We start from the raw sequence: 57,671 nt of genomic DNA on the forward strand, positions 1-57,671 counted from the left end.
CGATGAAAACCATCAACCATTCGTTGGATACACGATTTACTTTTTTCAAGAAAATGATGATATTCGGTTTGGCGACGGGCTTTAAAAAGAGAAATTTTATCAACAAGTTGGGAAGTTGATGCTGGTTTACCAGTCCAGCCAATTAAAAGCTCTAAGTTTTTAGGAGCGGTTAGAGACTCAATATTAAGATCAGGCCAAGGTAAGTCAATGATTGTCTTTAGGTCAAGGTACTTACGTTGTTGGGCAAGCCACTGCCGATCAAATGAATGGTAGGAAATCCAACCACCGTATACAGAAGCGGCAACATCCCCCAACGAACCATTTCCTTGAACTTCAAAATGAGCAATTGCAGCTAATTTAAAGATTTGGTCCTTGTTAACGGGCAAATTATAGAACCGACAAAGGGCCTTAACAGTTGCTACAGTAACAGCCGCAGAGGAACCAAGGCCATATTTTCGACCATTAGCACTGTCTAATTGACTGTCAATATGGATATTAAATATTCGTAAATCGCGACTAAAAGTACGAGCATATTCTTCTGTAACCCTAATAGCAGAAAGAATGTAAGAAAAAGGATTGTCACGCTTATCAACTACCATTTGGTCTCCTAAACGTCGCCAGGATAGTTGATCGTTATTATATTGGCGACTAATAATTTGGCCAACTTCTTGCACGCTTTCCTCAATCGTACAGGTAACAAACTGATCCAATGCAACTAAAATTGCAGGATAACCATTTTCAACAACAGCATATTCACCGGCAATATACAATTTACCGGGAGCTTTTTCAGTAATCAAAATTTAAAGTCCCCTTATCATTAAATTTTATTCATTCCAAATCTTTATTCCAGGTCCCGGTTGTGAAACCACCAACCGTTCTGGGCCAACGATATTGCTTAATTCTTCAACAATTTTATTCCGGTTCCCGCGGTCGTAAATCACTTTAACGTTCGGACCAGCATCCATCGTATAATAGCAGTTTACTCCCTGGTTGCGCAAGTCTTCCACTGCTTTAATGATGGTTAGCGTTTCACCATTAAAGTAGGTAAAACCGGGGTCAGCTGAAAAGGTAAGTGCGTGCATTCGAAGGGCATTTTCTTCAGCAATATGGCCGATTTGGTCAATATCCTTTGCTTTGATAGCTAGCTTTATAGCAACCATATCATTCGCTACCACTTGGCGCCAGGCATCATAGTAGGGTGAGGTTTCAACACTGGATTGCATTCCAGAGCGACTGGAAACTTTTTTCTTTTTTGTATCAACTAAGACTGCCAACATCTCAATTGGAAAGTCAACATTTTCTAAAATTGGTTGTGCAAATGAGGATGCATCGTCAGTCCCTTTTTGCCATTCAACCAGTCCACCATAAATAGACCTAGTTGCCGAACCGGATCCGCGCCGGGCCAGTCGTGATAGATCACGGCCTGAGAGGTTTAATCCGGCCGCGGCACTGGCTGCACCTGCTAGAGCGGCAAAGGCAGAAGCTGAAGAAGCAAGGCCGGCTGCAGTCGGAACATGATTAATTGACTCTACGCGTGCAAAAGATTTTATTCCACTTAGTTGCCGAACAATATCTAGAACATGAACTACTTTTTTCGCCGCTTGCTTACTGAGTGTCTGTTGATCGATGGCAACTAAGTCTGAAGTAAGGTGATTATCAAAATTTACGGTAGTAGTGGTGTAAAACTCATTAAGCGTAAGGGAGAGACTGTCGGTTTGTGGAATGATTAATTCTTGATCCTTCTTCCCCCAATATTTAACAAGCGCAATGTTAGTATGTGCTTTTGCAGTTGCCATTAGTTATTACCTCGCTTATCAAGTGGTTGAAGCCAAATATCATGCGCACCGTTCTCTTTTAAGATGCTTGCAAGGCGACGAGCTCCCATAGCTGTTTGCATTAAGGCAATCATGCAACCGCCGCGACCACCGCCAGTTAATTTTGCACCAAGAGCACCATTATCACGTGCAACATGAATAAGGTGATCTAATGATGGGTCTGACACGTTAAGAGCGGCTAAATCAGTTTGCGCAAAGTTAAAAGCATCGCCTAATTTTACAATATCATTTTGTGCAAGATAGTCTTTTGTTTGGTTTACTAATTCACCGAGGTGCTTAATATGTTCCTCAGCTTTTTCGTTGTTATTTTTCAGTTCATCTTTAACTGCCAAAATAGCTTCCTTAGTAGCACCTTTTTTTCCAGTATCAGCAATTACTAAAGAGGCATCAAGATTCATTTCAATTGGTACCCCAATCCGCCCCTTAACATAAAAAAGCGGTTTATCTGAACTGACAGTAGCAGCGTCTAAACCGGATGGACTACGATGTGTAATTTGTTCCTCAACATCTGCAAGCTGAAGCAATAATGTTCGATCAAGCGGTTCATCATAATAGTCAAAGAATGCCCGAATAATTGCAATCGCGCTGGCAGCAGACGATCCCATTCCTCGTTCTGCAGGTAATTGACTTTCAATTTTTAAGTCCCAACCAGTTTCGTGGTCATTAAACCTTGCAGATAAAGTGTCAATTAATTTTTTAATTCCAATCATGGAAGAAGGTAAATTTTCTAAACTACCATGATAATAACGGCTTTTAATAATTCGCTGGTTATCTTGGCGACTGCTGAGCGTAACTGATAATTGAACGCTTGGCAATGGTAAGGCTATTGCCGGTTGACCGTATACTACGCTATGTTCTCCCATTAAAATGATTTTCGCATGGCTAGTACCAATCCCTTGTTGTTTCACCATCGTAACCTACTTTCTACATAAAAATTCAAACTTAATCATAGCATAAAACAGTGATTCTAGCTAAAAACGATTGTGGATGTTACCAAATCTAAACATTTTAGCACAAAGAAAGGCCGATTCGTGTAAAAATGAGAAATTTATAGTAGAATGGTGTATCATTTAGTTTAGAATATTTAGTAACTTATATAATAACTTCGGAGAAATATGGTGATAGTGTGACACAGCGTAGTAGTCAGCGCACAAAAAAGCGTGACAAGAAAGCGCCAATCTACTCAGTTGTTGATTTAGAAACAACCGGAACGAATGTTAATCATGGTGATCGAATCATTCAAATTGGTTGTGTTCTCGTTCAAGATGGCGAAATCATAAATCACTTTGAAACAAAAATAAATCCACGAGAGAAAATTCCTCGTTCAATTGTTCAATTAACAGGAATTGAAGATAAAGACGTACGAAAAGCACCTTTATTTGAAGACATTGCTGGAACTATTTATAGTTTGCTGGCGGAAACGACCTTTGTGGCTCACAATGTTAATTTTGACTTTCCTTTTCTAAATGCAGAATTAGAGCGAGCTGGATATCCTTCATTATCAATTCCAGCAATCGATACTGTAACCCTTAGTCAGATTCTTCTTCCTACTGCAAAGAGTTTCCGTTTACGAGACTTAACTAGTTCGTTGCACATTGAGCATGATCACCCTCATAGTGCAGTGTCAGACGCTGAGGCAACAGCAGACTTACTTAATGACTTGCTAAAACGAGTTCAAGAATTACCAACGCTTACGCTTGAAAAGATTACTCAGTTGAAGCTCAACTTACCTCAACAAACAGCCGGGGTTTTTGATGCTGAGTTACAGCGTCGACGTAAATCGCCCCAGTCATTAAGTGAAGAGCTGTATGTCTCGCACGGAATTGTTCTTCATAAATCGCGGCCAATCACTGCTAATAGTCAGCGAGAAAAGCATAAATATCCTTCCACTAAAAAGGCAAAGGAAAAGCTATACGGAGATACGTTAAGACTACGGCCTATTCAAGCAAAAATGATGAACAGCATTTACAATAATTATACTCATGATGAACCCAAGAATATGATTGTTGAGGCTGGAACTGGAGTAGGGAAGACATTGGGCTACCTTTTTCCGCTAAGTTATGTTGCATATCCGGATAAGAAGATTGTCGTCAGCACAGCAACCAATATCCTCCAACAACAAATTATTGATACATCAATCGCGCAACTAAACAAGGTGTTGCCTTTTAAAATGAATAGTGTGATTATCAAGGGAAACGCTCATTATATTGATATTGCCCGTTTTGTTCATTCCTTAAGTGTGATTGAAGATTCGAAGCTTGTTCAGTTGTTAAAAGCTAAAATTTTAGTATGGCTGCTTTCAACGCAAAGTGGGGACCTTGATGAACTTAATTTAAATTCTCAGCAGTCACCATACTTTACTGAAATTCGTCATCAGGGTATTCGGAGCTTGAATCCAGCAAATGCTTTTTACCATGATGATTTTCTCGTTCGGCGGGAAAAGCGGCTTCATCAAGCAGATATTATTATTACCAATCATGCGTACTTGGTTGCTCATGCCCAGGAATTAGGGGATGGGACTCGCCGCCCTTATTTAGTAATCGATGAAGCTCAGCACTTAAGCGAAAGTATCTTAAAACGATCACGGCGAACATTTAATTTTCAAAAATTGCGCACAGCTGTTCATATAATGTCTGGGTTAGTTAATAATGGCAATGACCGAAACTTAACCGATATTTTCGCTGAACAGGCACTAGGCAGTTATAATGTTGAATTGCTTCGTGGTGACCTCAATGCAGTAGAAGAAGCGGTTGACCTTTTCCAGCAAGCCCTTTACCGTCAATATATGGCAAGCGCTACTGGTAATCCTGATAATGAATTAATTGAACAACCACTGCAAAATGACCAGGTGATGTCTCTCTTAGATATTAGTGGGCCCGTGATGATGAAGCTAGAGCAAGCATTGAGCAGTGTGCAGCTTCATTTTTCTGCCCTCAGCCATCTGTTTAGCAGTCAGCCAGACCGGTGGTTATTAAGTGATCGTTACCTCATGAGCCAATTTCAGAGTCAGCTTGTAAAATTAATTGAAGCCGATCAAACACTAAATGAATTTAATGAAACACTTCAACAACAGGGAGAGGCTGCTGCTTTTTGGATCACTATTCGCCAATCAAGTGAGCAAAGTGCCTTACAGCTTAGTGGGGGGCTATTGGAAGCAACCCATTACCTCACCAAGAATGTTTATCCATATTTTGCTCAACCATTATTTGTGGGGGCGACATTGTTTACATCGCCACGGTCGCCGTACCTTTACCACCAGTTAGATTTAGAGCGCAATAATACTTTAACGCGTCGCTTTGCATCCCCGTACAATTACAAACAGGATGCTAAATTATTGATTGCAGAAGATGCCCCAGTACCCAGTGCGCAAAATAACAGTGACTACATTAAATATCTCAGCGATACGATTTACCAACTAACGAAGAATGCTGATTATCAGACAATGATTTTATTCAACTCATTGGTGATGATTGAGCAGGTATACAGCCAACTTCGCGAAACGGATCTATTTGATCAGCGGGATATTTTAGCCCAGGGGATTACGGGTAATCGTGATAAAATCTTAAAACAGTTTAGTGGCGGAAAAAATTCGATCCTTCTTGGTGCTTCTAGTTTTTGGGAGGGGATAGACTTACCAGAGTCTGCCCTTGAACTCTTAATCATTACGCGGTTGCCGTTCGATTCACCTGATGAAATAATGAATCGGGCTCATAATAAGTTACTCCAGCAACAGGGGAAAAATCCGTTTTATCATTCTGAACTGCCAAAAGCAACGATGCGGTTACGTCAGGGGATTGGAAGATTATTACGGACGGAAGATGATCATGGGGTGGCAGTAGTTCTTGATCCGCGACTGCAGACAAGGCGGTACGGAAAGACGATTTTGAGTAGTCTGCCCCCTGATTTACCGGTTAATAGCAAAAAAACTGCTGAATTGATTTCAATTACTCAGAAGTTTTTACAAAATGGTAAAGAGGACAAAGTTAATTAAACTTTATCAACTTTTAATTACCGATTTCTGGTATAATCAAAAATGATTGCCATATAAGAATCTAATAAACTAAAGAGATAAGAGGGAAAAGATATGCAAAGTCGGCGTGAAGTTCAGCGTGAACAGAGTCGAGGTTCCTCAATGCGGACAATTCGTAACCTTTTGATTGCGATTTTACTAATCTTATTAATAGTGTGGAGCGTTTTTGCTGTTAGCAATCAGCCACGAAATTCAGCACGACGGCAGACGATTTCACTTGCCGAAAAATATGCTCATCTTCGGTCTCCTGACCAATTTTATATTTATAATCGGGAGAATACTTACTATACGATTAGTGGTAAGAATCAGCAAAACCAACCGATTCTGGTTATGGTTCCCCAACATGGTGGCAAGATTAGGGTCCTAAAACAATCGAGTGGGATTACTGCTGCAAGAGCACGGGCGATGACAAAATCAAATCGCAATCCGCGTGAAATTTTAAAAGTTGCTCCTGGGGTATTTAATGATAAGGCTGTCTGGGAAGTAACATATCGTAATCAAAAAGGAAATCTCTGCTACGATCTGATTAATTTTAAGACTGGACAATATGTTCAAAATATTAATAATCTTTAATAAAAGCTGAAACTAATAGAGGCTGGGATTACTCAGTCTCTTTACTTTTGCAAAAATATTTTGTTAAGAGAGGGGCTGATTAAATGACAGATGCAAGCCTTTTACAGCATTACTTGCAGGCGGGAGAAACAAATATAAGCAACTTATTGCTCCATCATTATAAAGAACTGGGGATGACAACTTCTCAATTTGTCTTATATCTTCAGTTTAAATCTTACCAAGATCGGGGAATAATGAATCCGGATGTTCGCACAATTGCAAAGAACTTAGGAACAAAAGAGCGGCAGGTGTTTGAACAGCTTCACCAGATGATGACAAACCGTCTTGTTGAACAGAAGATGCGAAAAATGGAAGATGGCAAAGAAGATGCAATATATGATTTTTCGCTCCTTATCAACAAATTAGCATTGCTCAATGAGAATGACCAAGAGGTAGCGGTTAAGGTTGAAAATAATAATAGTCGGGTTGAGACATTTAATCAGCTAGAGGCCGAATTTGGCCGGCCCCTCTCATCAATGGAATTGCAAATTGTTAATGACTGGCTGGATAAAGATAATTATTCAGCAATAATGATTAAACTTGCTTTACGGCAGGCAGTAATGAATAGTGCGTTAAATCTTCAATATATGGACCGGATTCTACAAAGCTGGGATCGTCAGGGCCTACGGACAGAAAGAGATATCAATGAGCACGAAAAGAGGTTTGAACAGCGAAAAGAGGCTGGACAAAAGCCAGAAAAGAAGACATTGAAAAAGCCTAAAATACCGATTTATAAATTAGGCGAATAAAATTAAATAAAGGGTGGTTGACATGGAAAAATCTTCTTCTCAAGTAATGAAGGGAATTATATGGGCAGCGGTTGCCTCTGCTATGTGGGGAATATCCGGAACCGTTTTGCAACTCATCTCACAAAATTTAGCAATTCCTGCTACGTGGATGCTCTCAATGCGGACTTTTTCAGCAGGAGTGATTTTATTAGTAATTAGTGTATTTTTATATGGAAAAAAGATTTTTAACGTATTTAAGACACGAGCAACAGCTATTTCAGTTATTAGTTATGCTATTTTAGGATTGATGGCAAACCTGCTTACGTTCTATTATGCTATTCAAACAGGAAATGCCTCAGCAGCAACAATTCTTCAGTATCTTTCCCCACTTTTTATTGTGTTAGGTGGAATTGTTTTTATGCATCGTCGTCCGTTCAGGAGTGACATTATTGCGTTTGTTGTTGCTTTGATTGGGGTAGCATTATGTATCACGCGTGGTAACTTTACTCAATTAGCTTTACCATTTGTATCCCTTCTCTGGGGGTTGGGATCTGGAATTACAGCTGCGTTCTATGTTGTCCTTCCACAACGAGCTGCTGATGAGAATCCGCCAATTGTTGTCCTCGGCTGGGGGACGATGATTGCCGGAGTCCTATTTAACCTCTACCGGCCATTCTGGGTCAATCCACCACATATTACTACCACATTAGTAGCATCTGTTGCGACAGTGGTGTTGTTCGGAACGATTTTACCATTTGGAATTTTGCTTCATGCAACTAGATATGCCCCATCTGATGTAGTTAGTATCATGGATGCCGTTCAACCAATTACAACTTCGATTTTAAGTGTGATCTTCTTTAAATTGAACTTGAATTGGGCAGAAATTTTAGGAATTATTTTAGTAATTATTGCCGTCTATATTCTGCAAAATGGTCGGCGAAAACATACAATTCATTATTAAAAAAGCAGATAATAAAAAGGATTGCGGAGAAAAAATTCCACAATCCTTTTTATTATCTGCAATTTTTAAAAGATCTTATTAGGGATTAGTTGTGCTTGGTTGCGTAGCAGGGGCAGGGCTAGAACTTGAACTTTGTGTAGGTGCAGATGAACTTGAACTAGCCGGAGCACTGCTGGATGAAGATTCAGTTGGAGCACTGTTTCGTTCTTCTGTACGACTTTCGCTGCTACTACTTGAAGCAGAGCTAGAAGAAGATGAGGACGATGATGAGTCACTTGAGCTAGAAGTAGAACTGCTATCACGATCATCTGATGTATCTTCAGTATAATCGAATGCCCATTTTGAATCACGGATTACAAGCTGACGTTTACCTTTAACTCGAACAGCTTCAACAGTGTCTGGCATCGTCCAATCGGATGCGTGATTTTGGCTGTCAAGATATTGCATTAAGTCCTTGTAAAGTAATTGCGCTGACTTTACATATTGTTCTGAAATGCTGCCACCAGGTTCGAGTGGGTGGTCATAACCAGTCCAAACTGCAATTGAGTAATTCTTAGTATAACCAGCCATCCAGGAATCCATTACGCCAGACTGGCTAGAATTTCCCGGATAGTTTGTCGTCCCTGTCTTACCAGCTTGGTTAACACCGTCAAGTCGAGCGTCAGTTGCGCTTCCTTGTGAATCAGTGAAAACTCCTTTAAGCATATCAGTGATCATGTAGGCAGTAGCCTTATTCATTGCGCGTTTACCTTTAGGATTGAATTGTTTTACTGCACCATCTTGAGTAGTAATCGAGCTAATGTAGTAAGGCTTGTAGTAAGTACCACCATTAGCAAAGGCCGCATATGCAGCAGAAACTTGAAGTGGAGAGATATACAAAGCAATCCCGTTTTGTAAAGTATATGGTTGCTTTTGCGAAATTCCTAACCCATCAAGGAAAGAAGTAGCACGCTTAATCCCAACGGCTTGCAATGCGCGAATAGCAGGAACATTCCGTGATTGAACTAAAGCCTCACGCATTGTCATATTGCCCTTGTACTTTTTATCAAAATCATGAAGGACAGTATTGGTACCAGGAAAGACAAACCGCGTATCAGCAATTGATTTGAAAGTTGGCCATTGCAAGTATTCGATAGCCGGACCATAATCCATTAATGGCTTTGCGGTTGACCCAGAACTACGGTTACTTTGCACAGCCCGGTTAAGGCCATACACAACATTTCCTGTGTGACGGCCACCAAGCATGGCAATGATTTGCCCGTTATGGGGATCGGTAACAGCAACTCCGGCTTGCATCTTGTCATTTTGGAACTGAACGTTTTTGTTTGCAGCGTCGTAAAGATGTTGTTGCGCATCAAGGTCAAGATTGGTATGAACCTTTAACCCATCACTATAAGGGTTGTATCCTTGTGCTTGTAAATCAGCAAGAACCTGTTTTATATAAGGGTCAACAACCTTAGAATCGACAGCAGTTCCACTTCCCGAAATATTACCGTGATCAGGGTCTAAACCAGCAGTAACGCTTTCGCTGGCTGCTTGGTTAGCCTGGGATTGGGTAATGTAATTGCTGCGAACCATTGCATTCAATACTTCATTTCGCCGTTGCGTTGCATACTTTGTGTTGCTTACAAGTGGATTATAGTAAGTAGGAGATTGTGGCATTCCGGCGAGAAGGGCTAATTGGGAAAGATCCAGATCCTTTAAATCTTTACCATAGTAGTACTGGGCTGCAGTTTGCATTCCATAAATTCCATTGCCCATGTAAACCTTGTTGATGTAAAAATCAAGAATCTGACTCTTACTAAAATGCTGCTCAACATTAATAGCAAGCCATGCTTCTTGAGCCTTCCGTTTTAATGTTCGATCAGAGGCAGCTGTTGAGAAGACGGATAATTTAACTAACTGTTGAGTCAGCGTACTTCCCCCCTGCATCCCGGCTGAACGACCAAAAACATTAGAAGTGGCTGCTCCAAGAATTCGAATTGTATCAACACCATGGTGCTTGTAGAAGCGTCGATCCTCAATTGAAACAACAGCATTTTTTAACTGCTTTGGAATTTGATTATCCTTGGCATATTCTCGTTTCTGTGCTCCTAAACGAGAAATTACTCGATTTTGATCATCGTAAATAGTCGTAATACTCTGACTTGTTAAGTCGCTTCTACTAATTTTAGGAGCGCTTGAGGCATAGTAGAAAAATAAAGCTGCAGATGCCACCATTAGTAGAACGACGATTCCTGCTACCCATAGCAAGATTTTCTTTATTAAGCCGCCAACATTGCGCTGTTGATTGTCATTGTTATTATGACGCTCACTACGCGTTGACTGATTATCATTTGACATAGTAAACTCCTTTACGCTTTTGCAGCAATTATTTTATCAACAGCGTTTAAATATGGTAAACGCGGATTGAGTTGATAATGAATTTGATAGCCTTCTCTGGCAATATCAGTTCGCAAAATTGATTTACGGCCGCCGCTTTGCTGTTGATCCCAATATTTAAATAGGTTGGATGCGGGAAGCAGATATAGCAGGTCAAGCTCCGTAAATTTAATGAAGGCAAAACAAATTCCCCCCTGTGCTACACATTCACGCATATGTTGAATTTGGTGGGGATGAAAGTTCTTTAATGGAAAAGAATTTTTATTACGTGTTTCTTTAGCATCAAAGTCAATATAGTATCCACGGTACACTCCATTGTAATCAGTAGTTGATGGCCGCCGAAAATATGCTTCTTTAATAACAGCCGCACTCCGCTTGGGATAATCAACTTTTACAAGCTGAATAGGGGTAGGCTTTTTATGAATGACAGCAATATGGCGAGCCAAATAGTACTGATTACTATGATTGATTTCATCCTCTAACGACATCCCACGTTTGGCATAAATAGATTGATGTGGTGTCGGTAATTCATTATGTGTATTATAGTGTTGTACAGGTTGCTGACCATTGGGATAGTGAATGGTCACGGTGATCACTCTCCTAACTAGAGATTTATTATACCAGACTAGTTGCATAATGATTGATACAAGATGATTACAAGTTTAAGTTAAAAGGCTTTATATCTGCTTATTTAGGGAGGATTTTATGAAGAGAGTGTGGATTACTGGTTATCGAAGTTACGAACTAAATATATTTAAGGATAATGATCCCAAAGTCCAGGTAATAAAAGAGGTTCTAAAAAAATATTTAAGAGCTCAATTGGAATTGAATGATGATGAATTCTGGGTAATAACTGGACCACAAATGGGGACGGAAAGATGGGGACTTGAAGCTGCCTTAGAACTCCAAACTGATTTTCCACAATTAAAAACAGCTTTAATGTTTCCTTTTGCAGAATTTGGTAAGCAATGGAATGAGAGTAACCAGTTAAAACTGACGAATGTTACTCAGCAAGTTGATTTCTTTGCTAATGTTTCAGATAAACCTTATCAATCCCCGCAACAGTTGCGGAATTATCAGCAGTTTATGCTTACCCATACGGATGAAGCTTTTCTTCTTTATGATCCAGAGTATCAAGGAAAAACTAAGTATGATTATGAGACAATTCAAAAGTATAAAGAAGAAAGTGCGTATTCGATGACTCTTGTTGATTTTGATGAACTTCAAGAAGAGGCAGAAGAATGGGCTGAGCGTCAAAGGGAAAAAGAAGAATTTTAATCTTGCATTTTTTCTTTAATTTGGTATTATAGTTATTGGACTACGCAAACTAAACAATTGAGGTGTTTAAGTTGGATAACATAAAATTTACTCCACAAGATATTTTGCACAAGCAATTTAAGGAGAGAAATATTGGCAAAGGCTACGATGAAGCGGATGTTGATGCTTTCTTAGATGATGTTATTAAAGACTACGACACCTATAATAAAGAACTTGAACGTTTAAATGATGAAAATGAACGTTTGAGAGCAAAAGTTGACGAATTAAACCGTCAAGTAGAAGTTGGCTCATCTATGAGTAATCAAACTGCTTCGCGTCAACCTGTATCGAGCGCTACAAATATGGATATTTTAAAGCGTTTATCTAATTTGGAACGTCGTGTATTTGGTTCACAATTAGATGGTAACGATAATAATGACTCACATTTGCTTTAGTGCGTGTCGAATAGTTTATTAATAATTTTGCAAGTTTTGGGTAATTGAGCACAGCTTATGTTGTGTTAGGAAGGTCCATGCTCGCACAGGCTGCGATGCCTGTAGTGTTTGTGCTCGCTGAAAAAATAAGGCGGGGCACCATTTTATGGTGACGGCGGAAAAACGGACTAAGGTTTTAACTACGTCTTAGTATTCCTGAAAAGTGCCACAGTGACGATACAATATTGGAAACGATATTGGTGGAACGCGGTAAACCCCTCAAGCGGTAAACCCAAACTACGGTAGGGGAGCTTTGGATAACAAATTGAAGTGATTCCAGGGGAGAGTATTTCGATACTCTGAGATAGATGATTACCTCGATATAATTATGCCTGATAATTATATTACGACAAAACATGGCCTACAGATACTTGCATACAGGCACCCGAGTTCGCTCGGGTTTTTTTATTTTAAAAATCATAACCTAAATTTATTGGTTTTCTTTGATATAATGCATTAATAATTACTTGTTTAAATCAAAAAGTTAAACGGTGATAAATCAATCTTCAGGCATTTTAGCTAGATATAGCTTAAAAATTCTTAAAATGGCAATAAAATATAAATAATCATTTCATTTTATTGCAAGTGCGCCTATAATGTTAATGGGGTTAAAAATATGAGTTATTTGTGAATTAACTTATCTTTTGATTAATAAAATATCAGATAATGAAGTTAGGGAATTATGGATAATAAGAGAATAAAAATTGTATATATGTCGTTTTCTGGGAATGTACGATCATTTACCCATCGGCTTCAAGAATACGCAACGCAACAGCATCATTTAAATAATGAAAATCCTTTAATCGATTTATTGGAGATTTCGGAGGAGACACTTCCGACCGAAAGCGATAGTAAATTTTTTGTTTTACTACCAACATATATGATCGGTGGAAGTAGATTTACACCGACGTTAACAGAGATCTTAACAACACCAATGCACGATTATTTGGAGAGCTATGATAATGTTAAACATTGTGTAGGAATAATTGGCAGCGGGAACTTGACCTTAGGGAAGATGTATGTAATAACTGCCAAGACATATGCTAAGGAATACGGTTTGCCTTTATTGGACGCATTTGAATCTCGTGGCACCACCCAGGATATTGAACGCATTTACAAAATATTGACTGATAAAGCAAATGAGAATTCATTAATGTAGTTAGGTTAAAGTCAACTACCATTCATAAACAAAAAGGGACTGTGACATAAGTTAAGTTACTTTCATAAAAAGCAAATACGCAGTACAACAATGGCCTCCAACGTCCGGCAAAAAAGCCGAACATTGGAGGCCTATTGTTGCTTGCGGGGGCTCGAAAACGAAGTCACAAGTGACTTCTGTCTCGCTCCCTTTGTTTCTTCTTGCGGCTTCTTTTCATTTTGAAGCAACATAAGGTAAAATAACTAATAGGAATAAGTCTAAAGGAGAGTTTAATGTGCAAACATATCAGTTAATTGCTACTGCTGCTGCAGGTATTGAAGCATTAGTAGGAAAAGAACTAAGAGACCTTGGTTATGAAGTCAAAGTAGAAAATGGTCGGGTGCGTTTTCAAGGGACAATGAAGGATGTCATTCGGACTAATCTCTGGCTACGGACAGCAGACCGAGTAAAGATTGTTGTTGGTGAATTCGATGCTCGGTCTTTTGAAGAATTGTTTGATCGTACTGAAAACATCGCATGGGAAGATTTGTTACCAATTGATGCGAATTTCCCAGTAGAAGGAAAAAGTCATAACTCACAATTGCATAATGTGCCAAGTGTTCAAGCAATCACTAAAAAGGCGATTGTTCAACGTCTCAGTAATGCATACCATCGGCGGACTCGTTTAGCCGAAACTGGTGCCACTTACCCGTTAGAAGTAGCGATTAATAAAGACCATGTTCTTCTTACGTTAGATACTAGTGGAGAGGGGCTTTTTAAGCGTGGATATCGTAAAAATAAAGGTGGAGCACCGTTGAAGGAAAATATGGCCGCCGCCTTGGTAATGCTAGCTCACTGGTTCCCAGATAACCCGTTTGTCGATCCTGTATGTGGTTCAGGGACGATTCCAATCGAAGCAGCATTATACGGTCATAATATTGCGCCGGGAATCAACCGTTCGTTTATTAGTGAACAATGGGTTAACTTAGTTCCAGATGGTTTATCTGATGAAGTTCGGGATGAAGCCGATTCCTTAGCAAATTATGATATCGAATTAGATATCCACGGATATGATATTGACCAGAATATGATTGATATTGCTCAAGAAAATTCTCGTGCGGCAGGATTAACTCATGATATTACGTTTAAGCAATTAGCCGTAAAAGACTGGCAAACAAGCGAAGTTAATGGAGTTATTGTTGCCAACCCGCCATATGGTGAACGGTTAAGTGATAAGGAATCAGTTCATGAACTTTACCGGCAGATGGGTGAGTTATATCGTCCATTAACCACATGGAGTAAATATATTTTGACGGCTGATATGGAATTTGAAAAGTATTATGGCGCCCCCGCCACTAAGCGTCGTAAACTTTATAACGGTGCCTTACGAACAGATCTCTACCAATACTGGGGCAAAAAAGATCGCTCCAAGATCAAATCCCTTAAATAACAAGGGGTTCAAGCGATTCGAAAGATCGAAAATATGTGCTTTTAAAAACGTCAAAAGGGGGATAAAGGGGGGCAAATTCTCCCAATAATAAAAGCCTTAGTAGGAGTTACATTGTAACGACCGCTAAGGCTTTTTCTCTGTTTGGTGGCTGATAGAACACGTGGATGATATAATTAAAACGATATGCTGTTTTCTAAAATCACTCTATTTTGTGGAGGGCCTGATTTGCTAAACTATGTGCTCCATGATTTTGGCTTTCTGGAATCCACTGGGTAACAACTGTTGAAAAGTGTTGGAGAAGAGGATTTAGTGCTGCTAATTCTTTTTGGTAATGTTTTGTATAATTTTTGCCGATTGCGTCACTTAAGATACGACTATCAGTATAAAATAGGATTGTTTCATTATTGCTAAAGTGATCAATTAAGTATTTAAATCCAAAGTGAGCTGCAGCAAATTCGCCATGGTGATTATCCATTCTTTCCCTATCTACTGGAATTGCGAGCTGAATTTGCTTATGATTGGCAATTATTATTATTCCCAAACCAGTAGGACCCGGGTTTCCTTTTGTTGCAGCATCTGTAAAGATTTTGATCATAAAAACTACCTCTTTTCTGAAAGGATGACATTTATAATTATGGAAGAAGAAACTCGTTATTTTTACCAACCAGACCTTACGGGGACAATTATTAGCTGGTGTTGGACTTTTCTCTTCTTTATTGCCGGCCTTGTAATTTGGCTTGAAATTACTCATTTTCAGTGGCTCAGCGCGCTCTTTTTTGCGGTTTTTGTAATCCTTGCCTTATTAGAATGGCGGCGACGAACCGTAGTAATCACTCCGACTAAAATGGTGTTTAATCGCTTGTTACAAAAACAGTACCTCGTTATCCCAATCTCTGATATTCGTCAGCCAGAGTTTACCAAGCATACGGTGACAATTACTGTGAATGGAGAGGTAATGAGTTTTACCTTTACCACTAAAGCAATTGCACGTTTGAAATTGGCATTGAAACAACAGGGGGTTCAATAATTGTTACTGGGGATCGCTATTGGAATTATTTTAATTTTAACAATTTGTGACCAATTATTAAAATCTTGGGTTGCTTCTTCAATTGTTCTTGGTGGTAGTAAGCAGTTGATTCCTGGTATTATTGAGTTAACTAATTTACGAAATTCAGGGGCTGCTTGGAGCATTTTTGAAGGGCAACAAACTTTTTTTACCATTATAACTATTGTTGCGATTATTGTAATTGGTTACTTTATCTGGCAGTACCGTAAAAATATTCCTATGCTAATTGGCTTATCATTGATTATGGCAGGAACAATTGGCAACTTTATCGATCGGTTAAGACAAGGGTATGTTGTGGACATGTTTGAAACAACATTTATTAATTTTCCAATTTTTAACATTGCGGATATGTGCTTAACAATTGGCGTAATCTGGCTAATAATTTGCATCTTAAAGGAGAAAGACTAACAAATGTCTGAAGAATTAGAATTAACAATTGATGGTGAGATGGTGGGAAGGATTGATAAGCAGCTTGGTCATCACTTTGATCAATTTTCCCGATCACAAATTCAACATTGGATAGAAGATGGTCACGTCCTTGTTAATGGCAAACAGGTAAAGCCTAAATATAAATTGCTTGTAGGTGACCACGTCCAAATAATTCCAGAAGAACCACAAAAAATTGATTTAGCACCTGAGGATATCCCTCTTGATATTGTATATGAAGATGATGATGTTATTGTCGTTAATAAACCGCAGGGGATGGTCGTGCATCCAGCACCAGGTCATCCAGATCATACGCTTGTGAATGCTCTTTTATATCATTCACCACTATCAACTATTAATGGAGAATTTCGGCCAGGGATTGTTCATCGGATTGATAAGGATACCTCCGGACTATTGATGGTAGCCAAAAATGATATGGCGCACCGGTCTTTGACAGCTCAATTAAAGGCAAAAACTAATAAACGAGAATATGTTGCGCTTGTGCATGGAGTTATAAAAGAAGATAAAGGAACAATTGATGCTCCATTGGGTCGCTCATTAAAAGACCGCAAGAAACAGGCAGTTGTAGTTGATGGACGTCATGCAGTAACGCATTTTAAGGTTTTAGAACGGTTTAAAAATTATACCTTAGTTGCTTGTCAGCTAGAAACGGGACGAACCCATCAGATTCGCGTTCATATGAAATATATTGGTCATCCACTGGCAGGAGATCCGTTGTATGGACCACGAAAAACACTTGCTGGCAATGGCCAATATTTACATGCTCGTTTGTTGGGCTTTAAACACCCCCGAACTGGTAAAGAAATGGTTTTTACGGCTCCATTACCAGCTTATTTTGTAAAAATGCTTGAACATTTACGCAAGACCGACCAATAAAATTATTGTGTTTAATTTGGAGAACGTTCATAATAATATTGATCAATTATTAACAAAGTTTTAGGAGAGTGGGACAGTGACAGCACGATACCTAATATTTGAAGATGGCTCAATTTTCGCTGGCGAAGGTTTTGGTTCACCAGCTGTTACTTTTGGTGAGGTTGTTTTTAATACCAGTATGACTGGTTACCAAGAAATCATCACTAATCAGGTTTACAATAACCAAATTGTCGTTTTTACCCAGCCAAATATTGGAAGTTATGGAATTCAACGTAATATCTATGAATCAATTGTACCGACGATTAAAGGAATTATTGTTCGTTCCCTTGCTGATGCTGGAACTAATGATAATGGACGCCAATTGACTCTTGATAAATACCTTCAACAAATGAACATTCCGGGAATTACTAATATTGATACACGGGCAGTAGTTCATAAATTAAGAAAAGCTGGCAAACCATTAAAAGGAAGCATTGTTCCAGTTCCAGATGACCACGCTTTTGACCAGCTTCATGCGACTGTTTTAACGAACCAGCAAGTTGCTCAAGTCTCTACTCCTAAACCATATCCTAATCCCGGGATTGGGTTAAGCGTTGTTGTGATTGACTTTGGATTAAAGAACGGAATATTGCGGGAATTGAGTCGACGAAAATGTAATATTACTGTCTTACCATATACTGCAACGGCTGAAGAAATATTACGGTTAGATCCTGATGGGGTTGTACTTTCAAGCGGTCCAGGGAATCCCAATAATGTTCGTAAGTCAGTCCTAGAAATGATTCGTACTGTCCAAACTAAAGTACCAATGTTTGCTATTGGACTGGGCCATGAATTATTCGGAATCGCCAACGGAGCAAATGTTCAGCAAATTCCAGTTGAACATCATGGCATGAATCATCCAATTCATGAAATCATTACTGACCACATTGTCTATGCGACCCAGGCGGAGGGTTATCTGATTAATCGTAATTCAGTTGACCGCTCCCAGCTTTTTATTACGTATGTTGATATGCTTGATAATAGTGTTCAAGGGCTTCGTCATCGTCGTTATCCGGCATTTTCAGTTCAATTCTTCCCTGATGGTGCACCGGGACCCGATGAAACTGATGGTTTATTTGATGAGTTCGTCGATACAATGAATAGGAGGGGGGATCGTCATTGATGGAAAAGTTGAAATCTGTATTAATTATTGGAGCGGGAGCCAACGATGTTCAACACGGTGATGAGCTCGACTCTGCTATTTACCAGGTCTCACGCGTTTTTAAGCAAATGAAGATAAAAACAATCTTGGCAGATGATAACCCATTTTCAGTAAGCTTAGAAAATGTTGATCACGGTTGTATTGTCCCATTAAAAGTCGAGAGCCTAGTAGATATTATTAATAAGTTTCATCCAGATGCAATCTTGCCTACTTTAGGTAATCGTCGAGCTTTTGAGCTTACCCAAGAATTGCTAGAAAAAGGGATTATTCGTAAAGAAAATATTCAACTGCTAGGGGTTCCTGAAGCAACTATTCGTCAAATTAATAGTGCTGTTTTGCTTGAACGAACGCTTCGACAAATGGAAGCACCAGTTAAGAAAATCGTAACGGTTAATAATTATCAGGATGCTTTGGATGAGGCAACTAAACTAGGTTATCCAGTTATTATCAGGTCAGTATTACCTAAGAGTAGCAGTACGCGTAAAATTGTGCATGATCGAAGCGAATTGGCAGATGCAGTAAAGGTTTGTTTGAGCCAGTCGCGGGCAGAACAAGTAGTAGTTCAGCAAAGTCTTGCCGGCTATAAGGAAATTGAAGTCGTCGTTCAACGTGATAGTTCTGGAACAATGATGATGTTGTCAATGATTGAAGATATGGACCCAATCGGTATCCATGCTGGTGATTCAATTGCCTTCAATCCTGTCCAGACACTTCGCGATCGACAGATTCAGGATATTCGAGATACGGCTTTTGCTATTACCCGCAAATTAAGAATTGTCGGCACGAACCATATTCAGTTTGCCCTTGATACAAACAGTGATCGTTTTTATGTCATTAAGAGCAGTCCATACTTTGATCGAATTACAGCGTTTGTATCGCAGTCGACTGGTTATCCAATTGCCCAAGTAACAGCACAATTATATGCAGGAAAGCATCTGCGGGACATTGATCTTGGTGAAAATTATGTTCATCATGCGGCTCTTATCGAACCAACAATGGATCATATTGCTGCACGGGTTCCAATATGGGGATTCAACGATTTACCAAAAGCTAGTCGTTTACTTGGAACAGAAAAGCGGTCGGTGGGGACGGTTTTTGGTATCGGCCGAAGTACTATTGAAGCACTTTTCAAAGCTATTGAATCTCGTTATCACGAGCCAGCTGACTTTCATCTTGCCGCTCAAAAGCAATTGACTGATGACCAATTAATCGCCAAAATTGTCCACCCCGAAGCAGGCCGACTTTTTGTATTAATTGAAGCAATGCAGAGAGGGTACTCAGTTAATGAATTAGCAGAGATGACAAAGATTGACCCATTTTATTTTGAACAGATTAATAAGATGCGATTGTTGATTCGTGAGATTGCTGATCATCCAAATAAAGAGCCGGTTTTGCAAAAAGCTAAGAGTTACGGCTTGAGTAACCAGCTTATTGCAAGACTGTGGAATACTACCCCTGAGCAAGTTTATCAGATGAGTATAGACCACCAATTATTGACAAAGTATAAAGAAATCGAACCATCAGCTGGGGAGTTTGATCAGCATACTAATAGTTTTTACTCTGCTTACGAAGAAGAAAATGAAATTAGCCGAACTTCTCAACCAAGCACCCTGGTAATTGGGACAGGGGGCTTACGATTAGGATTAAGTAATTCTGGTGATTACTTTGTTGCAATGATGTTAAAAGAACTTCATAATGAAGGCTTTAATAATGTTGTGGTAAATTCAAACCCTAGTTCCGTCACTTTTGATCCAGAGTTAGCTGAAAAACGTTATGTTGAACCGGCAACAATTGAAAATATCTTGCAAATATTACGGATAGAGCAACCCCAGTATTTGTTTATTCCTGTTAGTTATAGTAAATTATTGAAATCATTGCAAAATTATGACTTGGATGTAAAAATCATCGTAATTCCAGATGAATTGCCAACTACTGCTGCTAGTAGCGATAGGCAACGTTACTCCTTCAATTATGTCTATGATGGCAATTATGCTTATCCATTAGGAACAATGACTGATCTTTTTTCGCCAATTGCGTTAAATTATCAATCTACTGCTTTGCGCTACCCGGCTGATCTTCTTTCATCAACTTACCAAAATCTTAATGACCAGGCTAGTATTGCTGTATTAAAGATGGAACAGCCAGGGTTATACCAAGCAATTTTTGAAGAGGATGATGGGGAATTTAGTTTAATTAAAGTTCAACCATTGTCATTGCCAGAAGTTGCCTTTTTATCAAAAGCTCTTCATATTAGCTTACCAGGGATTTTTACTCAATTATTCACTGGTAAATTCGATAAAATGCTGGAGCCTAAACCGGTATCAGGGATTGTTAATTATCGTGCAACCTTCCCATTTAAGGCGTTGCGAGTTAAGGGAGGAATTCCTGCCCGTAACCGGGTCATTGGTGCTCAGATGCAATTTTTAGGAGAATAATTTAGCGATATAAAAAACTTCAGCCCGGTGTCTTGGGCTGAAGTTTTTTAGTTAGAAAGTTTATGTGGTGTTACATAAAGTGTTTTCTGACCTGTAAAAATAACAAAGCCAGGTTTAGCTCCGTTTGGCTTATGAAGTCGCTTGACAGGAAGATAGTCAACGGGTACGTTATCGGAATCGCGACCTTTAGAGAAGTATGCTGCTAACTGTGCGGCTTCAAGAATCGTATCTTCGGATGGGTTTGTTGAGCGGATTACCACGTGGGAACCTGGGATATCTTTAACATGTAACCAGATTTCATTTTTATTAGCAATCTTAAAGCTAAGACGGTCATTTTGCAGGTTGTTTTTACCTACTAAAACCGTAGTGCCATCACTAGTATGGAATTCTTCTGGAGCACTTACCTTAACTTTTCGTTGCTTTTTCCCGCTTTTCTTCTTTTTAATATAACCCTGTTCTTGCAGTTCCAGTTTGATCTCTTGAATATCAGCGGGAGCAGCTAATTTAATCTGGTTTTCAATGTTTTCAAAGTATTTGATTTCATCATTTGTCAGTTTTAGCTGTTCCTTTACATACTCAACAGAGGTTTTGAGCTTATTATACTTAGTAAAGTACTTTTGGGCGTTGCGCGATGGTGATAATTCGGGAGCAAGCTTGATTTTCAGTGGTTTATTATCATCATAAAAGTTAGGAAGTTCGATTTCTTTCATTCCGGGAGTTAATTTACTAAGATAGGTAGTAAGGATCTCACCACAAATTCGGTACTGATCTGCAGTTGCTGCATCTTGTAATTGTTGTTGCAGTTTTTTTACTTTTCGTCGATCTTTTTTAAGTTCATTCTTCAGTACTTTTAACACTTGCCCCGCTAATTCTTTTGAACGATCTTGTTCTGCTTTATTAGCATAGAAGGCATCGAGAAGGGCAGAGAGAGAGTCGAAATGTTGCAACTCACCATCAATATTTAATGGAGGGAACACAGCGAATTGAGTCTTTCCATTAGAGCGGGTGATTAATACTGGCTCTGGATTTTCAAAGTGATTAAGAAATTGCTGATAGGTAGTTGGTAAATTATCACTTTGCAGTAATTCTGCAGCTAATTCCCGCGCGGAGTCTTTGCCAAATCCTTGATAATGCTGCTGTAACTGATGACTTAATTCTGCTTCGTCATTATTTTGCCTTACAAGGTCAGAGTAGACCTGGTTTGGTAAGTAAGGGTTAACTTTATCTTGCTTTGGTGGCATAACAAAGGTTGCACCTGGCAATAACAAGCGAACTCGGTTTTGATCTGAACCAACATGCTTAATGGTGTCAATGATTTTGCCCGTCTTAAGATTAACGAGGGAGATATTACTATGCCGAGCCATAATCTCACTCACAAGGACTAGTTGTTGACTATCGCCTAATTCATCACGAGTGTCAAAAGTAATTTTGATAATCCGATCATTATCAACTTGTTCAATTTTATTGACGATTGCGCCTTCAAGGTATTTCCGCATCGTCATTGTAAAATTAGTTGGAACTGCTGGATTTTTATATGGAATCTCAGTAATTTGGATTCGTGGGTATGTTGGATTAGCAGAAATGAGTAATGGATAATTGTGCCGGTGAGCACGGATCGTAATAATTAATTCTGCAGGGTAAGGTTGACTAACTTTGGCTACCCGACCAGTAGTTAATTTTTGATCTAGCTCATGGACAATTGCATGAGTAAACAAGCCGTCAAAAGACATTAGTGTAGCCTCCTAAATATTATAATTACAAACGAAAATAGCACTATTAATTATACAGTTTTACATCATTAATGAAAAGTAATGTTACTTTAGTGGACATATTTTTGGTTGGTTTAGTGTCGTCAATGTGGTATGCTTTTTGTATTATGTGGGTGAAATCCGCGTAAAAACGCAATTATTTTTAATTATACAAATTTAGAACATGGAGTTGATAAGATGAAAATTGCTGTTGTTACTGACAGCACTGCCTACCTTTCTCCTGAAGAGGCGGCGGCTAATAATATTCATGTTGTCCCAATCCCAGTGACATTGGATGGTCAAACATACCGTGAAGGTGTTGATATTTCCACCAGTGATTTTTATGAAAAGATGGCAAATTCAAGCTCTTTTCCAACGACTTCCCAAACGCCAATCGGCCAATTAATGGAAGTTTATCAAGGATTAGCTGATGATGGGTATGATGCTGTGATTAGCATTCATTTAACACGGGCTATTACAGGATATTTGGATACTGTTGAGCAACTTGCTGAACAGATGAAGGATACAATCAAGATCGTGCCAATCGATTCCCACTTAACAGTTAAAATGATGGGATACTTAGCCTTAGAAGCAGCTAAATTAGCTAGCGAAGGCGATGATTTAGATGACATTGTTAAAAAGGTAAAAGAATATCGTGATACCTTTAATAATGTATTTGTGGTAGATGACTTGCAAAACCTTGTTCGTGGTGGTCGTTTATCAAACGCCTCTGCATTTGTAGGTTCAATTTTAAAAATCAAACCCCTCTTGACTATGCATACTCCAACGCATGCCATTGAAGCGTTTGAGAAGGTGCGGTCAATGAAAAAGGCTAAACTTCGCTGTGAACAAATCTTTGATGAGGATATTGCCAAACTTGACTATCCAGTTAAAGCAATGGTTATTCATGCCAATGTTCCAGAGGAAGGTCAAAAGTGGCTTGATAAACTTCAAGCGGATCATCCTGATATTTCATTTGAGTTAAGTTACTTTGGTCCAGTAATTGGTTCCCACTTAGGACAAGGGGCCTTGGCCTTAGCATGGATGCAAGACACAGCAAAGAAGCCGTTAGCATGAAAAAACAAACTTTAATTAAAACCCTTTTGGCAATTGCGGCGGGTATTTTGATGATATTAATATCATTTACTGGCTTTCAAACCATTTTACCGACTGGTGAGGCGTTTATGCCTTTAGCTGGCGTGATTGCAGTGGGAATAGCAGTTGCATTAGGAATTAATATTGCATTTATCGTGACGCTGGTTAGTGCCATAATCATGATTGTCTTAGGAACTGCCGACTGGGTAATATTAGTCGATTTTATTGTTATTTTGATTGTGGTTGGCTTGATTTTACGCAAACAGGTTCCATTATCTATTGATCTCAATCATTCACAATTATTATGGCTTGCTATTTTTACCGGTTTAGTACAATTATTCTTTATCTCAATCTTTTATGGTTTAATTGGATTAGTCCTAACGGGGACGCCAACAGGTGGATTAACATTTGTTCAACTAATTATTCCTAACGCATTACTGACAGGATTATTGTATGGCTTCCTAGTAGCACCGATCTCATTGATTTTTCGGTGGGTAGCGCGAAAAGCATTGCATATTGATAATAATCATCATAATGATTCAGGTAACTCTGCAGGCGATAAGCAGGGCGGTTCGATTATTGTCGACTTAAGAAGTGCTAAAAATAAAAAAGATGATAAGTAAGCAAAATGCCATGGAAAAAACATTCGTGTTTCTTCCATGGCATTTACTATTTCCATAAACAATTTACATCTTTGCGTCCCATTCGGCATGAAACTCGTCAAGAAAATCGAACATTACTTGTTGACGGTGATTTGCAATTTTCTTGGCAGTTTCAGTGTTCATCATGTCTTTTAGGTGTAAGAGCTTTTCATCAAAGTGATTAATGATAGTTTCATTTGCTAAATTACGATATTCTTCCCGGGACATATTATGACGAGGCTTAATAGCTGGATCATATATTTTTTCATGATGACCACCTCCATAATAGATTGCCCGGGTAATGCCAATTGCGCCGATTGCATCTAACCAGTCGGCATCACGTACTATTTGTCCAATGATGGAGAGTTTGACTTCCTCTTTATCTAATGTATGAGCAAAAGAAATATTATTGATGACATCCATAATTATTTTGACTTGTTCATCACTAAAGTCATTTTGCTTTAAGTAATCAACTAATTCTTGTTTAGCTGCCTCAACGTTGTCAACTAATTTCTCATCAATTGTATCGTGAAGGTAGGCCGCCACAATCGGCAAAAATGGGTCAACTTTTTCGCCCATAGCTAACCGTTTACTCATTTTTACTACGCGGTTAATATGGTCCATCCCATGACCAGTCTTGTCCTGACCTAATTTTTGAATGGTGTACTCTTTAATGGCAGTTAATTGTTCTGCTTGTTTCATTATAAAACCTCTATTCTTGATTGGTTCTTTAATTATTAAATACTGAATCGCAATCCACGTCAACGTTTTGTAAAATAAGATGTGAGGAGTGGAATGAAATGAACTTATTATTTTCAATTAACGACAAGTTTGTTACGCAATTAGCAACCGTTTTATTATCAATTAAACTAAATACGCAAGCACAAGAATTTAACGTATATGTCTTACAAAAGGACAAATTGAAACGAACTGATGACTTGGAAAGAGTTTGTAAGCAATTAGGAATGAACTATTTTCCGATCAAAGTTAATGATCAATTATTTAGCAAAGCACCAGTTACAGACCGCTACCCGACAACAATTTATTATCGTTTACTAGCACACCGTCTTTTACCTCAAGATTTGCATAAAATTTTATACTTGGATGCTGATGTTTTGTGTATTAATGATCTTTCAAGTTTGTATGAGACTTCATTAGATGGATACCTATATGCTTCTGCCATCCATACAAACCTTACGAATACAACAGAGGTTATTAATAAGATTCGTCTGCAAAACTTTGATGCTGACGGGTATTATAATTCTGGCGTTCTCTTGATGAACCTTGATACTATCCGTAAAAAAGTAAAGGATACGGACATTTTTAACTACATCCGTACCCATACACTTTTACTCCCTGATCAAGATGTCTTGAATGCCTTATATGGGCGCTATATTAAGTCTGTCCCTGATCAGTTATATAATTTTGATACTCGTAAGGGCGGCATTTACGAAACGATTTCCTTTGGTGAATGGACAACCGATTGGGTGATGCGTAATACCGTGATTCTCCATTATTGCGGGCGAGACAAGCCATGGCTACCAACTAAAAATAGTGGACGTTACACTGCTTTATACAAAAACTACTTTCAAATGACTAATAAACTTATCAGTGCAGCGTTATTACTTCCCCCAGAAAAAGTTAATTAAGATTTTATTGACTTGGGGGTTGTGATGAAGTAATTCATGTTTAGCGTTTGGTCCGGTAATCTTAACTTCGCGGTATGAACGTGCGCGGTTATTAATAAGGTACTTGAGCGAAAGACAGGAAGCGTTTGAAACTTGGCTATCGTTGCCATCTTTTAAGTCACCATAAATATTCAATAATTTAATTTGCCGTGGGTAACGGTGACGTAACGGGAGTAGCTTTTGATAGGAATCATTCATTGCGGAAGGTTTTCCCGTCTTTTTATTCACTGTTAGATTAGCAGGCTCATTCCAGCCGATTGCACCATCAAAAGTTCCAGCCATCGCAACTTGTTTTTGAATTTGCGGAAGGTTATGGTTACCGGCATTAGCAAGGAGAAAATACATAACTGCCATGTTTCCCATGGAGTGCGCTTCAATATTTACCTTTTTAAAATGATATTTAGCTTGCAGTTCTTCAAGAACGTTTTTAACCCATTGACCTTGTAATTCATAATTTGTGCTATGGTTATCATTAAAATTGACCATTACGAGCGGATTGACAGCGTTATGAGGAATATCTCCTTTAAGAGTAACGGTTCCATCGCCAGCAACATCTGCGGTGATAACTGTTTTTGACACGCCTGCTTTCACAAATCCGTTTACCATATATTCTTCTGCATGGGCACCGCTTCCGTAGCCATGGAAAAAGAGAGTGGGGGTAGTAGAGTGAATATATTTATTGGAAAGGTCTGCGTGAATTGGCTTTGCTGCTAGTCCATAAATAATTGTTAGAAAAAGTGCAGTAAATATTGTTAAAGTAAATTTAATGAATTTGGTCATATAAAAACCTTCTTTTTCTTTTTAGTGCTATCATAGCATATTGAAGGGGTAACTTTTAATAGTTAACAGTTGTATTTAAAACGTAAAGTATGTTACAGTATTAGGGTTGTTTAACGAATAACACATCTAATTAATGTAATGAGAAGGGAAGGTAATACGATGCAAATCAAACAAGCCAAAATGGATGATTTAAATCAAATTATGGAAATTCTGCGAGATGGTCGAAACCAATTAGCCGAACAAGGGATCGATCAATGGCAAGGAGATTACCCGAACGAAGAACATATCAAAGAAGATATTGAAAAAGGATTTGCATACCTTGTACAATCACAAGATGATGAAACTGTTGGTGCATTATCAATTGTTGAAGCACCAGATCACTCATATGATGAACTTGACGGTGATTGGTTAATTGACACTGATCGTTATGTTGTTATTCACCGTGTGGCAATTCACTCCAATCATGCTGGAAAAGGATATGCCTCAGCATTATTCACTAGTGTAATTGATTACATTAAGAATAATCGGAAGGATATTAAGACTATTCGGATCGATACTCATGAAGACAACAAGATCATGCAACACTTGATCGACAAAAATGGCTTTACTAAAGTTGGTGAACTTCACGGGGTTTACCGTCCAGAAGAAAATTCATATGTTTACGCCTTATTAACAGGTAATTAAACACTAAAATAGCGGGAGACTAGGGATTCCTAATCTCTCGCTATTTTTTAAATTAATTTTTGAAACTATGAATTGGAGCGGGAATAAGTCCACCACGGTTAATCATCGCGGTACTTGCGGCTTTATTGACTGCCATTACCGGGGCATATCCTAATAGACCACCAAATTCAACCGTATCACCAACTTTTTTGCCGGGTGCGGGAATCACGCGGACAGCAGTGGTTTTATTATTAATCATTCCAATCGCCGCTTCATCAGCAATCATTGCGCTAATGGTTTCTTTTGGCGTGTCACCTGGAATTGCAATCATATCAAGACCAACGGAACAAACTGCAGTCATTGCTTCTAATTTAGAGATATTTAGCGTTCCAGCGTTAACTGCCTTAATCATGCCAGCATCTTCAGAGACAGGGATGAATGCGCCTGATAAACCACCAACATGACTACAGGCCATAATACCGCCTTTTTTCACGGCATCGTTTAACATGGCTAGAGCAGCGGTAGTTCCATGAGTTCCAACCTGAGCAACGCCGATTTCTTCTAGAACTTCGGCAACGGAATCACCAGCGGCAGCAGTTGGTGCGAGGGAAAGGTCCACGATCCCAAATTGAACGCCCAGTCTTTCAGCTGCAACAGTTCCTACTAATTGACCCATTCGTGTCACCTTAAAGGCAGTTTTCTTGATCGTTTCAGCAACGACATCCATTGATTCGCCCTTAACTTTTTCTAGGGCGGTTTTGATAACTCCAGGTCCTGAAACACCAACATTTATTACTACATCTGGTTCACCAACACCATGAAATCCGCCCGCCATGAAGGGATTATCTTCAACAGCATTACAAAAGATAACTAGTTTAGCATTTGTCATCATATCAAGCTTTGAACCAGCGACGACTACTTCACCCATTTGTGCAACGGCATCCATATTGATCCCGCTACGAGTAGAGCCAACATTTACTGATGCACAAACAAAATCAGTTTCCGCCAATGCTTCAGGGAGGGAAGCGATTAACGTACGGTCACCAGTTTGGTACCCCTTTTGAACAAGCGCACTGTACCCGCCGATAAAATCAATCCCTAATGTTTTGGCAGCTTTGTCTAAGGTTTTAGCATATTTAACATAGTCGTGGTCTTGAGAAGCAGCGGCAATGAGGGAAATAGGAGTAACAGTTACTCGCTTGTTAGCAATCGGAATTCCATATTCGGCTTCAATTTGTTGGCCGACTTTAACAAGGTTCTTTGCTTTTGTCGTAATTTTGTCATAGATCTTTTGACATGCAACCGTACTATCACTATCGACACAATCAAGTAAAGAAATTCCCATCGTGATTGTCCGTACGTCGAGGTTTTCATTCGAAATCATGTGGCTGGTTTCATAAATTTGTTGTGAATTCATTAAGGGATATTCCTCCTGTACATATTAAAGATTATGCATGGCATCGTAAATTTTGGCATTTCTCAGGTTAATTTCAACGCCAATCTCTTTACCGAGTTCTGTAAATTCATTAGTTAATTGATAACTATCAAGATTTTCAGGAATCATCACAGACATCATCATTACGAAATTGCCATCCATAATTGTTTGGGAAACATCTAGAATATTAATTTGTTTTTGGGCAAGGAGGGCACTTACCTTAGCGATAATTCCAACTTGGTCTTCACCTAGAACAGATACAACAGCTTTCATTAAAGAATCCTCTCTTTCTTTTAATGATTTTAATTGTAGTATAATAATATGAACATTTCTAGAAAATTTTAGCTAATAAAAAAGGCATCACTTGTTTAGAGGTGCCTTTTACGGTAAAAGATATGAAATTGGTTGGATCAAAATGCGCCCGGCTTACCAATATAGTCATCTACACCGTCTGGCTTTCCTGACCACTTAAACTTATCATACCAGATAGAATGCTTTTCTTGATCTAACTTGTCGATTTGCTTCATTTCGTCTGGTGATAGGGTAAAATCAAAAATTTCTGCGTTCTCCTTCATACGTTGAGGATGAGTAGTCTTGGTAAGAACTATAAAGTCTTGCTGAATTTCCCATCGCAGGATAATTTGGGCCGGTGTCTTTTGATGTTGATCGGCGATTTCTTTAATAACATCATTGGAAAGCAGCCGACCGTTACCCAGTGGCGACCAGGCTTCAAGTTGAATGTCATTTTCGCGACAAAACTTTACAATCTTAGGCTGGTGAATCAGGGGATTGAATTCAATTTGATTAATTGCTGGTTTAATTTTGGCGTGATCGAGCAAATCAGTCATTCGTTCAACATTAAAATTGCAAACACCAATTGATTTTGCTTGACCATCAGCATAAATATCTTCTAACGCGCGCCAGCTTTCATTGTATTTATCATTAACTGGCCAATGAAGAAGGAGAAGGTCGACATAGTTTGTTTGTAACTTTTTTAATTGCTCATTCACTGCTTGCCGAAGTTTATCATAATCTCCTTGATCACCATTGAAAATTTTAGTGGTAAGAAAGATGCTATCACGTTCACGGCCAGTAGCCTTGAAACCATCTTGAATGCCTTGTCCGACAGCTGCTTCATTCCCATATTGTTTAGCAGTATCGATTAAGACGTAATCATTAATAATGGCTTCTTTAACCATTTGCTGTGTTTCCGCAAGTGAGGCTTTCCAGACTCCTAAGCCAAGTTGGGGGATGAGGTGACCGTTGTTTAATTTTATCTTTGGTTGTAGATTTTGATTCATTTTAATTAAATTCTCCTTTCTAAATCAGTTATAACATTAAATACTTTAGGATTCTTGAATTTGCTCGTTAACAAACTGAAGAAATTTTTCGATTGCTGGAGATAAGATAGTATTTTTACGCCAGGCAAGGACATCCCCTGTCGATTTGTTAGGCACAAGGGGAACAAAAACAAGGTCAGGATCATGAAAATTATTATAGACGCCCTTAATTGTCAGACCATAGTAATTACTATTTCTTAAAAGGGAAACGGTATTTCCAGGTAAACTGGTTGTCGCACGGATATTTAAACGCGTTTGATCTAATTTTAAGATATCACTAACTTCATCGCGAACAATACTACGGTGGGGAAGAATTAAGGGAATTTTGTAAAGATCTTCTTTAGTAATAGTAGAATGCTTGGCAAGTGGGGCCGATTTTTTCATCATTACTCCCCATTCTTCACGGACCGGTAATTCGAGAAAGTTATATTTAGCAGCTTCAACGGGTTCAAGGAGGCATACAAGGTCATTGAGCCCTTCATCTAGTTGGCGGCGAAGGACATCGCCATCCCCATCAGCTAAATTAAAGATTACGTTCGGGTAAAGCTTTTGAAATTCAAAAATTAGTTTCGTTATATAAGGAGAGACACTCGAAACTGCTGAGCCAAGATTGATTTCTCCTGTTAATGCCTCTTCTTGTTGATGAAGGTCGTTTTCAGTTTGATCCAAGAGTTGTAGCATGGTCGTTGCTCGCTGTTGAAATAGGATTCCGGCTTTTGTGAGCTGAAGGCGCCGATTTTCTCGGTTAAACAACTTTATGTCTAATTCGGTTTCTAGGTCCATGATTTGCCGGGAAAGGGTAGGTTGGGTAATATGTAATTGTTCCGCAGCTTTAGTGATATTATTAGTTTGTGCAACAGTTAAAAAGTATTTTAATACACGTGTATCCATATAGTATCTCTCATTTTTATTTATATTAAGGAGTTATTGATAATGGCAAAGCAAGCATTGATTTTATATTATTCGCAATTCGGAAATACTGCTAGACTCGCTAGTAAGATTCATGAAGCAACTGGTGCCGATATTGTAAGAATTAAAGTTCCCGATGATACTTTCCCACTGGATATGGAAGAAACCGGAAAAATTTATCAGCAACAGCTTAATACGCATGCCCTCCCCAAACTAGTGACTACCTTACCTGACTTATCGTATTATGACTTGATCTTAGTTGGCGGACCAGTCTGGAATGGGAAAGTTGCCTCACCGATTATTGCCTTGCTTCAACAGCTTCAAGAATTCACTGGTAAGATTGCGCCGTTTAGTACAGGTTGGAGTGACACTGGTGATTATCAAGAGGACTTCATCAACTATGCTGGTAAGTTAAATGTCACTCCCGGCTACCATATTCTTACTCATGGTAGTCCAGCTTTCAATGAAAAGTCATTATTTTCATGGTTGCGAAAATTATAATTCATTTTTTGAATAACTCACCATTTATAATAAGCTTTTTACATTCTTAATGCTAGAGTTTATTATTAAACCAACAATTAATTGGAGGTTAGTAATAATGGCTAAGAATGAACACGAAGTAAAAATGACCTTTTTGGTTTTGGTGATAAGAACGTTGCGTTTGCAAAATACTTTATTGGAACAAGTTATCTCAATGGGTTAGTATCTCCTGATGATAACATTGATGTAAATGTTTCAAACGTTAATTTTGAGCCCGGTTGCCGTAACAACTGGCATATTCACCATGATGGTTTCCAAATCTTATTAGTAACTGCTGGTGAGGGTTGGTATCAAGAAGAAGGCAAGCCGGCGCAATTGTTAAAACCCGGTGATGTTGTAGCAATTCATGAAGGCGTAAAGCACTGGCATGGAGCTACTAAAGATAGTTGGTTCTCTCATATTGCTATTACGAAGGGAACTAGCGAATGGTGCGAAGAAGTAGATGACGCTACTTACAACCGCCTTTCTGATTAGTTAATCAGTCAGCTTTCTTTGTCCTCGTCCTCAACTTTGATATACTAGGTAAAGTTTGAGGAGGAGATTACATGGAAAGCTGGCTTTTTTTAGCTTTAGTATTATTAATTGCAATCTTTGGTCATAACTCGTCATTGATTATTGCCACAGTAGTAGTGATGGTCCTAAAACTGATCCCTTATACTGCCAAGTGGTTGCCCTTGATACAGCATAAAGGAATTAATTGGGGTGTAACAGTGATTTCAGTTGCGATCTTGATTCCAATTGCGACGGGACAAATTGGTTTTGATGATTTATGGGCGGCTTTTAAGACCCCTGCTGGCTGGATTGCAGTCGGCATGGGCATTGCAGTTGCCATCTTATCAAAGTATGGAGTCAACCAGTTGGCAGCTGTTCCTCAAGTCACGGTTGCCTTAGTACTTGGAACGATTATTGGAGTAGTTGCGTTTAAGGGAATTGCTGCCGGTCCAGTTATCGCGAGTGGGATGACCTATTGTATTGTAACGCTATTGAATTTGCATTTTTAAATAGCAAAAAACCAAGCGAGACCAAAATAGATCTCACTTGGTTTTTATTTTACGCATTTTCTAATTGCTCTTGCGAAGAAATTTTATGATATAGCTTAGTGCTAAGATATAGCGAAGTTAATAGCAAGCATAAGCATAGGAGGAAACCTGCTTGAATACCAAGGTGTGAGGACGGGTTGTGAACTAAGTGATTAACAATACCAACAATTGAAACGATGAGGGCAGTTCCAAAGGCAGCCGCAATTTGTCGTAACGTATTAAAGGTAGCAACTGCATCAGGAACGATTTCATTAGGTAGCAATGATAGTGCTTGTGTTTGCAGAGGGATTAACATTGTCACTAACCCAAACTGGCGAATTGTTTGGAAAAGAGTGATCATGAGGACAGAACTACGCGCACCGATTGCGGCTTGGCCAATTGTTCCGATGATATCGATTATGAGACCAGTCCCAACAAGAATCTTAATTGGATAAATGTCATAAAAGCGGCCACTCGTTGTCGATAGTAAGCCCGTTAAGATTGCCCCCGGAAGGACAGCAATGGCTGAAACAACCGTACTTTTGCCCAAGACAATCTGTACTAACAGGGGAATCAAAATTGCATTGCCATACATTGTTGATGTAATTAGCATATTAATAATAGTGGCAAAGACAAATTGTTTGTGTGAGAAGATCCCAAAGTTGATTAACTGACGACTACTGTGACGTTGGTTAAGAAAGAACAGCAAGAGAAAGACTAAGCCGATAAGGACATACCCTGCAACATTAAATGAGAGTAAGTGATTGTTCGAAACATTTGATAAGCCCATCAATAGTGACCATAATCCGCCTGTGATTAAAATGAGAGCTAATGTATTAAAGCGGGGATGTTCATTATGAGGGATTTTAGGAAGCAGGAAGAATGAAAGTAGTAATGTAATTACTGCAAAGGGAATAATTAATAGGAAAAGGTATCGCCAAGAGAAAAAGTGTAATAGAAAGCCAGAAATGGCAGGGCCTAAGATGGGGGCACAATTAAAGGCAAGGCCAATAATTCCCATAATTTGCCCTTTTTTACCCGGTTTTGCGTAACGAATTGCCAAGACATTTACTAGCGGCATCATCATCCCTGCACCCAAAGCTTGAATCATCCGAGCAATTACAACTAGATTGAAGCTCCACGCAATCGCTCCGATAATGGTTCCCAAAAGAAAAATTCCGGAGAAAATAATAAAGAGATTCTTGAATGGGAACCTTTTTATGAGAAATGAACTAACAGGAATCATTAGGGCGTTGACAAGCATATAACCGTTTGTCACCCATTGAACCTGGGCCTCGCTAATATGAAAGACATTCATGAAGGTTGGGAGGGCAATGTTCATTAAGGTTGAACAGAGAAGACCGAAAAATGTACCAAATACCATGATTACTAATGCATGGCTAATGCGTTGATTTTTCATTAGTAGATATAGCGCTCCTTAAAATTAGTCAAACAGTATTGAGTTTACTAGCCAGATTATTAATGTCAATACGCATTAGGAATTTGCAAGTAAGTAAATTAATGATAAAATATAGTTATGAATAATTTACACATGTAAACGCAGGAGGAATTAGATGAATATTAATTTAGAAATAACTCCCGCTGAATGGCAAGTTATGCGGGTGGTTTGGAGTCTAAGGCAAACGACCAGTAGCCAAATTATTGAAATTTTACAGAAAAAAGTTGACTGGAAACCGGCAACGATTAAGACTTTACTTCGACGCCTGGTTGATAAAAAAGCCTTATCTGCTACTCGGCAAGGACGTGGATTTATCTATGAGCCCCTCGTTCCTGAACAACAAACGATGGATCAAGCAGCGGACAATCTATTTAATAATATTTGTGAACGACACGTTGGAAGCACCCTTGAACATGTGATCAATAATGTAACGCTTAGTAAGGATGATATTGCTAAGTTACAAGAATTATTGGCAAGCAAAGTAACTGATTCACCGGATCACGTCAAATGTAACTGTATTCCGGATATGCAAATGAACTGCTAATGAAAAGCTCCCCGCAACTAGGAAATCTTTCCTAAATTGCGGAGAGCCTTTTTAATATCTATTTTTCTTTGCTTTGATCCTCATCAGCTGATGGCTTCTTCTTTCTAGGCTTAATATAAACTACCTTGAATTTATTAACATAGGCATTCTTCAAATCAAGAGGTGTGAATGAGAAATTATCGACTCTAATTGGTTGTCCAACTTTTAAGTCATACTGCCGTTCAAGGAAGAATCCAGTTAAGGTTGTTACTTCAGAGTTGTCAAATTGCTCGATGTTTGTATCAAAGTAACGTTCAAAATCATCTAGTGGCATCTTACCTGAAACTTCGAAGGTAGGATTACCCTTGCTATCAGGATCCTTCTTTTCAATCATATCAGAGGTAGCATGATCAATTTCTTCGCCAACGGTTCCGAATAATTCTTCATAAATATCCTTATCAGTAATGATCCCAGAAGTACCACCGTATTCGTCTTGGACAACAACAATTGGCACTTGTTTTTTCATCATCTCAGCAAGGACATTGGTGAGTTGTTCATTTTCGTAAACGATTGGAATTCGGCGCATGATTGTGCGAACTGATTGTTGCGGGTTGATTTGGTTTTGCCGCATAATATCATATGCAAAAATATAACCAAGAATGTGGTCTTTGTCATTATTAGCAACAACTGGGAAACGCGTGAATTTCTTTTCAAAATAAAGTTTGGCTGCATCTTCAATTGAAGCCGTAATATCAATAACCGCTAACTGTGTCCGATCAATCATAATATCCTCAGCAACTTTATCATTCATTTCAAAAGCCCGTTGCATGAAGATAACGTCTTCTTTATCCATTTCCCCGGCTTTTTCCGATTGTTGAGATAAGGTCATAATTTCATTTTGTGAATATGTGTCTTCTTCTGGCTGAACATTGTATCCTAACATTTTCGTAATTGCCGCAGCGACTACCGCAAATAACCAAACGAAGGGATAAAAAACAGTATGGAAGAATTGTACCGGGTGAACAATTGATAAGAGAATTGGTACCGGTCGATCAATCGCCATATTTTTCGGAACTAAGTCAGTAAATACCGCGTGGAAGAATGTAAAAATTAAAACACCGATAACTGGTGCAATCGCTTGAAGAACATCGTGCGGAATAATATTAATCTTTAGCAACAGATCTGTGATAAATTCATCACCTAACCAACCTAAAACTAAAGAAGTCATCGTAACACCGACTTGGGCTGTTGATAGGTACTCATTAAGATTTGCTACCATGTGTTCCGCGCGTTTGACTTTTCGCGTTTGCCGGAGCTCCTTTAACTCACTAGGCCGCACTTTAACAACTGAATACTCCAGCAGTGTAAATAAAGCAGCTAACAGCAAAATCAAAATAATGATAATTAATTTAAACCAATATGAATCCCATAAACCATTCATCGTTTAAAAATTTCACCTAAACTTTCTTAAAAAATTTATCGACTACTATTGTATCAGTAAAATGTAACGAAAGGGGAGTTTAATTATTTTTTTATAAGTGAAAATGCTAAAATAAAGGAAAATAAGTAGGAGAAGACATATGACGACTAATGAAGAAGAAATCAAGAAGTCAGCACGCTTGCGTAAGATTATGCAAGTGATGCGAAAATATCATTTTGTTAGCAATTTTTACCATCAAACTAATCCACAAGCTATTTGTCAGGCCCTGCAAGAACTGGGACCGACCTTTATTAAACTTGGCCAAATATTATCAACCCGTCCAGACCTTGTCTCCCCAGCATATATTAAAGAACTTCGCCACTTGCAAGATCAGGTTAAAGCTGATAGCTTTGCGACCGTAGAGCAAACTTTTGAAGAAGAAACTGGAAAGAAAATTAATGACGAATTTGCTAGCTTTGCGGAAAAGCCATTTGCTTCTGCGTCGATTGGGCAAGTTCACCATGCAACGCTTAAGGATGGGACACCAGTTGTTGTCAAAGTCCAACATCCAGAAGTCGGTAAGCTTGTTAATACTGATTTAGCCTTGTTACGGAAAGCAGTGGTCTTATTTAAGTATGTTCCCCAAGACATTGCAGTAGTTGATTTGGATAAAGTAATTGATGAACTCAGTACTTCATTATTAAGTGAGGTCAATACTCTTGAAGAAGCAAAAAACGGGGAAGAGTTTTATACATTAAATAACGGCGATGGACCAATCTTAGTCCCTAAAGTATATATGAAGTATTGTGCTCCTAAGATTCTTGTTAATGAAGCGATGGAAGGAAAAAGCATTCGGTATCGTTTTAAGCAGCCAAATGATAATGATCAAGAGGCAACGATCGTTAATCATGAAATTGCTACTACGCTCGTTAATAACTTTTTAAAACAAGTTTTTGTTGATCATTACTTTCATGCGGATCCACATCCAGGAAATATATTAATTCACGAATTACGTCCGGATGAGCCAGCAAAGCAATACGCAACGACCAAACACCATGAAAAGACCATTTATAATACAACCATTAGTTATGATCAGCAGGAGGCATTACCAAATTACCGGATCATCTACCTTGATTTTGGAATGATGGGAAGGTTAAGTCCAGCGATGGCAAATAGTATTGCGAATATCGTGATTACTATCAACACAAAGGATACGCGAAAAATTGGAAAAGCAGTTTTAAATGTTTGTAATCGAACCGGGGAAGTTGACGAAAATGCATTTTATAAAGAACTTGGCGCCTTTATTCAACCATATTTTTCAACTGGCCTTGGCAATATTGATTTCGTGAAAATGCTGTACCAAATTGTTCAACTATGTAAGAAAAACCACCTTCAAATGCGGGGAGAGGTAACAATGCTAATTAAGGCATTTGGGACTCTTGAAAGCTCGGTTGCTAAACTTGATCCTGAAATATCAATGCTTGAGGTTGCCCAATCGTTTGGACGGCGTTATTTAAAACGAAACTTTAATTGGCGTTCTGCCCTTGATAATAACCTAGTCAATTTTTTCCTTGCTAGCAAAGCAATGGGGAAGATGCCAGAAAGAATTAATGAATTGATCGATACATTTGTCAGTGGGGATGCCAAAGTTGATCTCCAGTATAAAAATGAGCAACGAGTGCTAAAGCAGATAGAACGGTTAATGAACCGTTTCATGATTGCAATTATTTTAGCAGCAGTCATCTTAGGATCATCATTATTAGTCCAGGGAACACCAACTGATTCACATATCTATCGTTTAGGAGTATCTGGCTATATTATTGCAATCATAATTATTATTCTTTTAGTTGTTACGGAGATTATCCATCGATGGCGAAATTGGCGAAGGAAACGATGATTAATGATATATTTAAACTTAGTTAATGAATTAATATGTGCGTTATGCTGGGGAATTACGATTAGGCTTATTTTGATTCGCCATTTAAATAGTGAAACCAAGGTGGCTAGATTCAATACGTTTGCGTTTGTTTTGATGGTGGTCAACTTGGTAGTAGTGTTGCCTATTTTTGCTTTTTTGCTTAAAAATTTACCAATTCAATCAGTAAGTTGGCTAAGTGCATTAGTAGTAGCAACTATTGACGTTTTAAGTACGTTTAATTTAATTTTATTTTGTATTTTCAGTTGTTATACCCGCCTACGAAAATGTCCTACTACTGTTCAGGACTTTCTGGTTTTAGGGGCAGCTGTTAAACATGGCCAAGTCCCGCCAGTGTTAGCTACTCGCCTTGATAAAGCCATCAATTGTTGGAAAACTCATCAATCTGCAAAAATTATTGTTTCTGGGGGAATAGTACAGAAAGCAAAAGAATCTGAAGCAGAAGTCATGGCTGCTTACTTAATTGCTCACGGAATCCCAGCAAGAAAAATAATTTGCGAGACCCAGGCACTCAATACATGGCAAAATTTGACCTTTGCTAGTCAACTCATTAAGCCGCAAGAGACGGTTGTAGTAGTAACTAGTGATTTTCATGTTCTTCGTGCGAGAGCTTATGCAAGGAAGATGGGGTTAAACTGGTCATTCATTAGTAGCAAGACTCCTTGGCGATACTGTCCATTAACTTTTATTCGGGACTATCTCGGGATTATCCGTGACCATTGGTGGATATTTTGCGGGAGTACGCTCCTTTTACTTTTAGTTGAATTTATTTTGAAATGAAATATGAGCGAGACAGAAGGGGAAAACAACCTTCTCTCGCTCATATTCGCTTTATTTATTCTTATATACTGCAATTTCAATCAGATTATTATCTGGATCATAAACGTAAAGTGAGGTCATTTCGCCTTCTGCCCCTTGTTTTACAATTGGTCCAGCAATTATATCAATATAATAGCTATTAAGATGGTGAACAATATCGTCAATACTATCTCCGGCAACTAAACATAAGTCAGCAGAACCAATTGTCGGATTAGCTGCCTTTAGAGTAGTTGGTCGGTCAATTTTTTGTAAACGGATTAACTGATGCCCACACCGCATTGTAATTAAGTCGTCATTACTTTGTTCTTTAATTACCGGCATATCAAATACTTCGTGATAAAAGCGCATTGATTGCTCTAAATCAGTTACAGTTAAAACAACGTGATCAATTCGTCGCATTTTCATTGTCTAAGTCTCCCTTAAATTTTTAAATCAATATCATTATACAAGTTTCTAAATTGAAATAGCAAAAGTTGTATAATGAAATGATTGTAGATCTAAGGAGATTTTTTATGAATATAAAAACAATAATGAGTGTCGCAATTGGCGGCTTTCTCGGCGGAATTACCCGTTATGAACTTAGTGCCCTATTAGGCGGTGACGGGATTTTATATGCCAACCTTATTGGTTCATTTTTGTTAGCCTTTATAACTTATTATTTTATTGAACGGGGGCTATTAGCAGCATGGTTAAATGCCGGGATAGGAACTGGTTTTATTGGCGCTTTTACGACATTTTCAAGTTTAGCCACAACTATTGTTAAGCTTGAAAGCCAAGATATAATTGCTAGCATTGGTTATTTTCTTGTGAGCTCTCTTGGCGGCTTGGCTTTGGCACTGCTCGGTTTTATGTTGGCACGAAAATACGGAGGTCCGCGACAAGATGATTAGTGTAGGGCTTGGAGCAGCAATTGGGGCCGTGATCCGTTATGTCATTACAAGCTGGTGGAAAAAGTTAAGAATTGATTGGCCCCTAGCAACTCTATTTATTAATATCACCGGTAGTTTTTTATTAGGCATTCTTACCAAGAATTTTGCTAGTAATTCTTCGATCATGCTATTATTTGGGATTGGCTTATTAGGAGGTTATACTACTTTTTCGACTTTCAATGTTGAGCTAATTTCAATGATGGATGAAAAACGATGGGGAATGTTCGCTCTTTATTTCGGCTTAAGTTATCTTGGTGGAGTTATTGCCGCCATCTGTGGAATGATGATATGAAAGGAGTAAAAAATAGTGACAGAAACCATACTACCAACGCAAATTGAAGTAAAAGGTGGAAGAGTCCACAACCTTAAGAACATTGATATTAATATCCCGCTACATAAATTTGTCGCGATTTCGGGATTATCTGGTTCTGGGAAAAGCTCATTAGCAATGGGAATTTTATATGAAGAGGGATCTCGCCGGTACTTAGAAGCGCTTTCTACTTACACACGACGGCGGCTAAAGTTAGGTGCTCAAGCTGATGTTACAAGTGTTAAACATATTCCTTCAGCACTAGCATTGAAGCAACGTCCCGCAATTCCATCTGAACGAGCAACCGTTGGAACAATGAGTGAGATGTTGAACGTAATTAGGCTGATCTTTTCGCGACTTGGCGAACCGGTTTGTCCAAATGGGCATCGGTTAAAACCAAGCCTTGAAATCGCAGAGGTAATGAGTAAGAGCGGCGATGAGATGGGACAATTAACCTGTCCTACTTGTGGCACAAAGTTTTATGCCTATGGAGCAGAAGATTTTGCATTCAATTCTGACGGAGCCTGCTTACGATGTCATGGAACAGGAAAAGTTCGTGAACTGGATGAAAGTAAACTTATTGGGGATGAAAATCTTAGTTTAGCTGATGGGGCAGTTGCTTCATGGCATTTGCCTGGCCGAAACTTTATGCCGAGTGTGGCTGAACAGGCAGGTGTTCGGATCCATGTTCCATATAAAGATTTAACCCCTAAAGAAAAAGATTTTGTTTTAAATGGTCCACAAAAGAAGTTTAAGATGGACTTCCGCTCTGGAACAGGCCGTGTTTTTCATGACTTTAATGCTTTATACGAGAACGCCCATGAAGCGGTATTAGCATCTGCGAAGAGTAGTAAAAGCGAGCGAGCCCAAAAACGAATTAGCGAATTTTTCCATTATTCAACGTGCCCGGTTTGTCATGGGACACGGTTAAAGCCGGAATTATTAAAACAATTAGCTGGTGGTTTAAATATTGCGCAAGTTAGTGATCTTACGCTTGGGGAATTAAGCAAGTGGAAGCAAGATGTATTAGCTGTTCTCCCTTCAGATATGAAAAAAATGGCGACTTCATTATTTAAAGAGTTTGATGATAATTTACGGCCATTATTGGAATTAGGTCTTGATTATTTAACTTTATCGCGAAACGGGAATACGTTATCGACAGGTGAATTACAACGTATTCAGCTTGCAAGAACTCTTCGAACTCAAACGACTGGTGTCTTATATATTCTGGATGAACCTTCTATCGGCTTACATCCTGATAATATTACAGGTCTCTTAAATGTATTTAAGGAATTAGTGGCCCAAGGTAATTCATTAGTAATTGTTGATCACAATGTTGATATTATCAAAGAAGCAGATTGGATTATTGAAATTGGCCCGGGTTCTGGAGAAAAAGGTGGAGAAATTCTTACGGAGGGAACACCATCGCAAATCGCTGACAACCCTCAGTCTAAAGTTGGTCCTTATTTAAATGGGACAGCAGTATTAAAAAGCCGTCCGTTAACAAACGAACCAGCTAGTCAAGAGATTACCTTTGAAGTAAAAGATTATTACAATCTTAAAGATGTCCATGGAGAGATTCCAGTTAATCGGCTAACTGCTATCACTGGTTTTTCGGGCGCTGGTAAAACAAGTTTGATCCTTGATAGTTTAGTTCCCGCTATCCATGCTCAAGCAAATGGGGCTAAATTACCTTCACAAGTTAGCAAATTATCAAGTCCGTTAAAAGAAGTAGTAAGTGTTGATGCGGCGCCAATTGGTAAAACTAACCGTTCAACCGTCGCAACTTATACCAGTATTATGGATAATCTGCGGAAGTTATTTGCAGCCCAGCCCTTAGCCAAAGAGAAACACTATACACCTTCTTACTTTTCTTATAATAATAAGCAGGGAGCGTGTCCAACGTGTGGTGGCGCGGGGGTCGTAACCCTTGATATTCAATTCTTACCGGATATGCAACAGACTTGTCCAACATGTGGGGGAAGTCGATACAATGAAGAAGTTCAAAAAGTTAAGTGGCACGGATATTCAATTGTTGATCTCTTAAAATTAGATGTTCGGGCAGCGATGAGTGTATTTAAGGAAGTTCCGAAAATTACTCGTGAACTTCAATTGTTGGATGAAATGGGCTTAGGGTATCTGCACTTAGGGGAAAGTACGCCTAGCCTTTCTGGTGGTGAGGCACAGCGATTAAAACTTGTTAAACACCTGAACCATAATCAAAGTGAAACGTTATTTGTATTTGATGAACCAACTATTGGCTTGCATCTCCTTGATGTTAAAACCCTTTTAGCAGTAATGCAGCAATTACTTGATCGGGGAGCGACAATCATTACTATTACTCATGACCTAAATTTGATTATTAACGCAGATTATATGCTTGATATGGGTCCGCGTGGTGGCAGTAATGGTGGAAAAATTGTGGCTCAGGGGAATCCGTTAGCCCTTATTCAAAAGCCAGAAAGTTTAACCAGCAATTATTTGGCAGAATATTGGTCAAGATTTAATTAAAGGTAAAGGCTCCAAGCATTCGGATTTTCCGGACGTTTGGAGCCTTGTTTTTAATCAAGTTAATTATTTTGTTGCTGCTTTTTCTTCATGGTTTTGCCAGATTTTGCGAACGAGTAAGTAACAGCCAATTAGAATTAAAATAGCGATTGCGACACCGATCAGTCGTCTAATATTACCCTTGAAAATAGCATCCCCACCAAAGGCATAGAGAAAGGAAGTCGGAGCCATTCCCACGGTTACCATTGCCAAGTAATGTTTTCGACTAACATTTAAGCGGGCACCAGCGTAGTTTACAAGTACACTAGGGATAACCGGAATCATAAAGCCGATGGTAAGTGCAATTAACGGATGCTTTTGCTGCAAGAGGTAATGAAGGATTTTGTTTTTCTTTACCCGTTTGGAGAGGTTAATTTTACGAATTATACTCATTACAGTAGAGTTTCCTAAAATGTTTCCAACCCAATTAATCAGAAAACCAACAATTGGTCCATAACATAATCCGGCAAAGATACAAACAACGGAATTAGACATTCCTGGAATCGCATTTAGGATGCCGATCAATGCAATGAGAAGGAAGATATCGGTAAAACCATGGCTTCTAATCATATGGAGAAGCTTAGCCTTATTATGGGCATTAAAGTCTAGTAGTAGGTCAATTTCTGGCTTATATGTTCGATAAATGAAGTAGAGAACGATGACAGCGAGGATAATTGCGCCAACGATCAGCCACGTTTTATTTAATTTACGCTCTTTCATAATTATTGTTCCTCCTTTGGTAGCGTAAACCCAGCCTTCTTAAAAAGGGAGGTAAGAGAATGTCGTAAAAGCGGATCATGAGCGTAAAGATAAGTTCCATATACACCACGCTTGAATAAAACGTTCAAAGAATTCATAATCATTCTTTTTTCTAAACTCTTAATTTCAGCTGGATCAGTTAGGTCATCACGTTTTTTGAATGCTTCAACATCTGTATAACGATCTAAGTTAACTTGAAGTTGGTTTGTTTGAGGCGTTTGGCTAATCGGCGGACCGATAATAATACCGGTGTAATTTAAGTCAAACCCCTGGCAAGTGTAGATTGAGCCAACTTCATTAACGGTCTGAGGTAGTTCTGCCCAGGGGGTAACTGTATAGTTATATTGATCCCACGGCATTTTAAATCTGCCTTCCTCAATGTAGTGTTTACCACCATCGAGCGTTGACGGATATCCAGACGTTGAAAGGATGCGGGAAAGGCCTACTTCTTTATTACGTTGGACAATTGCTTTCCTCATTTCCTCGGCATCACTGTAAATGCGAAAATCATAATGATCACGGGCGGATGCTGGTAACGCGGTTAATTTATAGTTAGTAAATTCATTAAACCACTTAACTAATTCATCGCTCGCATTCATGCGAAACATGTGGGTCAAATGGTAATCTTTATGGGGATATTGGTTCGTAATTGCCTGAAGTCGTTCAGGGGTCCAGAGACTTTTCATCCGTAAGACTTGGTATTGATCAAAGACAATTATGACAACTTTAGCGCGTTTAATAATCTCGACAAGCTGATTATCATGGTAAAAATTATTATAATGATCAGGTTTGGATAATAAAAGATGGGCTTCATCGATAACAGCAACATCAATGGTTTGATTTTGCTTATCCAATTGATTAATTAATGAGGTTGGCCGAGTGAAGTCCTTTTTATATAACTCTTTTATTGGCCCGGCAATCTCTTTATAGACTTTCAGAATTTCCGGATGGTTAACAAGAAAATAATTATTAGTATGATAAAGAACGGAATTTTGTTGTGTCCGCGCTTCTTTTTGAATGCGGACGAATAATTGTGATAAGATTACGCTTTTTCCAGTACCTGCATCCCCGTAGACTGTATATATTGCAGGATGATTTTGTGTTAGATGGTGTTTAGTAAATGAAATAATGTCATTGACGAGTTGTTCTTGCTCTGTCGTTAATTTTTTAAATGGTGAAATTTTGTTAGTTGCAGCGTTGTCTATATTTTTCATAACTATTTCCTTTTTAACGAATTACTCTATTTAATGGTATCGAAATGCATGAATTTCGTCAATTTGAACTTGAGAGTAATTTACTCAATGCTTTAGAAAGTGTTAGAATAATAAGAGCAATAAGTATTACTAATTATTAAATGTAAAATCAAGAAGGAGTGGAATAGATGAATCTGCATCCTGATTACCTCTTAAATGAAGTTAATGAACCAAGCGATATTAAGGACATGTCACTTGACGAATTAAAACAATTAGCAACAGAAATGCGTCAACTTGTTCTTGAACGCGACGCAAAAATCGGTGGACACGTGGGCCCTAACCTTGGCGTAATGGAGCTAACGATTGCTTTTCACTATGTCTTTGATTCGCCCCACGATAAAGTTATTTGGGATGTTTCACACCAGAGTTATGCCCATAAAATGCTGACAGGCCGGAAATTAGGTTTTCTTGATCCTGATCATTATGAAGATATTACTGGATTTACGTCACCAGAAGAAAGTGCTCATGACTTCTTTGAAATCGGCCATACTTCAACATCAATCTCACTTGCAGTGGGGATGGCTCAAGCGCGTGATTTAATGAAGCCGCAATCACATAATAACGTTATGGCAGTAATTGGGGATGGATCCTTAAGTGGCGGATTAGCTTTTGAAGGATTAAACAATGCTGCTAAGCTTAATTCTAACTTGATTATTCTCGTTAATGATAATCAAATGTCAATTGATGAGAACCAGGGTGGTTTATACAAGGGACTAAAAGAACTCCGGGATGCCAATGGTGAATCTCCCAATAATATTTTTAAGTTTATGGGTCTTGATTACAAGTACGTTGCAGACGGTAATGACTTGCAGACGATGATCGACACTTTTAAGGAAATCAAGGATATTGACCATCCAATCGTCCTTCATGTTAACACCTTAAAAGGGAAGGGGTATGAACCTGCTGTTGAAGAAAAGATGAAGTATCATTGGCGCACTCCATTTGACCTAAAGACTGGTGAAGATAAGGTTAAGGTAAGTGGAGAATCATATAGCGATGCTGTCCTTGCTGAATTAGATAAGCAAATTGCAGCGGATAAGCCAGTTGTTGCTATTAATGCTGGAATTCCTGGTGCGTTTGATCTTGGCAAGTTTAAGGCTAAGCACCCGGACCGTTATTATGATGTTGGTATTGCTGAACAGGATTCAATTACGACTGCTGTTGCAATGGCGCAAGCAGGTGCACGCCCTGTTGTATTTCAAAATAGTACTTTCCTGCAACGAGCATATGATCAATTGATTCATGACATGGCATTAAATGATGCTCCGGTTGTAATGATTGTGCGAGGCGGGTCAATTTCAGAAAGTTCTGCTACTCATCAAGGAACATTTGATATTTCAATGATTAGTGATTTGCCAAACATTGAATATTTAGCACCAACAAACGTCGAAGAAATGATTTCGATGTTACGGTGGGCAATCAATCAAACTGATGAACCAGTAGTAATTCGGCAACCAGAAAAGCCCCTTCTTCACGGGACTCCAACACAAGATGACTACAGTACAATTAAGTACGATATTGCTCATCGCGGAAGTGAAGTTGCAATTATGGCTGTTGGTGACTTCTGGGAACTTGGTGAAAGGGTAAGGAAGGAACTTCAAGACAAGCTTAACATTGATGCTACATTGATCAATCCAAAGTCTGTAACTGGAATCGATTCAGATGTCCTTCACCACCTAGCAGAAAATCATGATGTAGTTGTTACGCTAGAGGATGGGGTCCTTAGTGGGGGCTTCGGGGAAACAATTGCTCGTTACTATGGACCAAAGGGAATGAAAGTTTTGAACTTTGGAGCACCACGGGAATTTGCGGATAATGTTCCTACCGAAGTACTATATGAATGGTACCACTTAACCCCTAAACAAATTGTGGATGATATTGAGCAGGTTATCCATTCACTATAAGTTAACAGAGCTGTCATCGCAGGTAAGGATTACTTGTAGGTGATAGCTTTTTTCGATTTAAAAAATGCGAATTGCTTCTTTTTACGTATATATATTAAAGAGTATATAAAAGAGGAGCGAGATAATATGAACCATTTAAACTACCTTCATGTATTGCGAAACACTTGCTTAGTAGGCTTAACGACAGCGTCAACGATCCTTTCGCTGTCATTAAATACTCCACCAGTTTTAGCTGCAACTCAAGAGCCAATTACGAATCCCATATCTAACGCAAATAATCAGAAAGAACGTGTTCAAATCAAACGTGTAATTTATTTTCATCTCTTAAATGAAGTTAAAAAAGTGGAACAAGTGTCTTATGCTCACCGTGAAGTACCGAACGATCCAACCAAAAAGGCAAATTGGATTATTGAACCTTTTGAAGAAGTTAATATCCCTGACCAAGCTGGTTTTAGACCATCAATGGATAAGATTCCAACTGTTACAGAAATAGAAGATCTATCACAATTAAAAAATACGATAAATGTTTATTATCAGCCCCTCAATAAAGATGAAGGTCCAAAAAAGGACAGCAAAGAGAATACGTTAGCAGAAAAGAAAGATTCGCAGGACAATTACCCTGTGGAAGAAGATCTGGGGGATGATAATCAGGTCACGGAAAATTATGGGGAGGTAAATAATACAAGAAAGCAGCAAAATTTGCACCAACGGATAGCAGGGATTAATAATCGACTAAATCGTTCACATCGGGATTCACGTAAAAACGATAACTCTGACCAACAAATACTTCCACAGACGGGAAATGAGACCGATAATTTAACGACTTTTCTTGGTTTGGGGATAACGGTAATGGTCGCGGGGATGAGTCTTTTTTTGTTAAAGAAAGCGCACAAAAATAAATAAAACAAAAAAACTTGATAAAAGGACTTGCATTTTTAATTTTCTAATAGTATTCTAATGTTATTGAAAAACGAAATGGAGGAAACAAAAATGCAAATTTACAATAAATCGATTATTCATCACCTAACCTCCACCTCAACCACAACAACAATTACCGTGGTTGAGTAGTTTTAATATCTCTTAAATCTGTTAGCAATAGCTATTCAAGATGCCTCAACCACTTATCAAAACTTGACAAGGGTTGGCTAGGGACATTTTGGGTAGCTTTTTTATTTAAAGTGAGGTTAGAATGATGGATAATCAGAAAAATAAAGTTAAATTAAATCGGACAATGACTCCCGGACAAATGGAAATGATTGCAATTGGTGGGACAATTGGTAGTGGTCTTTTCATGGGAGCCACATCAACTATTAAATGGACTGGTCCTTCTGTCCTATTAGCATATGCCTTTGTAGGTTTAGTCCTATATGGTGTTATGCGTGCGTTAGGGGAAATGATCTATATCAGTCCAGGAACTGGTTCCTTTGCGGACTATGGATCTAAATATATTCATCCCTTAGCTGGATACCTGACAAAGTGGAGTAACGTCTTTCAGTTTATCATTGTTGGTATCTCAGATATTATTGCCATGAGTCAATACCTTAATTATTGGTGGCCTAACTTACCAGACTGGATTTCTGGATTAGTAATGATCATTATCTTAACGCTTGCGAACCTTGCATCTGCTAAGGCATATGGCCGGTTGGAATTTTGGTTTGCGATGATTAAAGTCGTTACAATTATTGTTATGATCATTCTTGGATTATTGGTAATTGTCCTTGGGTTGGGTAACAATTGGCATCCGGTTGGAATTTCCAATTTATGGTCACATGGTGGATTCTTTACTGGTGGATTCATGGGATTCATGTTCTCACTATCTGTGATTGCTGGATCCTATCAAGGAATTGAATTACTTGGTATTACTGCTGGTGAAGCCGCTTCACCACGCCATGCGATTGTTAAGTCAGTTAAATCTGTTATTTGGCGGATTTTAATTTTCTATATTGGGGCAATTTTCGTTATCGTTTCCATTTATCCATGGGACGAATTAAAGGCAGTTGGATCACCATTCGTTGAGACATTTACTAAAGTTGGTATTACTGGAGCAGCTGGAATCATTAACTTTGTTGTTTTGACTGCTGCATTGTCCGGTGCCAACTCAGGAATCTACAGTGCTAGTCGGATGCTTTTCAAGCTTTCAGTTGATGGTGAGGTTCCTAAGGTCTTTAGTAAATTGTCAAAGCGGGTTGTACCAAATGTTGCGATCTTAACAATTTCATTCTGGATTTTCCTTGGCTTTATTGTTAACATGCTTCTATCAATGTTTAATGCAGCCTCTGCTAATATCTTCGTGATTGTGTATAGTTCAAGTGTCCTTCCCGGAATGGTACCATGGTTTATTATTTTGATTTCAGAATTAAACTTCCGGCGTAATAATCCGGCTGAATTAAAAGACCACCCATTCAAAATGCCATTTTATCCAGCATATAACTACTTTAGCTTGATTGCGCTAAGTGTTATCTTACTATTTATGTTCTTTAACCCAGATACACGGATTTCGGTCAGTGTTGGGGCAGTCTTCTTAGTTATCATGAGCATTATCTACAAGTTAAGAACTCAGCGCCAAGATAAATTAGCATAAAGAATAAATACTCTCGAAACAGATTGTTTTGGGAGTATTTTCTTTTATCAATTAAAATGATAAAATACTTTTACGAACATACGTTTAAGAGGAAAGGTATTTTAGAAACATGCGATTTCGATTCAATAAAAAGACCCAGTATTTACTTTTAGCTTTAGTAGCGATTGTCGGCATTGGTAGTTTTTCCCAGCCATCTGATAAGGGAAGTACTTTACCACAGGGAATCCAACGGGTAGCATCTTGGCGCCATTCAAACAACAATAATCGATCATCTTCTTTTACGCCGCCAACTCAAGAGCAGGCTACGAGTGTTCTTTCTAATGGCGTTCGTCAGCAGTTAGGAACATCTGACATAAAATGGAATGGTTACGGAGCGTTTATTTTAAATAACAATCAGACGGCGCTAAACGCAAATATTAATAATGCGCCATACGCTGTTAATCGACGTGATTCGCGTGGACGAGCATGGCAGGGAGACGCCTGGCTCAATCGTACAACACGCCAATACCGTAATCGGAATGAAACTGGGAATGGGGCCACTAATTGGAAGCCAGCTGGATTTTTACAAGCTCACAACTTAAAAGGTGGCATCTCCCATGCTTATGATCGCGGACACTTACTTGGATATGCATTAGTAGGTGGTATCCGTGGTTTTGATGCTTCGGAGTCAAATCCTGCTAATATTGCAACTCAAACTGCTTGGGCCAACGAAGCTCGAAGCAGTACATCAACTGGGCAGAACTACTATGAAGGCTTAGTGCGAAAAGCTCTTGACCAGAACAAACAAGTTCGTTATCGGGTAACAGATGTCTATGATGGTAATAATTTAGTGCCTTCTGGTGCCCATATTGAGGCCAAATCAAAGGATGGCAGTTTGCAATACAATGTTTTCGTCCCCAATGTGCAAAATAATATTAGTATAAATTATGCAACAGGGGCAGTAACGCAAGTGAACACAAATTAAAAAACTATGTAATTAGAATAGCCCCTCAATACTTCATTTGATTAAAGTATTGGGGGCTTATTTATCATCTGCATAGAAAACTAGCGTAGAAACAAAATATTTCGATGGTCACTTGCAAAATTGGTTTAAATAAACGAAAATAAAAAGAGTTAATATTGTTTAGAAAAGGACTACGCCAATGACAGATTCAGATCTAAAAAAGATTCATATTGTTTTTAATGGTCAAGATACTCCACCATTAAAGATTAGCCAGCTTTTTGATGCTAATAAGTTCAATCGTTTAACAGCAGTTACTGGTAACGTGACTGCCGACTTTATTAATCAGTATTTAAGTCGATTCATTAAAGTCGAAGTTGCACTGAGCAGCCCTGAAAATTATGAAGCGAAAACTGGTGATGAAGTGATCACTAAGGTTGCTTTAACCAATGCATTGTTATCTGCTGCTAATAAAAAGCCTGCTAAAGTCTTTGAAGCATTAACTAGTGACAATCAAGCAAATGTGTTGAACAATCTTTTTCAAGTTGCAATTGCACCAACCCAGGCTATCCATTCACGTTTTTACCTCCTAAGTAATTCCGAGACTCATGATACTCGTGTGATTTTGGGAAGTCTTAACTTGGACAGTGCTTCATTTGATAAAGAGCGTAACCAATATGAAGAAATATTAGTCTTTGATGATGACATTCGGCTATTTCAAAATCTTGATAACCACTATAAGAATGACATCAAGCCAGTTTTACGACCATTTTTTACTGAAAATCTTTTAAATGCAGCGCAAAATCAAATTGATGAGAGCTTGAAAGATACTAAAGGAACTAAGAATGCGGTTGTAATTCTTGATAATGAAGTTACCGATCAAATCGCAGCGGCAGATATGACCGACTTGATTAGTCATGACGTTCAAAAACAAATTGATGAAAATAAAATTCCCGCAATGATTACTAAGTCGATGCGAGATATTACGACTAACCGCTCTCAAGATAAAGAAGAAGCAGAACGACAAATTCAACAACACGATACAATTTACACTTTGCAAAAAACAGCTGTATCGCCCCGAGCAGCTAAGCCAAAATTGAAATCGCGCGAAAAGATTTTTAAACAAGTTCAGGATGCATTGATTAGTGGTATGACACCACAACAACGGTCAGCAGAGAAGAAGTATACAACGTTCTTATATGATCGTCCGATGGAAAGAAATCTGGTTAATAATAATAGTGGCCTGTATGTACCGAATGATACTGGCACGCACCCAATTCAATTTGGGAAGATTGCGACTATTAGTCAAATTCGTGATGGCTTAAAGAGTATTGATGCGGTATTAAAAGGGTATCAGCAATACGTTGTTGACTACAATGATGATTATGGCAAGCGATTCTATGAAGCTATTTTATATAGTTTTACGGCACCATTTTTATGGGAAATTCGTGCGAAAGCTAGTTTGAATCCTGAAGATGGTAATGATATTCCTAACTTCTTGATTCTAGGAGCAACTGCTGGTTCTGGAAAGTCAACTTTATTACGGATTATTAATCAGTTGACATGGAATACTGATCGGTCATTAATTGATTTTGGGACTATCTATCCTACAGATACACCGCAGAAAAAAGCAAAAACTGTTGATGCAATTGAGCACTACATGAAGCTTGGAAGTTCATACCCCGTTTTAATGGATGAGATTGAACCATACTTCTTCCAACAGGATCAATATAGTCGGCACTTAGTCGTTGATACAATGAATGAATTGGTTAACAATCCACATGCAATTGCGCCATTAATCGGAACAACTAACTATGATTCTGGTTTTACTATGCTACGTGAAACTGCACGACGGACTTATTACCTTCAAATTGATAAGGTTATTGATGACCAGCAAAAAGGTGAAGCCAATAAGTATATCTATAACGTACGACAAACCCTAAATAATATGCTGTTTAAAGACTTTGTAATGCGAATGGCAAGTTTACTAGAAGACGATGAAACGCCATGGCGCGCGTTTGATGAAAAGACTGGTAAACTTGACTTCTTAGCAAATACCCGTAAAATTTTCCGCGATTACTATCAAATGGCGGATATGGAAGTACCTCCTTACTTTGCAGATGAAATCTGTGATGACTTTAAGGAAAGTTCGCGTAACCGGTGGGCTAAGCTTTACCTAACACAAGAAGAAGACTTTAAATACCGCCAACAAGATCATAGCTTGTTATTTGATATTTCGAAGCTTAATACTTTTAATGGTTTTACTGCCGATAGTATTGAAAAGTACCGGAATGCACTGCCAATTGAACTCTGTGTGGATGGTATCAATGGTAAGCGTGGCAAATTTGTAGAAATTAAAGCTGATGAATTCTTTAAATGGATTGGTGAACGTAATCCATATGCTGAGGATACCGCGGAAAATGAAGCAAAGAATGAGGAAACATTAACTGTGAATACAGCTGAAGAAGTTACGGAATCGCCTGTTAAAGAACAAAAGAAGGGATTCTGGGCACGATTATTTGGCTAATATAAAAAGGTCTGGGACGCAAATAGCATTCAAGACCTTTTTATTTACTGTTAATTTTTTATGCCTTTTGTTTCGGGTGATGTTTCAGATTTTCGAGCCGATTTACCAAGGGTTTTGCATATTTTATGTAGAGTGGATTACGAAGGAGCCAGTTATGAAAACGTGGTGAAATTTTAGTGATACACCATATTGTGAGGAGGAAAAATGGGACTTGCGGAATTACAGGGAGAAGCATCCCAATTATACCACCGACGAATGAAATGCTCCCTAACAAGATCCATCCAAGTTTTAATACTAATTTTATGATCATTCAGAACTCCTCCTTTCTTTCATATTAAAGTTACTACCATTCTATCATGTGCGAACGAAAAAAGGGTGGGGAGCTGCTTAAGTTTTTATTACATTTAAGTTAAGGAGAGAAATAAATTGACATTTTATACAATTAGCTATTTATCAAACCACCAACATATGAATCAACTATTCAATTATATTGCTATTATCATCTTTATCCTTCTAATTGCAGTAATGGCATTTTTATATTTACGGCATCGCCTTATTACCCGTTATCGTGATTTAGGGATAATTTTCTTTTTGCTATTATTACTCTTTATCGGTTTTCAAGTTACTGATATGGAAAAAAGTACGACACAGCAATCCCAAACAACTCAGATGATTCCCTTTATTAAGGCGGTTGCTCGGGATCATAATGTTTCTCCACAAAAAGTAGTTGTTAATTCCACAACTTTAACGGATGGGATTCTTGTCCGAATTGAGGATCGGGATTACCGTGTCAATTTAAGTCAAACGGGAGATAATTATACCCTTACACGAGCACATGTTGTTAATCATCAGGTTAATTTAATGAAGTAGGAGAGAAGAATGGATACTTATTCATTAATCATTATAAAGTTTGTCCTTGGTATGCTATGTTTGATTCTGCAGATTAATTTATTGGGGAAAGGGAATCTTGCGCCAACATCCGCCATTGATCAAGTTCAAAATTATGTTTTAGGTGGTATTATTGGCGGAATTATCTACAATAGTGATATTTCTGTTCTTGAGTTTATAATGGTCCTTTTGATTTGGACATTAATTGTATTTATTGTGAAATTTGCTAAAGATCATAATATTTGGGTAAGAAGAATTATCGATGGGCGCCCGCAAATATTAATTCAGAACGGAAAATTATTAGTAGAGAATTGTATGCGTGCAGGAATCAGTGCTAATGACCTTATGTTTCGTCTTCGTGGTCACGGAATCTATGAAGTTGCTAAGGTCAAAAGCGGAATTTTAGAACAAAATGGCCAGCTTGTAATCATCGAAAATGATGAAGCAAATGTTCGTTTCCCATTAATTAATGATGGCCAGATCAACATTGATGTAATGGAATTGATTCATCATGATGAACAGTGGGTATTTGAACAAATTCATAAAGCAGGTTATGACAGTGTTGATGACATCTATCTTGGAGAATATATTAATGGGAAATTAACTTTAATACCATATCCAAAAGCTTAAAAGATCATCCTCTTTATAATTTTCAAGCGTATAATAAGAGTAAAATACAAAATGAAATGATAAGAAGATGATTTGATGAAAAAATCGTTAAAAATTGTCGGAATTAGTATTGGTAGTCTAATTCTTCTTGCTTTTGGCATTCAGGGTTTCCTATTACGCGGAACTCCTGGTCAGCACCTTTCACCACAAAATTATCAAAGTAACCTGGAGTATTCTTCTGTTCCAACCTTGCTTATTCCTGGTTGGGGTGGAAGTACAATTACTTATAACAAGATGATTAAGTATTATCAGCAAAAAAATATTGCGCAAAAAGTTTTAACGATCTGGGTTGCCCCTAACGGACGTATCTGGACTGAGGGGGACTTTCACGGGCAAAAGAATGCCTTAATTCAAATTTTATTTACTTGGAACTATAATGGTACCTACCATCCACAGATCAAGCAACTGACGACTGTTTTGACCTATTTGCAGAAACACTACCATATGCAGAAAATTAATGTTGTTGCTCACTCATATGGGGGCACAGAATTTATTCATGCTTATATGGGTTCAAAATATCTTCAAGATCATATGCGGTTGAATAAAGTAGTCTTTTTAGGGGTACCAGTTGAAGAAAGCCTTAGCGATCAGTTAAAATACCGCTATCATTTGGTTAATAAATCGACGGACAAAAATTTTCACCAATTATTTTTGGAGATGAAAAATTGGCAGCTGAATTATCCTGTTGAGATTTATAATTTAATGGGTAGTGAAGAAGGCAGTAAAACAACTGATGGTGCTGTTCCGCATATCCAATCAGAAATGTTAAAATCATTAATTAAAGCTCATCCATCGATTGAGTATCATCAAAAAGTGTATCCAAAAACCACTCACTATCAATTACATCATCGAACAAAAATTTTAAACAATATCGCTAACATTTTATGGGGAAGGAATTAAAATGAATAAAGAACACGGTCAAGTAACAGGAATTATATGGCGTGGACCTGATGACTTAGCCCTATACCAACGATTAAAAGAATATGCAGATAAAAAAGATATCTCAGTTTCAAAGGCAGCCAAGCAGTTAATTATTACCGCTCTCAATAAAGATTAAAAAATCCTAATTGGTTAAGTTTATTATTCCATGATAGAATCTTAACTGTACAAAAATTAAAGGGGAGTTCACTTAATGACAAATCAAAAAAGTAAGACAGTATATTTCTGTGCAGGGTGGTTTACTGACAAGCAAAATAAAGCTTATGAGGATGCAATGAATGCAATTAAGGCTAACCCTACAGTAGATGTAGAGAATTCTTATGTGCCATTACAACACCAATATAAAGGATTACGGGTTGATGAACATCCAGAGCTTTTGCAAGATCGCGAATGGAGTACAGCAACTTACAATGGTGATCGTGTAGGAGTTTCAACTTCTGATATGCTTTTAGCAGTCTACATTCCTGAAGAAGAAGATGTAGGAATGGGTGTTGAATTAGGAATGGCACGCGCACTAGGCAAATATATTATGGTAGTGATTCCTGATGAGGACTTTGGTAAACCAATTAATTTAATGAGTTGGGGAATTGCAGATAATTTCATTAAAATGTCAGAACTTCCTAATTACGATTTTAATAAGCCATCTTACAACTTCTATGATGGTGGAGTATATTAAAAAAAGATGTGCGATTTTAACTCGCGCATCTTTTTTTGAATTCTAGTTTACATAATATCTCTAACGGTTAATGAATTGATGTTCAATCTCTGATAATAGACCAGCATGATTGTTATCGTATTTTGTAACTTTATCAGCAACTTTCAGCAGGTCAGCTGTAGCGTTTTTCATTGCATATCCATAGCCAGCTTCTGATAGCATCTCAATATCGTTTGAAGTATCCCCGAAAGCAACTATTTGATCTAGAGTTCCGTTTAAGTAGTTCTCAACTAGTCTTTTTAATCCTAAGGCCTTATTTACACCCGCTGGTAGGATATCAATGCCATAAGCTCCACTATAAGTTGCTTGAATTAAGCCTGAAAACTGTTCATTTAATTGATTTACGTATCCTTGGATAATAGTTTGGGGTAATTTGCGCTTGGCCCAGCCAATGTTTAAGTTATAAATTGGTTCAGTGATTTTTTGAAGATCAGAAAAATATGTGTGGTGGGGATAAAAAGGGACTGGAACATCTCGATACTGTTCAGCAAGGATTGTTTGTGTTTCACCAGATAAAGATAAGATATCAGGTTTAGGAAACGTATGCTTAATAAAAGTATGAAGCTGTTGCAGCGTCGCAATTGAATGAGTCTTGCCATAGACGGATTTGCCGTTTATTATCAGTCGTCCACCATTTTCTGCTACAAATTCTTTTACAAGTGGACAAGGCCGAAAGATCGTTGACAATGCATCGTAACTATTCCCACTCGCAATAATAAAGTGGTAGTTTTGCTGTTGTAATAGTTCAATATCTTTATTTAAACGGTTAACGTCGAATTTATCATTATCATCTAGTAAGGTACCATCAACATCGATCGCAATAAAACGATATTTTCCCATTTAATTACCTCTCTGAAACACTAATTTGCAGAAGAATCTTGTGTTTTTTCTACAGTAGTTTGATTTTTAAGTCGTTGCTTTAACTGTACATTTTCTTTTTGCAGTTGATCAATCTTTTTCTGATACTTTTTTAATTCGTCCTTACTAACACGCGATGATTGTAATTCTTTTAATTGCTTATTAGTTTTGAGGTGATTGGAAAATGATAGTAAGTAAATAATAATAGCTCCAATAAGTAAGCAGATAAAAATTAGCAGCACTAGGGGCATCTTTACTTGGGCCCCAAAAAGATTGACTACTACGGTTGCTGTATTTAATAGTGCAAAGATAGCGATTATAATTAAAATAACGATTGAAGCAATGGTTGTAGATTGCTTTTTCATGGAAAATTCCCCCTCATGATTTTTGTAACATATCTATTATATTAACTTAAGAAGTGCTGGTAAAGGAGAAGGGGGAATAAATAAGCGTCATCGGTATTTGTACTTTTTAAATAAAATTGACAAATTAGCTTTATTTTTTTAATAAATGCGCTAAAATAAAAATATAAGGCGTCCTTAGTGTAATGGATAGCACATGAGATTTCGGTCCTCATGATCCGAGTTCGACTCTCGGGGGACGCATTTTTGTAAGATTGTATAAAAAAGAAGCTCCGATAAAATGCTGATATAACGGCATTTTATCGGAGCTTTTGTTTAGTTAAAACGGTATGAAATGGTGAAAGTTTGTAAGTTTGGTGCACAAATGGTGCAATTCGGTAATTTTTGTGCACCAAAAATAATCATTGTCGTAAACTTATTTTATTTAATCAAGTGTGCGGGTACTTTCAATAGAAAAATTGTTGATTATGGTGATTGTAAAAATTTAATAGTAGTAAAGTCATAGCAATCTTGCTATAATTAGTAATAAATAAGCTATGATAAAGGAAATAGTGCATGTATGA

At 38.2% G+C, this 57,671-nt stretch carries 57 protein-coding genes, 1 tRNA gene, 1 other RNA gene and 1 pseudogene (2 of these 60 cut by a window edge); 39 read left to right on the top strand and 21 right to left on the bottom strand.

Annotation, left to right across the window (positions count from 1 at the left end):
- The 3 genes in view from LMB56_RS07050 to mvk are tightly spaced (at most 27 nt apart) and all read right to left on the bottom strand, a layout consistent with a single transcriptional unit that may run on beyond the window.
- Positions 1-797, bottom strand: partial view of a phosphomevalonate kinase gene (locus tag LMB56_RS07050; protein ID WP_003666183.1) — the 5' portion only. It extends 331 nt beyond the left edge of the window; only the first 797 of its 1,128 coding nucleotides appear in the window; its start codon is at positions 795-797; the stop codon falls past the left edge of the window.
- Between the two features lie 27 nt (positions 798-824).
- On the bottom strand, positions 825-1,796 hold the full coding sequence (mvaD, locus tag LMB56_RS07055; RefSeq protein ID WP_229283473.1) for a diphosphomevalonate decarboxylase: 972 nt from the start codon (positions 1,794-1,796) through the stop codon (positions 825-827).
- Complete coding sequence (gene mvk / locus LMB56_RS07060) at positions 1,796-2,746, bottom strand: mevalonate kinase (RefSeq protein WP_122481243.1); 951 nt, start codon at positions 2,744-2,746, stop codon at positions 1,796-1,798. The genes mvaD and mvk overlap by 1 nt, the downstream gene beginning before the upstream one ends.
- Before the next feature lie 215 nt (positions 2,747-2,961).
- Between mvk and LMB56_RS07065 the strand changes: the two genes are divergently transcribed.
- The 4 genes from LMB56_RS07065 (at position 2,962) to LMB56_RS07080 (ending at position 8,166) form a co-directional block, all read left to right on the top strand.
- Complete coding sequence (locus tag LMB56_RS07065; RefSeq protein ID WP_216271452.1) at positions 2,962-5,826, top strand: helicase C-terminal domain-containing protein; 2,865 nt, start codon at positions 2,962-2,964, stop codon at positions 5,824-5,826.
- Between the two features lie 93 nt (positions 5,827-5,919).
- Positions 5,920-6,438: a cell wall elongation regulator TseB-like domain-containing protein gene (locus LMB56_RS07070; protein ID WP_003674123.1), complete on the top strand. Its 519-nt coding sequence runs from the start codon at positions 5,920-5,922 to the stop codon at positions 6,436-6,438.
- Positions 6,439-6,521: 83 nt separating this feature from the next.
- A complete protein-coding gene (locus LMB56_RS07075) occupies positions 6,522-7,226 on the top strand; it encodes a DnaD domain-containing protein (RefSeq protein ID WP_229277048.1) in 705 nt (234 codons plus the stop codon).
- Positions 7,227-7,248: 22 nt separating this feature from the next.
- Positions 7,249-8,166, top strand: coding sequence for a DMT family transporter (locus LMB56_RS07080; protein WP_003667879.1), 918 nt, complete (start codon positions 7,249-7,251; stop codon positions 8,164-8,166).
- A 78-nt stretch (positions 8,167-8,244) separates the two neighbouring features.
- On the opposite strand, the gene LMB56_RS07085 is transcribed toward LMB56_RS07080, so the two are convergent.
- Both LMB56_RS07085 and recU read right to left on the bottom strand, forming a co-directional pair.
- The gene (locus tag LMB56_RS07085; RefSeq protein WP_229283472.1) at positions 8,245-10,509 is read right to left on the bottom strand and encodes a PBP1A family penicillin-binding protein; all 2,265 of its coding nucleotides are present in this window, start codon (positions 10,507-10,509) and stop codon (positions 8,245-8,247) included.
- 11 nt (positions 10,510-10,520) lie between these two features.
- Positions 10,521-11,135 carry a Holliday junction resolvase RecU gene (recU, locus tag LMB56_RS07090; RefSeq protein WP_016496861.1) on the bottom strand — a complete coding sequence of 205 codons (615 nt, stop codon included), beginning with the start codon at positions 11,133-11,135 and terminating at the stop codon, positions 10,521-10,523.
- A gap of 118 nt (positions 11,136-11,253) precedes the next feature.
- Here recU and LMB56_RS07095 point away from each other — a divergent pair, with 118 nt between their 5' ends.
- The 5 genes from LMB56_RS07095 (at position 11,254) to LMB56_RS07115 (ending at position 14,887) form a co-directional block, all read left to right on the top strand.
- Positions 11,254-11,826 carry an SLOG family protein gene (locus LMB56_RS07095; protein ID WP_229283471.1) on the top strand — a complete coding sequence of 191 codons (573 nt, stop codon included), beginning with the start codon at positions 11,254-11,256 and terminating at the stop codon, positions 11,824-11,826.
- A gap of 71 nt (positions 11,827-11,897) precedes the next feature.
- Positions 11,898-12,260 carry a cell division regulator GpsB gene (gpsB, locus tag LMB56_RS07100; protein ID WP_003666193.1) on the top strand — a complete coding sequence of 121 codons (363 nt, stop codon included), beginning with the start codon at positions 11,898-11,900 and terminating at the stop codon, positions 12,258-12,260.
- A gap of 32 nt (positions 12,261-12,292) precedes the next feature.
- Positions 12,293-12,668: RNase P RNA component class B (gene rnpB, locus LMB56_RS07105), an RNA gene on the top strand.
- A 313-nt stretch (positions 12,669-12,981) separates the two neighbouring features.
- Entirely contained in the window at positions 12,982-13,458 is a 477-nt protein-coding gene (locus tag LMB56_RS07110) for a class Ib ribonucleoside-diphosphate reductase assembly flavoprotein NrdI (RefSeq protein WP_229283470.1), read from the top strand.
- Positions 13,459-13,732: 274 nt separating this feature from the next.
- A complete protein-coding gene (locus tag LMB56_RS07115; RefSeq protein WP_086135865.1) occupies positions 13,733-14,887 on the top strand; it encodes a THUMP domain-containing class I SAM-dependent RNA methyltransferase in 1,155 nt (384 codons plus the stop codon).
- A gap of 199 nt (positions 14,888-15,086) precedes the next feature.
- Here the strand turns inward: LMB56_RS07115 and LMB56_RS07120 are convergent, their stop codons facing one another.
- Positions 15,087-15,482, bottom strand: coding sequence for a ribonuclease HI family protein (locus LMB56_RS07120; RefSeq protein ID WP_229283469.1), 396 nt, complete (start codon positions 15,480-15,482; stop codon positions 15,087-15,089).
- Positions 15,483-15,506: 24 nt separating this feature from the next.
- On the opposite strand from LMB56_RS07120, the gene LMB56_RS07125 reads away from it, so the two are divergent.
- The 5 genes from LMB56_RS07125 (at position 15,507) to LMB56_RS07145 (ending at position 20,912) form a co-directional block, all read left to right on the top strand.
- Entirely contained in the window at positions 15,507-15,914 is a 408-nt protein-coding gene (locus tag LMB56_RS07125) for an EbsA family protein (RefSeq protein ID WP_003667861.1), read from the top strand.
- On the top strand, positions 15,915-16,361 hold the full coding sequence (gene lspA / locus LMB56_RS07130) for a signal peptidase II (protein WP_016496855.1): 447 nt from the start codon (positions 15,915-15,917) through the stop codon (positions 16,359-16,361).
- A 3-nt stretch (positions 16,362-16,364) separates the two neighbouring features.
- Positions 16,365-17,276, top strand: coding sequence for an RluA family pseudouridine synthase (locus LMB56_RS07135; RefSeq protein ID WP_153705041.1), 912 nt, complete (start codon positions 16,365-16,367; stop codon positions 17,274-17,276).
- A gap of 76 nt (positions 17,277-17,352) precedes the next feature.
- On the top strand, positions 17,353-18,438 hold the full coding sequence (locus LMB56_RS07140; RefSeq protein WP_016496853.1) for a carbamoyl phosphate synthase small subunit: 1,086 nt from the start codon (positions 17,353-17,355) through the stop codon (positions 18,436-18,438).
- Complete coding sequence (locus LMB56_RS07145; RefSeq protein WP_229283468.1) at positions 18,438-20,912, top strand: ATP-binding protein; 2,475 nt, start codon at positions 18,438-18,440, stop codon at positions 20,910-20,912. Before LMB56_RS07140 ends, LMB56_RS07145 begins: the two co-directional genes overlap by 1 nt.
- Positions 20,913-20,959: 47 nt before the next feature.
- On the opposite strand, the gene LMB56_RS07150 is transcribed toward LMB56_RS07145, so the two are convergent.
- Positions 20,960-22,642, bottom strand: a complete 1,683-nt coding sequence (locus LMB56_RS07150; RefSeq protein WP_229283467.1) for an NFACT RNA binding domain-containing protein — start codon at positions 22,640-22,642, stop codon at positions 20,960-20,962.
- Positions 22,643-22,858: 216 nt separating this feature from the next.
- Between LMB56_RS07150 and LMB56_RS07155 the strand changes: the two genes are divergently transcribed.
- Entirely contained in the window at positions 22,859-23,737 is an 879-nt protein-coding gene (locus tag LMB56_RS07155; RefSeq protein ID WP_016496850.1) for a DegV family protein, read from the top strand.
- A complete protein-coding gene (locus tag LMB56_RS07160) occupies positions 23,734-24,378 on the top strand; it encodes a hypothetical protein (RefSeq protein ID WP_035157383.1) in 645 nt (214 codons plus the stop codon). The genes LMB56_RS07155 and LMB56_RS07160 overlap by 4 nt, the downstream gene beginning before the upstream one ends.
- A 63-nt stretch (positions 24,379-24,441) precedes the next feature.
- Here LMB56_RS07160 and LMB56_RS07165 read toward each other — a convergent pair whose 3' ends face one another.
- On the bottom strand, positions 24,442-25,098 hold the full coding sequence (locus LMB56_RS07165) for an HD domain-containing protein (RefSeq protein ID WP_035157380.1): 657 nt from the start codon (positions 25,096-25,098) through the stop codon (positions 24,442-24,444).
- A gap of 98 nt (positions 25,099-25,196) precedes the next feature.
- Here LMB56_RS07165 and LMB56_RS07170 point away from each other — a divergent pair, with 98 nt between their 5' ends.
- The gene (locus LMB56_RS07170; protein WP_122481233.1) at positions 25,197-26,045 is read left to right on the top strand and encodes a glycosyltransferase family 8 protein; all 849 of its coding nucleotides are present in this window, start codon (positions 25,197-25,199) and stop codon (positions 26,043-26,045) included.
- Here the strand turns inward: LMB56_RS07170 and LMB56_RS07175 are convergent.
- The gene (locus LMB56_RS07175) at positions 26,019-26,864 is read right to left on the bottom strand and encodes an alpha/beta hydrolase (RefSeq protein ID WP_003667846.1); all 846 of its coding nucleotides are present in this window, start codon (positions 26,862-26,864) and stop codon (positions 26,019-26,021) included. The genes LMB56_RS07170 and LMB56_RS07175 overlap by 27 nt on opposite strands.
- Positions 26,865-27,023: 159 nt before the next feature.
- Between LMB56_RS07175 and LMB56_RS07180 the strand changes: the two genes are divergently transcribed.
- A complete protein-coding gene (locus LMB56_RS07180; RefSeq protein WP_065867824.1) occupies positions 27,024-27,548 on the top strand; it encodes a GNAT family N-acetyltransferase in 525 nt (174 codons plus the stop codon).
- 52 nt (positions 27,549-27,600) lie between these two features.
- On the opposite strand, the gene LMB56_RS07185 is transcribed toward LMB56_RS07180, so the two are convergent.
- From LMB56_RS07185 to LMB56_RS07200, 4 genes are all read right to left on the bottom strand, one after another.
- A complete protein-coding gene (locus LMB56_RS07185) occupies positions 27,601-28,944 on the bottom strand; it encodes a PFL family protein (protein WP_229283466.1) in 1,344 nt (447 codons plus the stop codon).
- Positions 28,945-28,968: 24 nt separating this feature from the next.
- Positions 28,969-29,235: an ACT domain-containing protein gene (locus tag LMB56_RS07190; RefSeq protein WP_003666221.1), complete on the bottom strand. Its 267-nt coding sequence runs from the start codon at positions 29,233-29,235 to the stop codon at positions 28,969-28,971.
- Between the two features lie 137 nt (positions 29,236-29,372).
- Positions 29,373-30,263 (bottom strand): aldo/keto reductase, encoded by an 891-nt coding sequence (locus LMB56_RS07195; RefSeq protein WP_229283465.1) that lies wholly within the window; start codon positions 30,261-30,263, stop codon positions 29,373-29,375.
- A 45-nt stretch (positions 30,264-30,308) separates the two neighbouring features.
- A complete protein-coding gene (locus tag LMB56_RS07200) occupies positions 30,309-31,193 on the bottom strand; it encodes a LysR family transcriptional regulator (protein ID WP_229283464.1) in 885 nt (294 codons plus the stop codon).
- A gap of 42 nt (positions 31,194-31,235) precedes the next feature.
- Here LMB56_RS07200 and LMB56_RS07205 point away from each other — a divergent pair, with 42 nt between their 5' ends.
- The 3 genes and pseudogenes from LMB56_RS07205 to LMB56_RS07215 all read left to right on the top strand — a co-directional run bounded on the left by LMB56_RS07205 (position 31,236) and on the right by LMB56_RS07215 (position 32,752).
- Complete coding sequence (locus tag LMB56_RS07205) at positions 31,236-31,712, top strand: flavodoxin family protein (protein WP_229283463.1); 477 nt, start codon at positions 31,236-31,238, stop codon at positions 31,710-31,712.
- A gap of 97 nt (positions 31,713-31,809) precedes the next feature.
- Positions 31,810-32,225 (top strand): annotated as a pseudogene (locus LMB56_RS07210) (cupin domain-containing protein).
- A 71-nt stretch (positions 32,226-32,296) separates the two neighbouring features.
- Positions 32,297-32,752: a DUF441 domain-containing protein gene (locus tag LMB56_RS07215; RefSeq protein WP_078009767.1), complete on the top strand. Its 456-nt coding sequence runs from the start codon at positions 32,297-32,299 to the stop codon at positions 32,750-32,752.
- Positions 32,753-32,801: 49 nt separating this feature from the next.
- Here the strand turns inward: LMB56_RS07215 and LMB56_RS07220 are convergent, their stop codons facing one another.
- Entirely contained in the window at positions 32,802-34,190 is a 1,389-nt protein-coding gene (locus LMB56_RS07220) for a DHA2 family efflux MFS transporter permease subunit (RefSeq protein WP_229283462.1), read from the bottom strand.
- A gap of 154 nt (positions 34,191-34,344) precedes the next feature.
- Between LMB56_RS07220 and LMB56_RS07225 the strand changes: the two genes are divergently transcribed.
- Entirely contained in the window at positions 34,345-34,773 is a 429-nt protein-coding gene (locus LMB56_RS07225) for a CopY/TcrY family copper transport repressor (RefSeq protein WP_153702888.1), read from the top strand.
- Between the two features lie 58 nt (positions 34,774-34,831).
- Here the strand turns inward: LMB56_RS07225 and LMB56_RS07230 are convergent, their stop codons facing one another.
- Positions 34,832-36,193, bottom strand: a complete 1,362-nt coding sequence (locus LMB56_RS07230) for a hemolysin family protein (RefSeq protein WP_066035266.1) — start codon at positions 36,191-36,193, stop codon at positions 34,832-34,834.
- Positions 36,194-36,332: 139 nt separating this feature from the next.
- On the opposite strand from LMB56_RS07230, the gene LMB56_RS07235 reads away from it, so the two are divergent.
- Both LMB56_RS07235 and LMB56_RS07240 read left to right on the top strand, forming a co-directional pair.
- Positions 36,333-38,069, top strand: coding sequence for an ABC1 kinase family protein (locus LMB56_RS07235; RefSeq protein WP_229283461.1), 1,737 nt, complete (start codon positions 36,333-36,335; stop codon positions 38,067-38,069).
- Positions 38,070-38,072: 3 nt separating this feature from the next.
- Positions 38,073-38,888, top strand: a complete 816-nt coding sequence (locus LMB56_RS07240; RefSeq protein WP_229283460.1) for a YdcF family protein — start codon at positions 38,073-38,075, stop codon at positions 38,886-38,888.
- Positions 38,889-38,939: 51 nt separating this feature from the next.
- Here the strand turns inward: LMB56_RS07240 and LMB56_RS07245 are convergent, their stop codons facing one another.
- Positions 38,940-39,332, bottom strand: coding sequence for a VOC family protein (locus tag LMB56_RS07245; RefSeq protein ID WP_003663799.1), 393 nt, complete (start codon positions 39,330-39,332; stop codon positions 38,940-38,942).
- A 107-nt stretch (positions 39,333-39,439) separates the two neighbouring features.
- Here LMB56_RS07245 and LMB56_RS07250 point away from each other — a divergent pair, with 107 nt between their 5' ends.
- From LMB56_RS07250 to LMB56_RS07260, 3 genes are read left to right on the top strand one after another with little or no spacing between them, the layout of a single operon-like run.
- Entirely contained in the window at positions 39,440-39,817 is a 378-nt protein-coding gene (locus LMB56_RS07250; protein ID WP_229283459.1) for a fluoride efflux transporter FluC, read from the top strand.
- A complete protein-coding gene (locus LMB56_RS07255) occupies positions 39,810-40,148 on the top strand; it encodes a fluoride efflux transporter FluC (RefSeq protein WP_229283458.1) in 339 nt (112 codons plus the stop codon). The genes LMB56_RS07250 and LMB56_RS07255 overlap by 8 nt, the downstream gene beginning before the upstream one ends.
- A gap of 15 nt (positions 40,149-40,163) precedes the next feature.
- Positions 40,164-42,677 (top strand): excinuclease ABC subunit UvrA, encoded by a 2,514-nt coding sequence (locus LMB56_RS07260; RefSeq protein ID WP_229283457.1) that lies wholly within the window; start codon positions 40,164-40,166, stop codon positions 42,675-42,677.
- Between the two features lie 63 nt (positions 42,678-42,740).
- Here the strand turns inward: LMB56_RS07260 and LMB56_RS07265 are convergent, their stop codons facing one another.
- Positions 42,741-43,433 carry a TVP38/TMEM64 family protein gene (locus tag LMB56_RS07265; RefSeq protein WP_229283456.1) on the bottom strand — a complete coding sequence of 231 codons (693 nt, stop codon included), beginning with the start codon at positions 43,431-43,433 and terminating at the stop codon, positions 42,741-42,743.
- 2 nt (positions 43,434-43,435) lie between these two features.
- On the bottom strand, positions 43,436-44,686 hold the full coding sequence (locus tag LMB56_RS07270) for a DUF2075 domain-containing protein (RefSeq protein ID WP_229283455.1): 1,251 nt from the start codon (positions 44,684-44,686) through the stop codon (positions 43,436-43,438).
- 167 nt (positions 44,687-44,853) lie between these two features.
- Between LMB56_RS07270 and LMB56_RS07275 the strand changes: the two genes are divergently transcribed.
- The 5 genes from LMB56_RS07275 to LMB56_RS07295 all read left to right on the top strand — a co-directional run bounded on the left by LMB56_RS07275 (position 44,854) and on the right by LMB56_RS07295 (position 52,677).
- Entirely contained in the window at positions 44,854-46,629 is a 1,776-nt protein-coding gene (locus LMB56_RS07275) for a 1-deoxy-D-xylulose-5-phosphate synthase (protein WP_229283454.1), read from the top strand.
- Positions 46,630-46,668: 39 nt separating this feature from the next.
- Positions 46,669-47,532 carry an LPXTG cell wall anchor domain-containing protein gene (locus tag LMB56_RS07280; protein WP_324294723.1) on the top strand — a complete coding sequence of 288 codons (864 nt, stop codon included), beginning with the start codon at positions 46,669-46,671 and terminating at the stop codon, positions 47,530-47,532.
- A 286-nt stretch (positions 47,533-47,818) separates the two neighbouring features.
- Positions 47,819-49,210, top strand: a complete 1,392-nt coding sequence (locus tag LMB56_RS07285; protein ID WP_094537352.1) for an amino acid permease — start codon at positions 47,819-47,821, stop codon at positions 49,208-49,210.
- Positions 49,211-49,319: 109 nt separating this feature from the next.
- Positions 49,320-50,174, top strand: a complete 855-nt coding sequence (locus LMB56_RS07290; RefSeq protein ID WP_122481216.1) for a DNA/RNA non-specific endonuclease — start codon at positions 49,320-49,322, stop codon at positions 50,172-50,174.
- Between the two features lie 178 nt (positions 50,175-50,352).
- Positions 50,353-52,677 carry an ATP-binding protein gene (locus LMB56_RS07295; RefSeq protein WP_229283452.1) on the top strand — a complete coding sequence of 775 codons (2,325 nt, stop codon included), beginning with the start codon at positions 50,353-50,355 and terminating at the stop codon, positions 52,675-52,677.
- A gap of 58 nt (positions 52,678-52,735) precedes the next feature.
- Here LMB56_RS07295 and LMB56_RS07300 read toward each other — a convergent pair whose 3' ends face one another.
- Positions 52,736-52,987 carry a DUF454 family protein gene (locus LMB56_RS07300; RefSeq protein ID WP_229283451.1) on the bottom strand — a complete coding sequence of 84 codons (252 nt, stop codon included), beginning with the start codon at positions 52,985-52,987 and terminating at the stop codon, positions 52,736-52,738.
- Between the two features lie 116 nt (positions 52,988-53,103).
- Between LMB56_RS07300 and LMB56_RS07305 the strand changes: the two genes are divergently transcribed.
- From LMB56_RS07305 to LMB56_RS07325, 5 genes are all read left to right on the top strand, one after another.
- Entirely contained in the window at positions 53,104-53,547 is a 444-nt protein-coding gene (locus LMB56_RS07305) for a DUF3290 family protein (protein ID WP_003674063.1), read from the top strand.
- Positions 53,548-53,556: 9 nt separating this feature from the next.
- Complete coding sequence (locus tag LMB56_RS07310; protein ID WP_229283450.1) at positions 53,557-54,195, top strand: DUF421 domain-containing protein; 639 nt, start codon at positions 53,557-53,559, stop codon at positions 54,193-54,195.
- Between the two features lie 75 nt (positions 54,196-54,270).
- On the top strand, positions 54,271-55,134 hold the full coding sequence (locus LMB56_RS07315) for an alpha/beta hydrolase (RefSeq protein WP_229283449.1): 864 nt from the start codon (positions 54,271-54,273) through the stop codon (positions 55,132-55,134).
- Position 55,135: 1 nt separating this feature from the next.
- Complete coding sequence (locus LMB56_RS07320; protein ID WP_229283448.1) at positions 55,136-55,291, top strand: hypothetical protein; 156 nt, start codon at positions 55,136-55,138, stop codon at positions 55,289-55,291.
- Between the two features lie 75 nt (positions 55,292-55,366).
- On the top strand, positions 55,367-55,849 hold the full coding sequence (locus tag LMB56_RS07325) for a nucleoside 2-deoxyribosyltransferase (RefSeq protein ID WP_004562256.1): 483 nt from the start codon (positions 55,367-55,369) through the stop codon (positions 55,847-55,849).
- A gap of 60 nt (positions 55,850-55,909) precedes the next feature.
- Here LMB56_RS07325 and LMB56_RS07330 read toward each other — a convergent pair whose 3' ends face one another.
- Both LMB56_RS07330 and LMB56_RS07335 read right to left on the bottom strand, forming a co-directional pair.
- A complete protein-coding gene (locus tag LMB56_RS07330) occupies positions 55,910-56,728 on the bottom strand; it encodes an HAD-IIB family hydrolase (RefSeq protein ID WP_229274548.1) in 819 nt (272 codons plus the stop codon).
- Positions 56,729-56,748: 20 nt separating this feature from the next.
- On the bottom strand, positions 56,749-57,111 hold the full coding sequence (locus LMB56_RS07335) for a LapA family protein (RefSeq protein WP_229283447.1): 363 nt from the start codon (positions 57,109-57,111) through the stop codon (positions 56,749-56,751).
- 168 nt (positions 57,112-57,279) lie between these two features.
- Here LMB56_RS07335 and LMB56_RS07340 point away from each other — a divergent pair.
- Together LMB56_RS07340 and LMB56_RS07345 are read left to right on the top strand one after the other, a co-directional pair.
- A tRNA-Arg gene (locus LMB56_RS07340) sits at positions 57,280-57,351 on the top strand.
- A 312-nt stretch (positions 57,352-57,663) separates the two neighbouring features.
- Positions 57,664-57,671, top strand: partial view of a type II toxin-antitoxin system RelE/ParE family toxin gene (locus tag LMB56_RS07345; protein ID WP_003674052.1) — the 5' portion only. It continues 358 nt past the right edge of the window; 8 of the gene's 366 nt are visible here — the first part of the coding sequence; the start codon lies at positions 57,664-57,666; its stop codon lies beyond the right edge, outside the window.

The organism is Limosilactobacillus reuteri, from assembly GCF_020785355.1.
GTDB lineage: Bacteria > Bacillota > Bacilli > Lactobacillales > Lactobacillaceae > Limosilactobacillus > Limosilactobacillus reuteri_I.

Bases quoted from the DNA above. Each gene is read 5' to 3' on its own strand.
- mvaD (WP_229283473.1), bottom strand. From the start codon at position 1,796: ATGGCAACTGCAAAAGCACATACTAACATTGCGCTTGTTAAATATTGG.
- mvk (WP_122481243.1), bottom strand. From the start codon at position 2,746: ATGGTGAAACAACAAGGGATTGGTACTAGCCATGCGAAAATCATTTTA.
- LMB56_RS07070 (WP_003674123.1), top strand. From the start codon at position 5,920: ATGCAAAGTCGGCGTGAAGTTCAGCGTGAACAGAGTCGAGGTTCCTCA.
- LMB56_RS07075 (WP_229277048.1), top strand. From the start codon at position 6,522: ATGACAGATGCAAGCCTTTTACAGCATTACTTGCAGGCGGGAGAAACA.
- LMB56_RS07080 (WP_003667879.1), top strand. From the start codon at position 7,249: ATGGAAAAATCTTCTTCTCAAGTAATGAAGGGAATTATATGGGCAGCG.
- LMB56_RS07085 (WP_229283472.1), bottom strand. From the start codon at position 10,509: ATGTCAAATGATAATCAGTCAACGCGTAGTGAGCGTCATAATAACAAT.
- LMB56_RS07095 (WP_229283471.1), top strand. From the start codon at position 11,254: ATGAAGAGAGTGTGGATTACTGGTTATCGAAGTTACGAACTAAATATA.
- LMB56_RS07110 (WP_229283470.1), top strand. From the start codon at position 12,982: ATGGATAATAAGAGAATAAAAATTGTATATATGTCGTTTTCTGGGAAT.
- LMB56_RS07120 (WP_229283469.1), bottom strand. From the start codon at position 15,482: ATGATCAAAATCTTTACAGATGCTGCAACAAAAGGAAACCCGGGTCCT.
- LMB56_RS07125 (WP_003667861.1), top strand. From the start codon at position 15,507: ATGACATTTATAATTATGGAAGAAGAAACTCGTTATTTTTACCAACCA.
- LMB56_RS07135 (WP_153705041.1), top strand. From the start codon at position 16,365: ATGTCTGAAGAATTAGAATTAACAATTGATGGTGAGATGGTGGGAAGG.
- LMB56_RS07145 (WP_229283468.1), top strand. From the start codon at position 18,438: ATGGAAAAGTTGAAATCTGTATTAATTATTGGAGCGGGAGCCAACGAT.
- LMB56_RS07150 (WP_229283467.1), bottom strand. From the start codon at position 22,642: ATGTCTTTTGACGGCTTGTTTACTCATGCAATTGTCCATGAGCTAGAT.
- LMB56_RS07155 (WP_016496850.1), top strand. From the start codon at position 22,859: ATGAAAATTGCTGTTGTTACTGACAGCACTGCCTACCTTTCTCCTGAA.
- LMB56_RS07160 (WP_035157383.1), top strand. From the start codon at position 23,734: ATGAAAAAACAAACTTTAATTAAAACCCTTTTGGCAATTGCGGCGGGT.
- LMB56_RS07165 (WP_035157380.1), bottom strand. From the start codon at position 25,098: ATGAAACAAGCAGAACAATTAACTGCCATTAAAGAGTACACCATTCAA.
- LMB56_RS07170 (WP_122481233.1), top strand. From the start codon at position 25,197: ATGAACTTATTATTTTCAATTAACGACAAGTTTGTTACGCAATTAGCA.
- LMB56_RS07175 (WP_003667846.1), bottom strand. From the start codon at position 26,864: ATGACCAAATTCATTAAATTTACTTTAACAATATTTACTGCACTTTTT.
- LMB56_RS07180 (WP_065867824.1), top strand. From the start codon at position 27,024: ATGCAAATCAAACAAGCCAAAATGGATGATTTAAATCAAATTATGGAA.
- LMB56_RS07185 (WP_229283466.1), bottom strand. From the start codon at position 28,944: ATGAATTCACAACAAATTTATGAAACCAGCCACATGATTTCGAATGAA.
- LMB56_RS07190 (WP_003666221.1), bottom strand. From the start codon at position 29,235: ATGAAAGCTGTTGTATCTGTTCTAGGTGAAGACCAAGTTGGAATTATC.
- LMB56_RS07195 (WP_229283465.1), bottom strand. From the start codon at position 30,263: ATGAATCAAAATCTACAACCAAAGATAAAATTAAACAACGGTCACCTC.
- LMB56_RS07200 (WP_229283464.1), bottom strand. From the start codon at position 31,193: ATGGATACACGTGTATTAAAATACTTTTTAACTGTTGCACAAACTAAT.
- LMB56_RS07205 (WP_229283463.1), top strand. From the start codon at position 31,236: ATGGCAAAGCAAGCATTGATTTTATATTATTCGCAATTCGGAAATACT.
- LMB56_RS07215 (WP_078009767.1), top strand. From the start codon at position 32,297: ATGGAAAGCTGGCTTTTTTTAGCTTTAGTATTATTAATTGCAATCTTT.
- LMB56_RS07220 (WP_229283462.1), bottom strand. From the start codon at position 34,190: ATGAAAAATCAACGCATTAGCCATGCATTAGTAATCATGGTATTTGGT.
- LMB56_RS07225 (WP_153702888.1), top strand. From the start codon at position 34,345: ATGAATATTAATTTAGAAATAACTCCCGCTGAATGGCAAGTTATGCGG.
- LMB56_RS07230 (WP_066035266.1), bottom strand. From the start codon at position 36,193: ATGAATGGTTTATGGGATTCATATTGGTTTAAATTAATTATCATTATT.
- LMB56_RS07235 (WP_229283461.1), top strand. From the start codon at position 36,333: ATGACGACTAATGAAGAAGAAATCAAGAAGTCAGCACGCTTGCGTAAG.
- LMB56_RS07240 (WP_229283460.1), top strand. From the start codon at position 38,073: ATGATATATTTAAACTTAGTTAATGAATTAATATGTGCGTTATGCTGG.
- LMB56_RS07245 (WP_003663799.1), bottom strand. From the start codon at position 39,332: ATGAAAATGCGACGAATTGATCACGTTGTTTTAACTGTAACTGATTTA.
- LMB56_RS07250 (WP_229283459.1), top strand. From the start codon at position 39,440: ATGAATATAAAAACAATAATGAGTGTCGCAATTGGCGGCTTTCTCGGC.
- LMB56_RS07255 (WP_229283458.1), top strand. From the start codon at position 39,810: ATGATTAGTGTAGGGCTTGGAGCAGCAATTGGGGCCGTGATCCGTTAT.
- LMB56_RS07265 (WP_229283456.1), bottom strand. From the start codon at position 43,433: ATGAAAGAGCGTAAATTAAATAAAACGTGGCTGATCGTTGGCGCAATT.
- LMB56_RS07270 (WP_229283455.1), bottom strand. From the start codon at position 44,686: ATGAAAAATATAGACAACGCTGCAACTAACAAAATTTCACCATTTAAA.
- LMB56_RS07275 (WP_229283454.1), top strand. From the start codon at position 44,854: ATGAATCTGCATCCTGATTACCTCTTAAATGAAGTTAATGAACCAAGC.
- LMB56_RS07285 (WP_094537352.1), top strand. From the start codon at position 47,819: ATGATGGATAATCAGAAAAATAAAGTTAAATTAAATCGGACAATGACT.
- LMB56_RS07290 (WP_122481216.1), top strand. From the start codon at position 49,320: ATGCGATTTCGATTCAATAAAAAGACCCAGTATTTACTTTTAGCTTTA.
- LMB56_RS07295 (WP_229283452.1), top strand. From the start codon at position 50,353: ATGACAGATTCAGATCTAAAAAAGATTCATATTGTTTTTAATGGTCAA.
- LMB56_RS07300 (WP_229283451.1), bottom strand. From the start codon at position 52,987: ATGATCATAAAATTAGTATTAAAACTTGGATGGATCTTGTTAGGGAGC.
- LMB56_RS07310 (WP_229283450.1), top strand. From the start codon at position 53,557: ATGGATACTTATTCATTAATCATTATAAAGTTTGTCCTTGGTATGCTA.
- LMB56_RS07315 (WP_229283449.1), top strand. From the start codon at position 54,271: ATGAAAAAATCGTTAAAAATTGTCGGAATTAGTATTGGTAGTCTAATT.
- LMB56_RS07320 (WP_229283448.1), top strand. From the start codon at position 55,136: ATGAATAAAGAACACGGTCAAGTAACAGGAATTATATGGCGTGGACCT.
- LMB56_RS07325 (WP_004562256.1), top strand. From the start codon at position 55,367: ATGACAAATCAAAAAAGTAAGACAGTATATTTCTGTGCAGGGTGGTTT.
- LMB56_RS07330 (WP_229274548.1), bottom strand. From the start codon at position 56,728: ATGGGAAAATATCGTTTTATTGCGATCGATGTTGATGGTACCTTACTA.
- LMB56_RS07335 (WP_229283447.1), bottom strand. From the start codon at position 57,111: ATGAAAAAGCAATCTACAACCATTGCTTCAATCGTTATTTTAATTATA.